The following is a 57,671-nucleotide window of genomic DNA, read 5'->3' on the forward strand; positions in this document are numbered from 1 at the left end:
TCTGGGCGGCCAGCTCGATCTGGAGATAATTACCTTCCGGATAGGCCAGAGCCTTATAGCGCTCCGTCTTTTCCGCAATCATGTGATAGGCGGGAGACGTTGTATAGGACAGCACCATCGGCGCTTCACCCTTGGTGAAAAGACCATAGGCTTCCGACCAGCCGGGTGTGACGGTGAGAATACGCTTCTGCAGTTTCTGCCAGGCCGCTTCCGCTTCGTCGCCATAAACCGATTTCATCCAGAGCAACATGCCCAGCCCTGGCGTCGACGTGCGCGGGTCTTGCAGCACGATCTTCTGGGAAGCATCGCCTTCCACCAGTTCTTTCAGGCTTTTGGGCGGATTGGGCAATTTTTCCGAATCGTAGACCACGGCGAAGTAGCCATAATCATAGGGAACGAAGATATCGTCCTTGAACCCGCCCGGAATGCTCACATTGCTTTGGTCGATGCCGCTTGGAGCAAAAAAGCCGGTGGCGCGTGCTTCGGTCGTCAGATTGGTATCGAGACCGAGGACGATATCGGCTTTGGTATTGCCACCTTCAAGCTTCAGGCGGTTGAGCAGCGCGACACCGTCGGCCGAAGCGATCCAGTCCACTTCGCAATCGCATTCCTTCTCGAAGTTTTCCTTGATCTTCGGGCCCGGACCCCATTCGGAAACGAAACTGTCATAGGTATAAACAGTGAGCTTGTCCTTCGCCTGCGCAGAAGGCGTGAAAGCGAGGGCTGTGGAGATTGAAAAGGCCAGCAAAGATAAAAGCCGCATCACGGCACTTCCTTTCTTTTACAGCAAGAGGATTGAGCGCCGTTTATGGAGCATCTAATCCCTCCGCCGGTGCAAACCGGATCAGGTTCAGCGGGTTGGCCGGGAATGCGACCTCTCAGCCATCCGCGAAAGCAGACGGCACCCCGTTAGAGCGGTTGCGACAATAATCTTTCGCAACGGGAAGGGCAAGGGAGCGCAATGGCGGCGAATGCAGGCTTCCGGCATGGATTTGCCCGTGTTATGAGCGGCTTATGAGCACATTCGTCATTCTCCTCGGCGGTGATCTGGTCGTGACCGATCGCCTGAAACGCCAAATTGCAGGTGCGCGTATTCTCGCTGCCGATAGCGGGATCAGGCACGCTGCTGCTCTTGGTGTCGAACCGGAACTTTGGCTTGGCGATTTCGATTCGGCTTCTGCTGAGCTTCGCGTGCAATATGGACACGTGCCGCAAAAGAGGTTCCCTGCTGCCAAGGACATGACGGACGGGGAACTGGCCTTCGAGGAGGCCTATATGCGGGGTGCGGATCGGGTGATCCTTTGCGGAGCCTTCGGCGGTCAGCGCACCGATCACACGCTTCTGCATCTGACCATGGCAACAGCGCAAGCTGCAAAAGGGCGAAACGTGCTGTTGTCCAGCGGTTCCGAGGAGGCCTGGCCTTTGCCGCCTGGAGATTATGTTTATGATTTTCCGGACGGGACGCCGTTCAGTGTGATCAATTTCAGCACTATCGAAGGCCTTTCGATCACGAATGCGGAGTGGCCGTTAGATAATGTGACACTGCCATTTGGCTCTTCATGGACAGTTTCCAATGTAGTTCGTGGAACACTTCGCGTTACTGCGAGTTCTGGATTAGCGATACTTATCGCCAACTTGGCGATGGAGGAAACACCGCTCCGGGGCCGATAACCTTATCAATCGAAAGAGCTTGACGCTGGCAGGCGAAACGTATTGTAAATGGGCCAAGCGGGTGTCATCTGCTTTACGCCGAAATTGGGGACGCAAAGTCGGTGATTAGTTCAACTCTTGTAGGAGATGTTTCAATGAAGTCACGTCTTACGATGATTGCTGTTGCTGGCGTGCTCGCGTTCTCGACGGCTGCATGCACGACGAATGAACAGCGCACGGCCGGGTACGGCGTTGGTGGCGCAGCACTCGGCGCACTCGCCGGTGGTGCAATTGGCGGCAATGGCCGTGGCGCTCTTGCCGGTGCTGCTATCGGCGGCGTTGCCGGTACGCTCCTTGGTGCAGCCCAGACGCGCAACGGAACGCAGTACTGCCGTTACCGCGATCCTTATGGCCGCGTCTACGAAGCGCCTTGCCAGTAACACTGGGCCAGTAACACTGGGCCAGCAATAGCTGGATAAATAAGTTTGCTGACAGGTCGGGGAAACCCGACCTGTTTGTTTTTCACGGGTCTTTTCGTGCCGTACCATTTGACAGAACGGCTTTTGTCGCGGACAAGCAGGGCGGAATTTTTAACCCTGTTTATCGAAGAGAACCATGGCACCACCGCTCCTTCGCCTCGACGAGATCAAGCTCACCTTCGGAGGCACGCCGCTTCTGGAAGATGCCAGCCTTTCGGTAAGCGAAGGCGATCGCATCGCGCTGGTCGGACGTAATGGTTCGGGTAAATCCACGCTGCTCAAGATCGCCGCCGGTATGGTGGAAGCAACGTCGGGTGAGGTTTTCAAACATCCGGGTGCAACTGTCCGCTATCTTCCGCAGGTGCCGGATATGGATGGCTTTGCCAATGTTCGCGCCTATGTGGAAGCGGGGCTTGGGCCAGCCGATGACCCGCATCGTGTCACTTATCTTCTCGAACATCTCGGACTGACCGGCGACGAAAAGCCGGATCATCTGTCCGGTGGCGAGGCACGCCGTGCCGCTCTGGCGCGAGTGATCGCGCCGCAGCCCGACGTTCTGCTGCTGGACGAGCCGACCAACCATCTGGATCTGACCACCATCGAATGGCTGGAAAGCGAACTGCGCCAGATTCGCTCCGCCATTGTTTTGATCTCGCATGACCGCCGCTTTCTGGAAAATGTCAGCCGGGCGACGGTCTGGCTGGATCGCGGTCTTACGCGTCGTCTTGAGCAGGGCTTTGGCCATTTCGAGGAATGGCGCGACAAGGTGCTGGAAGAGGAAGAGCGCGACCATCACAAGCTGGGGCGGCAGATTGCGCGCGAGGAGCATTGGCTGCGTTATGGCGTTACGGCGCGCCGCAAGCGCAATATGCGCCGTCTCGGCGAACTGCATTCCATGCGTGCCGATTTTCGCAATCATCGCAAGGCACAAGGGACGGCGGTACTGGCGGCAAGCGATACCAAGGAATCCGGCAAGCTGGTGATCGAAGCCAAGGGGTTGAGCAAGGCCTATGGCGAGCGTGTTCTGGTAAAGGATTTTTCGATCCGGGTGCAGCGCGGCGATCGTATCGGTCTCGTTGGACCCAATGGTGCCGGAAAGACCACGCTTCTGTCGCTTCTGACTGGCAAGCTTGCGCCGGATTCCGGAACGTTGCGGCTTGGCGTCAATCTCGAAATGGCCGAACTCGACCAGAAGCGCGAAAGTCTCAATCTGGATGAGACATTGGCGCATTATCTGACGGATGGGCGCGGCGAAAGCCTTGTCGTCAACGGCGAACAGCGGCATGTCGTGTCCTATATGAAGGACTTTCTGTTCCAGCCGGAACAGGCGCGTACCCCCATTCGGGAGCTTTCCGGTGGTGAACGTGCGCGGTTGATGCTGGCCCGTGTTTTGGCGCGGCCCGCCAACCTGCTTATCCTCGACGAGCCTACCAACGATCTTGATATGGAAACGCTCGATCTGCTGCAGGAGTTGGTTGCAGGTTTTCCCGGTACAGTCATTCTGGTCAGCCACGACCGTGATTTTCTGGATCGCACGGTTACGTCGGTGATTGCACCGGAAGGTGACGGGCGCTGGCTCGAATATGCAGGCGGCTATGCCGATATGATGGCGCAGCGCAAGGAGCAGGCCTTGAGCCGTCGCTCGGTCAAGGTCTCAGGCGTCCGCAGTGACGAGAAGTCGGAAGAGGATGCGCCGCAGCCCAAGCGTGAGGAAAAGCGCAAGCTTTCCTACAAGCAGAAATTCGCGCTCGAAACGCTGCCCGGCAAGATGGACGCTCTCTCGAAGGAAATCGTAGTGCTGGAAGGCAAGCTCGCCGATCCGCAGCTTTATGCCAAGGACCCGGCGCTTTTTGCCAAGACTGCCGATCTTCTTGAGAAGAAGCGCTCCGAAAATGCGGCCATGGAAGAAGAATGGCTGGAGCTGGAAATGCTGCGAGAGGAAATCGAAGGGTAGGGCTACCCTTCGACATAATCTTCGAACTTAACTGCTCGCCTTGTTCAGCAAGGCGATTTCATCGTCGCTGAGTTTCAGTTCGGCTGCGGTGATCAGCTCACCGAGCTGAGCCGAGCGTGTGGCGCTGGCAATAGGGGCTGTGACTGACGGCTGCGCGATGAGCCATGCGATTGCAACCTGCGCAAGCGTGACATCGAGATTTCGTGCTACGTCATCGAGTGCCGCTATGATCCGCGAACCACGATCCGTCAGATATTTTTCGACTGATTTGCCGCGGGCGCTTTGTCCAAGATCGTCAGCGGAACGGTATTTCCCGGTCAGGAACCCTGCTGCGAGCGAATAATAGGAAATAACGCCGAGTTCGTTTTCGTGGCAGATTTTCTCTAGCCCATTTTCGAAATCTGCTCGATCATAGAGATTATAAAGAGGCTGCAGGCTTTCATAGCGTGGCAGATTGTTGGTCCGGGCGACATCAAGCGCTTCAGTCAGTCGCTCAGGCGTGAGATTGGACGCACCGATGGCGCGCACCTTGCCTGCGTCGATCAGTTCCTTATAGGTACCGAGCACATCTTCGAACGGTGTTTCGGGATCGTCCCAGTGCGATTGATAGAGATCGATATAATCCGTCTGCAGCCGTTTGAGGGAGGCATCGACCGCTTTGCGGATATAGGCCGGGGAAAGACCTTTTTCGTCAGGCCCCATCTCGGACCCAACCTTGGTGGCAATGACGACTTTGTCGCGCAGGCCGCGAGATTTCAGCCAGTTGCCGATAATGGTTTCGGATTCGCCGCCCACATTTCCGGGTGCCCAGGCCGAATAAGCATCCGCTGTGTCGATGAAATTGAATCCGGCATCGACAAAACGGTCGAGAAGCGAAAAAGACGTCGCTTCATCGACCGTCCATCCAAATACATTGCCGCCGAAGCAAAGCGGCGAAACATTGAGTTCGGTACGTCCGAGCTTCCTGAACTCCATAGACCTTATCCCCTTCCTCTGAATACGAATCGCGGGCGATCCGTCGGGTTTCGATTTCGGGAAGAAGGAAGGCTCCGGGAAGAGCCGAAATCAGCTCATGCCAAGCGCATCCATATAAAGCTGCAGCATGGCTTCTTCTTCCTGACGTTCATGGTCTTCTTTTTTACGCAGACGAATAATGGTCCTCACGACCTTGCTGTCAAACCCCGAGCCCTTCAATTCCGCGTAAACTTCCTTGATATCGTCACCGATAGTCTTTTTTTCTTCTTCCAGGCGCTCGATGCGCTCGATGAAAGCACGCAACTGGCCGACAGCAATGGTTTGGGCTTCGCTGGTAATGTCGTCGCTCACGAGGAGTTCTCCAATTCAAAATCTGTGATGATGCGGACACGCATTGCGCGAAAACCGCTTATCGAAAGTCTGGACCGTTTTTCCCGCGAGTCGCAGGCAAAATTAAGAGCCTTTTTCGATGCACGACCCGATTTGGCGGGTCAAGCCCTGTGGATAGCGGGTAAAGCCTCTCCTGACAGGCCTGTTACTCACTGCGATCAGCACGCGAGCCGAAATGCTGGGCCGCATGAATGCCGGGCAAGGTGTTGATGTGCGCGATCATTGGCGCCAGCCTGTCAGCCCATTCAGCTGCTCCTTTGTCATCGGCAATCAGGTCCTGTCGTACCTCGATCAGGACATGGGCGAAGCCCTTTGCCGTCGCGTGGCGATACATGGCATCGTTCTTGAGGGCACCGTCATAAGGTTCGTTGTCGCCAACCGTCAGATCGACGTTTTCACGCAGCAGCGACAAAAGCGGCTTTACGGCGCGGTCGTCCTTGTCCCAGAGAAGGCCGATCTGCCAGGGGCGGGCCTTTTCCTTCCAGCGCGGCGTGAAGGAATGGATCGAGACGATGAAAGGCGCTGCCCCGCTTTCAGCCACCACGCGCTCGCTCGCTCGCGCGACCGTGTCGTGATAGGGACGATAGAAGCGTTCAAGCCGTTCCTCGCGTTCACCTGCCGACATTGGGTAATTGCCGGAAATGACCGCCCCATCGGACAATTGCATGATAAGCGTCGGGTCGTCTTCACCACGATTGGGATCGATCAAAAGGCGCGAAAAGCCGCCAAGGACGGCAGGCACGTTCAGGCAGGTTGCCAGTTTGCGGGTCAGATTCTCGACGCCAATGTCATAAGCGATATGCCGGTCGAATTCACTTGTCCGCAAACCAAGCGTGCCATATTCGGCTGGAACATCACGCCGTGCATGATCGGCGGTCAGGAGCAGGCCGAGACTAAAATCGCCGTCGACACTATGTGCTGGCGAGAACGGCGACGAAGCGGTTGATCCGGATTGAAGCGGCATGGAGCGAAATCCGAGGCTAAATAAGGGGATTATTTCTGTGTTGTGCGGGAAGCTGTTTCAGGTCTGTCATGAGAAAGCCCGGATTGCAACGATCATTCTTTGATGAAGAGTACCTGTTCTCAATGGGATTGCGTTGACATCAAAGGCGAAACTGCCGAAAAGAGAGCGACCCGAAATGGGATTTGCCCGAGATGGGATTTCCCTGTGCAATATAAATTGTTCGATAAAACCGATAGCGGGCTGAAGGGGTTCTGCGTATGCGACTTCCACTATCTCTAGTTTTGTTTGCCGGTGTGCTGATGACTGCGCTGGGCATGACATCCATAGAGGCTCGTGCGGATTTCCGCGTATGCAATGCAACCCAGAACCTGGTTGGTGTGTCCATCGGCTACAGAGCCAAAACCGGCTGGGTGACCGAAGGCTGGTGGCATATCGACGGATCAAGCTGCAAAACCCTCATCGAGGGGCCGCTGACATCGCGCTATTATTACCTCTATGCAGAAGACGCTCAGGGCGGCGGACGCTGGGAGGGCAAGGTCAATATGTGCGTGGCCGAGAAAGAATTCCGTATTACTGGCGTCCAGGATTGCTTCGCGCGCGGTTTCCAGCGCAACGGCTTCCAGGAATACGACACCGGGGAACAATCGAGCTGGATGGTTCAGCTCACCGATGAAACGCCGACAGCAAATCCCACCGTTACAGGAACGAATAGTCAATGAAGCGCAACCGCAAGGTCAAGATTCTCGCCACGCTAGGTCCGGCATCGGGTGAAGAAGCCGTCATCCGCAAGCTGTTTGAGGCAGGCGCGGATGTGTTCCGCATCAATATGAGTCATGCCGACCATGACCTGATGCGCACCCTCGTCAAGCGCATCCGTAATGTGGAAAAGGAACTGGGCCGTCCTATCGGCATTCTGGCCGACCTTCAGGGCCCGAAGCTGCGTGTTGGCAAGTTCAAGGACGGTAAAGCCGATCTCGTTCCCGGCCAGACCTTCACCCTCGACAACAACGAAGCGCCCGGCGATGAACATCGCGTCTATCTTCCGCATCCGGAAATTCTTGAAGCTGTCGAACCGGGTCATCGCCTGCTGATCGACGATGGCAAGCTGCATCTGGTCGCCGAGGCGAGCGACGGCAAGTCGATCCGCTGCAAGGTGATTTCCGGAACGCGTATTTCGGACCGCAAGGGCGTCAGCCTGCCGGACACGACGCTCGGCGTCGGTGCGCTGACGGAAAAGGACCGCAAGGATCTCGATGCCGTCCTGAAGGAAGAAATTGACTGGGTTGCGCTTTCCTTCATCCAGCGTCCGGAAGATCTGGCCGAGGTACGCAAGGTTTCGCGCGGCAAGGTCGGCCTCATGTCGAAGATCGAAAAGCCGCAAGCCGTGACGCGTCTCGATGAAATCATCGAGCTTTCGGACGCATTGATGGTTGCGCGCGGTGATCTTGGCGTTGAAGTGCCACTTGAAAGCGTTCCAGGCATTCAGAAGCAGATTACCCGCAAGGCGCGCCGCGCGGGCAAGCCGGTTGTTGTCGCGACGCAGATGCTGGAATCCATGATCACAGCTCCGGTTCCGACCCGCGCCGAAGTGTCCGACGTTGCAACCGCTGTGTTTGAAGGCGCCGATGCGATCATGCTTTCGGCGGAATCGGCTTCGGGCCAATATCCGGTCGAAGCCGTTGCCACCATGAACCGCATTGCCGAACAGGTTGAAAAGGAACCGACCTATTCGACCATCATCGATGCGCAGCGTGCTGCGCCAGAACCAACGGGTGCCGACGCGATTTCGCTTGCTGCACGCCAGATCGCAGAGACGTTGAAGCTTTCGGCCATCGTCACCTACACCGCTTCAGGCACGACCGGTCTGCGCGCCGCTCGCGAGCGTCCGCGCACGCCGATCATCGCCCTGTCGCCGGTCGTCGATACTGCACGCAAGCTGTCCCTCGTCTGGGGCCTGCATTGCGTGGTGACCGCCGATGCGCATGATTTGGAAGATATGGTCAACCATGCCTGCGAAATTGTCTTCCATGAAGAATTTGGCAAAGCTGGCGACCGCGTCATCATTACCGCAGGTGTCCCATTCGGCACGCCGGGCGCGACCAACATGCTGCGCATCGCCTATATTGGACCAGACGGAAAGTCAGGCATTTAAACTGAAGATATGCCAGCCGTGACGGCCGGCAAATGGCGTTGTTTTGCGCTGCCGGTGCTCATGTGTATTTCTTTGACGCATAGTCTAATCCGAAAATTCTGCGACTTCTCGGGACTATGCGTGGAAGTACATTCCGCTCGGGCTCTCAAACTCCACCAGTTTGGTCGCTAAAGCGCCCATCGTCGATTCCGGCTCGCCACAGCCGCAATCTCATCCAGTTATGGCAGATAGCATTTAAAGAAACGCGCTCCTTCGGAGTGCGTTTTGTTTTGGTCTTGATGAATTTTGAGAATGTTTTGGGGGTAAGCCGGAGCCGTTCTAAGAGCCTGAATCAAAAAGCGATACAGGCGACTTCTGGAACAGGCTCTAAGTCCGCGTATCCGTCAGTTCGTCGGCCAAATCGTTGAAGTTCTTCTGTGCGTCGCGCATCATCGGATAGACGATGAGAGCCTGCTCATAGGCTTTTAGTGCCTGTTCCTTGAGGCCGCGCAAGCGCAAGATGGCCGCCATGCCGGTCAGGGCGCCATAATGGCGCGGTTCCAGCTCCAGGGTACGATTGATATCGTACATGGCGTGGGCGTAGTCTTTTTGCAGAAAATAGACCGTAGCGCGGCGATTCCAGGCCTCCGCATATTCCGGGTCGAGCGCGATCGCTTCATTCAGGAAGTCGATTGCCGAGGGATAACGCCGCTCGAGCATCGCCGCATTAGCCCATTGCATCAGGAGATCGACTGTTGCGCTGCCTGACTGCGACCACAGCGTATTGATCTGTGAAGCAATGCGCCGCGCCTTGGCTTCGTCCGTTGTACGGCGAAGATCGGCAAAGAGCTTGTCGAGACGCTCTTCAGGCGTCTGGGCGGTCGCTGGTGCGGGCTTTTCGGGGGCAGGTTTCTGTTCGCTGTCGGGACCGGTTTGAACGGGTGTCAGAGGTGCGGTGAGCGGTATTTTGCCGGGTGCCACTTCGGCATAAGCAAGCGGCACCGTCGTACCAAGCGACGCGAGCACAGAAAAAGAAACCAGACATGCAAAAACGTTCCGCATGCGCATAGATTTTACCATGCGCAGCGAAACGTCAAATGCAAAATCAGAAATAAGATTAGCCCTGACGAGCCTTGTAGCGCGGGGCGGTCTTATTGATGATGTAAACGCGGCCCTTGCGGCGGACCAGCTGGCAGTCACGATGACGGCCCTTGAGCGCTTTAAGCGAGTTCTTGATCTTCATGTCAATCACCGGTCTTGTTGGCCCGTTGACGTGCAGATGCCGCGGGGCTTCATAAAAACAGGCGCTCGAGGCGCCAATTGATTACAGGCACTGTTAGATGCCCGAAGGGTTGGCCGAAATACACAAGGTTTCAGGCAAATGTCAACTCCTGAGCCGCAGATTCAGGGCACTGGAGCTGAAATTCTTGGCAGGTGGCAAAGATTCATCGGGAATCGACGGGATTCCCGATGAACATTATTTCCCGCAGGGGTGAATGCGCGTCACATGGCCCATTTTGCGGCCCGGACGTGCTTCCTTTTTACCGTAAAGATGCAGCACGGCATCCTTTTCAGAGAGAATCGCTGGCACCTTCTCGACATCGTCGCCGATCAGGTTTTCCATCACGCAATCCGAATGCCGGTCGGTGTTACCCAAAGGCAGACCGGCGATGGCGCGGATATGCTGTTCGAATTGCGAAATGGCGCAGGCCGCTTCCGTCCAGTGGCCCGAATTATGGACACGCGGGGCGAATTCGTTTGCCAGTAGCGTGCCATCCTTCAGGACGAAGAACTCAAGTCCGAGCACACCGACATAATCAAGCCCGTTCAGAAGCTTTGCAGCGGCCTTGCGGGCTGCTTCTGCCGTGTTTTTGGAAACGGCAGCCGGTACGGTCGAAGTCGCAAGGATGCCGTCCTTGTGAACGTTTTCGGCAATATCGAAGATTGCGACATTGCCGGAGCGGTCACGTGCTGCGATCACCGAAACTTCGCGCTCGAAATCGACGAAGCCTTCGAGGATGGCCGGGGCACGATTGATCGCGAGAATCGCCTTGTGAGCTTCGGACTCGTCGAGTGATGTCAGGCGGACCTGTCCCTTGCCGTCATAACCAAGACGCCGCGTTTTCAGGATGCCGCGCTCGCCAAGTGCGCCCAGAGCTGCAATCAGGGTCTCTTCATCGTCCACAAGACGCCAGGGTGCCGTCTCGATGTCGCTGGAGTTGAGGAACTGCTTTTCCGTAAAGCGATCCTGCGAGACTTCAAGCGCTGCCGGGGGAGGAAAGACCAGAGCGATTTCGGCCAGCCTGTCGGCAGCGCTGACCGGCACGTTCTCGAACTCGTAGGTAATGACGTCGGACGCTGCTGCAAGTTCTGCAAGCGCTTTCGGATCGTCATAGGCGGCAATGATCTGGCGATTGGCAACCTGTGCTGCCGGGCAATCGGCCTGTGGCTCCAGGATCACCGTTTCAAAACCGAGACGTGCTGCGGCCATGGCAAGCATTCTGCCGAGCTGACCGCCGCCGATGATGCCGATCGTTGCACCGGGCCGGAGTGCAGAATTGAGTGCGGAGTTGTTCATATCAGGCCTCGTTTGAAGGGCGCTCAGCCACGCTTTCCGTTTGCGCAGTGCGCCATTCATCGAGGCGGGCTGCAAGCGCCTCATCGTAAAGCGCCAGAACGGCGGCGGCGAGAAGGGCGGCGTTGACCGCACCGGCGCGACCGATGGCGAGCGTGCCGACGGGAATGCCAGCTGGCATCTGCACGATGGAGAGGAGCGAATCCTGACCCGAAAGGGCCTTGGACTGGACCGGAACGCCGAAGACAGGCAGCGGTGTCATGGCTGCAGCCATGCCGGGCAGGTGAGCCGCGCCGCCCGCACCTGCGATAACGACCTTGAACCCTTCCGCCTTGGCGCCTTTGGCAAAGGCAACGAGCCGGTCAGGCGTGCGATGCGCGGAAACGATCCGGGCATCGAAGGAAATGCCGAGTGCTTCCAGTGTGTCCGCTGCATGGCGCATGGTTTCCCAGTCGGACTGGCTTCCCATGATGATGGCGACATCGGCAGTAACGCTCATTGATCTTCCTGCTCCGCTTCTTTCGTGCATGTTTCGGGTGATATTAAAATGATAAAGCCGGGCGAACCCCGGCTCTGTCATCGATCATTATGGACATTCAGGCGATGATGTCGGGGATCACCCGATCTTCCATCTCCTGCAGCTTGTCCTTGATTGCGAGTTTTTTCTTCTTCATGCGCTGGACGCGCAATTGGTCGCAGCCAACCGCTATCATGGCGTTTATGGCAGCATCGAAATCCGCGTGTTCCTGTTTCAGTCGTGCGACGGCCAATCTGATTTCGGCCTGTTCCTGATCGGACATGCGGTGCCCCGTTCTGTTGAATAGTTTTACGGGCCGCGCCAAACCATAAAAGGTGCGGCGTCAGCCCGTTTCCGGCGAAGCCCTTATCACATTTTTCGCGTCAGGAAAATGCTACCACGACAAAATCGACTTTGCACCAAACTCATGCCAAACTGTCATGGTTCTGTCATGGACGGCGGCTGTCGAAGGCGACAAATATACCGTATCCCTGGCAGCCGGGACTGCGTGTTTGGCCCGGAATACAGGAGGTGTGCCGGGCGTTCATGCAGGTTGAATGACGGGATAGCGGGTAAACGGACAAACGAGGTCTGCGCTGTTCCGTAAATAAGGGAAATCAACCAAAGGAGATCTGATGATGGCTATCGAGTCCCATCTTGCCACGCTCGAAAAAAAGCACGGCGCTCTGGAGCAGGAAATTTCCGAAGCCATAGCGTCACCGGCAATGGACGACCTGCACGTTGCATCTCTCAAGCGCAAGAAGCTTATGCTCAAGGACCAGATTGAAAAACTGAGATCCCAGGTAACACGTCACTAACAGGGAAGCCGCGCTTAGATCGCGGTTTGATAAGGCGTCTCAAGCCATCGACATTGGAGACCGAACGGCTCTGGCGAGCTGGTATTTCTTTGTCGTGAATGCAGTTTGCATTCCAAAGCGAAGATGCCAAAATTCAGCATTGGCGGCTGTGACACAGCCGCCGAACATATTGATTCAACTATTTAACCGGCTCTATTTATCGACGGTCATTTTCAGCGCCCGTCACCCTTCTGTCTCAGCTCTTGGATCGAGGTTCAGCGCTTCCGGTGTTGCTCCACGTTCGGAAGGCATGCTCTTGAACTGGTCTTTCTCTTCTTTCGGGACGGATGCACGCTTGCGGGAACGGAACAACGCATAGCCGGTGATGGAAATATGCGCGAGCATGGTGATGGCGAAGAGGCCGGATGGCCAGAAAATATCCATGGCTGCTGCTGCCAGCAGTGGTCCGAGCATAGTGCCGAAGCCGTAAAGCAGCAAAAGCCCGCTCGATACTTTCACAAAGCTTTCCGATGTCGCATGATCGTTGGCGTGGGCGACGGCAACGGGATAGAGTGCATAGGCAAGTGCGCCATAGCATCCGGTCATCGTAATGATGACAGGGCCGCTGGATGGAGAGACGAGGAAGGCGATGAGGCCAACCAGTGCCGCCAGCGCCGCAACGCTTGCCAGAACGAAACGCCGGTCGACCAGATCGGAAATGCGTCCGATCGGAATCTGCATCAAGGCACCAGCTGCAATGGTGACACTGACCATCAAGGCGATTTCGGTGGTAGAAATGCCGGACTTCGCACCGAAGACAGCTCCGAGCGTACCCCAGGCGCCATTGGCGATGCCGATCAGGATGCAACCTACGAAAGCTGCAGGTGAGTTATTGTAGAGCGCCTTGAGATCAAGCTGCACTTCCGTCAGTGGCTTGGGGCTGACGGCTGTGGAGATCGCGGTCGGGATGAGAGCCAGGCAGAAGAATATGCCGCTTATCATGAACAGATGATCGGAGCGTACGTCGCCTGCTGCTACCAGCATCTGGCCGGACATGGTGGCTCCGTAGTTGACCATCATGTACATGCCGAAAATCTTGCCGCGCGATTCGTTGGTCGCACGCTCATTCAACCAGCTTTCAATGACCATGAAGGCGCCAGCCATCGAAAAGCCGGTGAAGGCGCGCAGGATCACCCAGATCGTGGCATCCACGAAGATGCCGGAAAGCAGGGCGATGACCGCAGCTGATGCGGCAAAGCAACCGAATGCCCGTACATGACCGACGCGGCGCACAAGACGCGGTGCGAACAGACAACCGGCAACGAAGCCGCCTGCCCAGGTCGTGCCGAGCATGCCGAGCGATGCCACTGAGAAACCTTCCACACCGCCGCGCAGCGGCAATAGAAGACCGTGAAGTCCCGAAGCTATGAGAAGGAAGGCTGTGCCGCAGAGGAGGGCCAGAACCTGAATGTAAATGCGCAAAACTCTATTCCCGAAGTCTGAAGCCGAATTGTCAGTGCTGAGGCTGATGAGTGATCGCTGAGATCAATGATTGTTGTTCCTAAAGCGCGTCGCCCGGAAATGGTTCCGGCTGCGTGCTCCGGTATCCATTTCCGTTGACGACCCCATTCCTATCGAAACAATGCTTCTGCCGCAGCGCGGCTATCGCCCTTCTTGAGGCGTTCTGTCTTCAATCGCTCTATTTCGGATTGCAGCAGGGCTATGCGCTGGTCGATCTCGATGACCGAAAGCAGCGATAGCTCCTCTTCGCTTAGCGCCACGCTGTTGCGGGGCTTTACCACATCCTCATCGAAACCGCTCATAGCCGTCCTCCGTGGTCAATGATGGCTCAGAAAAGATTTAACACCTTGAATCGTCGCATATATATTTGAGAAAATCGATGACGATTTCCCTAACGTGACGTCTTGCATCCGCCGTGCGGCATTTCTGCGACGATGCGTAGGGCCAGAAATCTGAATGGAGTTTTGAATATGATGGCCGACTTGCCTTCCCAGATGACTGCTATCGAAATCTCCGAACCGGGCGGAGCCCATATGCTTCGACCCGTTCAGCGCTCGGTGCCTGAACCCAAGGAAGGTGAAATTCTGGTGCGGGTACGCGCCGCCGGGGTTAACCGACCGGACGTCCTGCAGCGACAGGGACAATATGCGCCGCCACCCGGCGCATCGGATATTCCGGGACTGGAGATTGCCGGTGACATTGTTGCCATGGGCAGCGGGGTCAAGCGGTTCAAGACCGGCGATCAGGTGGTCGCACTGCTGGCGGGCGGCGGCTACGCTGAATATGCCGTCGCGCATGAAACCAACGCACTGCCCTTGCCTGCCGGCTATGGCTACATCGAAGCGGCGGCGATCCCTGAAACTTTCTTCACCGTCTGGCACAATGTGTTCGAGCGCGGCGGGCTGAGGAAGGGCGAGGTTTTTCTGGTTCACGGCGGCTCGTCCGGTATCGGCACGACGGCTATCCAGCTTGCAAAGGCATTTGGTGCGACCGTCATTGCAACGGCGGGCTCGAAAGAAAAATGCGAAGCCTGCCTGAAACTCGGAGCAGATCGCGCCATCAATTACGGGCAAGAGGATTTTGTCGAGGTCGTAAAGGAAGTGACCAGGGGCAAAGGCGCCAATGTGATTCTCGATATGGTCGGCGGCGATTATGTTGACCGCAATTACAAGGCTGCAGCCGAGGATGGCCGCATCGTGCAGATTGCTTTTCTCAACGGCGCGAAGGCCACGGCCAATTTCGCAATATTGATGACCAAGCGTCTGACCCATACCGGCTCCACGCTGCGTCCGCGACCGGTTGACTTCAAGGCTGGCATTGCGCGGGAACTGGAGACAAAAGTCTGGCCGCTTCTGGCGCAACGACGCGTCGCGCCGGTGATGGACATGATCTTTTCGCTGAAAGATGCCTGGCGTGCGCATGAACGCATGGAGGAGGGAAGGCATATTGGCAAGATTGTGCTCGATATCGCTTAAGCTTCAGAGCCATTCTTGCTCTGGCGACAAAAAAACGATATATAGGCCGTGATTTCCCGGAAATTGTGGTTTTGCCCACGTCCCGCGCCACCGGAGCGGACGAACAGAAGGATTATATCTAATGGCCACCCAGCTTCTTATGCCGAAGGCAACGGCCGTTTGGCTTGTCGATAATACGGCGCTGTCTTTTGACCAGATTGCCGCTTTCTGCAAGCTGCACCCGCTGGAAGTGAAGGCTATTGCCGACGGTGAAGCCTCTCAGGGCATCAAGGGTCTGGACCCGGTCATCACGGGTCAGATTTCGCGCGAAGAGATCGCGAAGGGTGAAAAAGATCCATATTATCGCCTGAAGCTTTCCGAACCGAAGGTTCGCGTGCCGGAAGCCAAGCGCAAGGGCCCGCGTTACACGCCGCTTTCCAAGCGTCAGGATCGCCCGAATGCGATTCTCTGGCTGGTGCGCAATCACCCCGAGCTGAAGGATGCCCAAGTTTCACGTCTGATCGGTACGACCAAGTCGACCATCGAACAGATTCGCAATCGTTCGCACTGGAACTCGGCAAATCTGACGGCGATGGACCCGGTAACGCTTGGCCTTTGCTCGCAGATCGATCTCGACATCGAAGTCGAACGCGCCTCCCGCAACCGTCCGGCAACACCGGAATCGGATAGCACTTTGCTGCCAGCCTCCGCGACCGAGAATTTCGACTATCGTGACGAACAGCCTGCAGAAGAAGAGCTCGACGCGGACAAGGTTTTCGCCAAGCTCTCTTCGCTCAAGAGCTCGACGCCGGACGAAGAAGAAGAAGAATAGTCGGGACGGGAAACCGTTTTACCGAGATGCAAAAAAGCCCGGCTTCATAGCCGGGCTTTTTTGTTGGCTCAAGCTGCGGCCTTGCTTCCGGCAATGGGTGTTGTGGCAATCGAGTTTTTCAAGGCATCAGCAGAGCGTCCTGCCACGCCTTGTTAAGAAAAGCGCCGATCTGATCCAGTCTGATCGAAACGCGCTCTAATCGGATCAAGATAAGAAATCAGCCTGTGGTTGATATACCGGTATGAGCACTTCGCATTTTCAGGCGCACGCACCCTGCCCCCCCCCAACATCTGCGCAATATAAAAGAGAATTATAATATAAATAGATATTTTATAAGTATAAGTAAAATATAATAGAGCTTAAACGGCTTTTTAAGGCATTGACTGCTAGCATCCTTTGATGAAATAACAGGATTATTTTAAAAATAGTGACCATGATTCCGACTTTTATTATGAGCTGGAAAATGATGTTTCACTATATTGTTGATTAGAGATGTCTTTTTTGCGCGTTGCAACGCGCTTTGCCAAGGGGCCTTACGGCATGAACGATTGCTGCTTTGCTGGAAAATTCCGCGACGAGAACACCCGGACCCTCGTTTCTCGGGAAGCTCGGAACGAGATGTCGATGCGCGGAATTGAACTTACCCCTTGGAGGCGCGCTTTTGCCTTGGGGCAGACGGGCAGGGTAGCGGGAAGCGGGGTAGAGCGTGGCGGCAGTCTTTTGGCGCAGGTGGCGCTGGTCCTGGCGCTCTCCGTATCCGGTCTGGCGTTAAGCAGCCATCGGGCGGCAGCGACGGACTATACGACTGGGGTGAAGAATACGAACCTGAATGCCGGTGACACCATTACTACGACGGCTGACGGTGCCGATGGGTTTCGAGTTGATAATGGGACTACGATCACTGCTCCTGGCAATAACAAAATCACGACAGGCGGGGTGGACGCTTGGGGCTTGTATGCAAGGGGGGCCAATTCCGTTCTGAATGCCACTGACGTCACTGTAATAACGACGGGTTCATCAAGTACAGCTGCTGGCGCACGTAGTGGAGGCAAGACGATCGTTACTGGCGGTACATTTACTGTCTCTGGAGCGGATGCTTATGCTGGATTCGCAGACAACGGTACCCTAAATCTAACGAATGTTGTGATCAATTCTCAAAGTACTACGGGCGGTGGAGGGGTACTGTCTTCTCAGGCGGCGGGGGTGGCCAACTTAAATAAGGTTACCATCAGTACAACTGGCAATACAGCCTACGGTGTCCGTGTGAATAATGCCGGTAGCCTGACTTTATCCAATGGCAGCTCTATCACGACAGCAGGTGCCTATGGTGCTTATGGTGAAGAAGGGGTGCTGACAATTCAAGACAGCACTATCACCACAGGTGCTGCAACCGCAGTCTATTATACTGGCAAGAATGCGGGCTCCTCCCTTTCGATCACCGGTGCCACTACCAAGATTACGGCTACCGGGGCAGATGCTGTGGTTATTGCAGGTGGTAAAGCTGCAACAATCGGTGATGGTGTCACGATTACTGCTAAGTCCGATGGCAAGAGAGGTGTCACTGTAAGCGGCGGTGGGCAACTTACAATTGGTAGCGCGACCGTTTCGACGGAAGGCACGAGCGGCTTTGGCCTTTATGCGACCGGAGCAGGCAGTTCAATCACTGCCACCGGAACGCAGATTGAAACAAAGGCGACGGGGGCAGCTAGGGCACAAGCAGTCGTGGTTAACTCTGGGGCCAGCATTACTCTCAAAAACGTCACTATCTCGACTGTGTCCGGTAATGGACATGGTATCTGGATCAAGGATGCTGGCTCAAGCGTTACGATGGACGCGTCGACTTCGATATCCACGACGGGGGCGTCCGCTTATGGTGTTCTCGTGGAAAATGGTGCCACCGAAACATTCACGGGCGGAAGTACCACTACTGCCCTGCCGGGAACCATGTCAATTTTGGGTGATAACTCGGCTGCATTCGGGACATATGGCACTGACGCAAAAATTACATTCGACGGAATAAATTTCGCCACCGCGTCTGCCATCACGCTCGGAGCCAATGCATGGACGGTGATTGCAGGCAATAATGGGGCGGTCGAATTCAAAGGCACCACTGCGGCAACAGACACCAGGCTGCTTGCTCAAGCTTCAGGCACGCTTTCATTCACCGGGGCGGCTACGGCGGCCGGTGCACGGGTCAAGACTGACGGAGCGAACAGTGCGTTTGATATAAGCGGCAGTACGCGTACCACCGATTTTTCGATAGGCTCGCTGGAGGGAACAACCGGTAAAGTCGTTCTGGGCGCAAATATGCTCACGATCGACGGTTCTGCGTCGACAAGTTACGGCGGTATTATTTCCGGCACAGGTGGATTGACGCGCGCCGGCACTGGCACGATCACGCTGACGGGAGCAAATACCTATTCAGGCGGAACGACTTTAAAAGGTGGTGTTCTCTCCGTTGTTACCGACTCCGCCCTCGGGGCGACGACAGGTGGACTGACGTTCAATGGCGGTACGCTTCAGATTACCGGGACGACGTATACCTCAACGGCTCGCGGTATCACATGGGGTGCAGGCGGTGGTACGCTGGACATAAATGCAGCGGGCAATACTTTCACTGTTGCCCAGAATCTTGGCGCGGGCGGTGCTCTGACCAAGATTGGTGCTGGCACATTGGTTCTGTCTGGAACCAATCAATATACGGGTGGCACGAGTATCAATGGCGGCACGCTGGTTGCCGGTTCGAATGGTAATCTTGGCGCCGTCTCTGGCGGTCTGAACTTCAACGGCGGCACGCTGCGTCTTTCGTCCGCCTTCGACAATGCGCGCGCCGTGACGCTTGGCGCTGGCGGCGGCACGATCGAAACGGTCACTGGCAGCAGCACTTTTTCAGGCGTGATCAGTGGCGCTGGCAAGCTGACGAAGACGGGCGCGGGCACGATGATTCTGACCGGCGCTGACAGCGCGACGGGGCTGACGACAGTTACCGCAGGCGTGTTGCAGATCGGCGGTGGTGGCACAACGGGTTCGATAGCAAGCAATATAGCCAATAGCGGTTCGGTGGTTTTCAATCGCTCCAATGATTTGGCTTATGCTGGCGTGATCAGCGGCGGCGGCTCCCTCACCAAATCGGGTGCCGGAACGCTGACGCTTACGGGCGATAGCACCTATACGGGCGCAACAACGATTTCCGCGGGCACTCTGCAAGTCGGCAATGGCGGTACGACTGGCTGGCTTGCCAGCAACGCGGTCACGAACAACGGTGCATTGAACTTTAACCGCAGCGACAACAAGACCTATTCCGGCAGCATCAGTGGTACTGGCTCGGTGGTCAAGAGTGGAACCGGTACGCTCATTCTCGACGGTACGAACAGCTATTCCGGCGGGACGACCATCAGCGGTGGCACACTGCAGGTCGCCAGCGATGCCAAGCTTGGTGCGACAACCGGCAAGGTGACACTGGATGGCGGCACGCTCAGCCTTGCAGGTACGATTACATCCGCACGCGCATTCAGCATCACCAGCAACAACGGCACGATCGATACGGGTGCCGATGCGGATACGCTCAGCGGTGTTGTAAGCGGTGCAGGCAAGCTGACCAAAACGGGCAGCGGAACGCTGGTTCTGACGGGCGCCAATACTTACAGTGGTGGCACGACAATTTCCGCAGGTACATTGCAGCTCGGTAGCGGGGCGGCTGCTGGATCGATCACGGGAAATGTTGTCAACAACGCAACTCTGGCGTTCAACCGCAGCGACTCAAGCACATTCTCAGGAGTGATCAGCGGTTCCGGTACACTGAAACAAAGCGGCACTGGCACTACAATTCTGACTGGTGCAAACACCTATACCGGCAATACTGTGATTGAGCGTGGTGTGCTGCAGGTTGGCAACGGCACCGCAACCGGCGCCATATCCGATAATGTCACCAACAGCGGCACTCTGGCGTTCGATCGTTCCGATTCCTACACGTACTCTGGCACAATCACCGGCACAGGTTCGTTGAAGCAAAGCGGTGCTGGCACACTCATTCTGACGGGTGCAAACACCTTTACTGGTCTAACGACGATTGAAAGCGGTACGCTGCAGCTCGGTGCCGGTAGTACGGGCGGAAGTCTGAGTGGTGACATCCTGAACAAATCGGCGCTTGTCGTGGATCGTTCGGATGATTTTTCCTTTGGCAATAAGATCAGTGGTTCGGGTACGTTTGATAAACGCGGTGCGGGCAAGCTGACAGTCACCGGCGACAATGATTATTCGGGTAAGACGACCATTTCGGCGGGTACGCTTCAGATTGGCAATGGCGGTGGCACCGGCTCCATTAACGGTGATATTGTCAACAACAGTAAATTGATTGTCGACCGCAGCAATAATATTGATTTCACCCATGTCCTGAGCGGCACAGGTATTCTGGAAAAGAAGGGTACGGGTAACCTTACTGTTAGCGGAGACAATTCGGACTTCTCTGGCGCCACGACGGTGAGCGCCGGTGGGCTTGTCGTTGACGGGCAACTCGGTACGGGAACTGTTACGGTTGCGAGCGGTGCATCGCTTGGCGGTACGGGCACCATCGGCGGCGATACCACGATCAACAGTGGCGGCATACTTGTAGGGACGCAAGAATCACAGCTTACATTCCAAAAAAATCTCACGCTTGCTTCGGGAGGTGTGCTGAATGTGTCCTACGGCATAGCAGATACGAGTACGGCTGCACTGTTCACGGTTGGCGGCAATCTCACCTTGAACGACAATATCGTGAATATCAGCTCTCTCGGTGGTTTCGGTCCTGGCGAGTACAAGTTGTTCAGCGTAACCGGAACATATACCGGAACATTGCAAGTGGGTACTCTTCCGCAAGATGTAGCGGCTGGAGATATTACATTCAATTACGATACCAATGATATCCATCTTACGAATTCTGCAGGAATGGACCTTGGTTACTGGGATGGTTCTGTCGTAAGCAGTGGCGCATCGCTGACCGGCGGCGATGGTACATGGGACGCGGCGACAACAAACTGGACAAATGAAAATGGCGGCCTGCATTCTGGGTGGAACGCTGCTCACTATGCTATCTTCTCCGGTCAAGCGGGCACGGTAACGGTCAGCGGCGCTGTTACAACGGCAGGTATGCAATTTGTAACCAGCCACTATACAGTCACGGGGGACGGGCTGACGCTTGATAGTGGCTCTACTGATGCGCCGATCATCCGCGTGGGCACTGGTGTCACGGGGAACACCGTCGCTACCATTGAATCTGTTCTTTCCGGCACAAATGGCATGGAAAAAACCGATCTGGGTACTCTGATACTCGCGGCAGATAATGATTACACGGGCCAGACGACCATTCAGGCTGGCACGCTTCAGCTTGGAAATGCGGGAACGACCGGCAGTGTCCTCGGAGACATCGAGATAGGAAAGTCGGACGAGGACGAGGATGCCATCCTCGCGATCAATCATACTAACAGTTTTACGCTCGGCAATACAATCTCTGGTCGCGGAAAGCTGGTGCAGCAAGGCAGTGGAGCAACCACACTCACCGGAACCAACACCTATAGCGGTGGGACGGATATTCTGGGCGGCAGTCTGATCGTTACTGCCGAGAATAATCTGGGTGATGTTGCAGGTGCCGTCAATATCAATGGCGGCACACTCGAGTTTGGCGCAAATCTGTCATCGACGCGAGGTTATACGATTGGCGCTTCTGGCGGCACTATCAATACAGGCACTTTTACCGACACGATCACAGGTGTCATTGGCGGCACCGGGCAATTCAACAAGTTGGGCACGGGAACACTTGTTCTAGGCGGTGACAATACGTTCACCGGCAATTTGCATGTGAATGCTGGCACCTTGCAGATCAGCGATAATAGCAATCTGGGAAATCCCGATAGTCATTTGTATGTCAAGGATGCGACGTTGCAGTTTGGTGATGCTTTCATCATGACGCACGACCTGACGCTTGACGGCACCGGGGCGACAATTGATACGAAAGGGAATGACAATTCGATTTCGGGCGTGATCGACGGAGGCAAGCTTACCAAGACCGGTTCCGGCACACTTACTCTAACCGGCACCAACACTTATACCGGCGATACCGAAATTGATGGCGGTACGCTGGCGGTTTTTGAAGATGCGAACTTTGGCCAGGATGTCAGCAACAGCATTATCATCGGTGATGCGACCCTGCGTCTGGATGAGAGCTTCGATACCGCGCGTGGCATCAAACTCACCAATGCCAACAGCACGATTGATGTTTTTGATGACGGCATCAATACGCTCACTGGAAAGCTGACCGGAACCGGCGCCTTGAACAAGGCTGGAACGGGTACTCTGGTTCTTGGCGGAACCAATGACTATCAAGGTGGAACCGACATCAAGGCGGGTATCCTGCAGATTTCGGATGATGCCAATCTTGGTCTAGCTACGGGAGCCGTCAAGATTGAAACTGAAGCCGAACTGCAGTTCAGCCAGGGCGTGACGAGCGCCAGAGGCATTACACTGGGAACAACGGGCTCCACCATTGATACTATGGCGGGTACCAGCACACTGAACGGTGTCGTCGGTGGTGGCGAATTGCACAAGTCCGGCGCCGGCACGCTCGTTCTTGCAGGGACCAATACCTATAAGGGTACGTTCCTTGACGGCGGTATCGTCCAGATCAGCAAAGATGCAAATCTTGGTGCAGTCAGTGGGACGGTCACTTTCAACGGTGGAACACTACAGTTGTCCGCTGACGTTGCGACTGCAAGAGCCATGACGATCAACGAAGCGGGAGGAGTGATCGACACCCAGGGCAATACCGGCACACTTGATGGTATCATCTCCGGCGCTGGCGAACTGATTAAAGATGGCTCTGGAACACTCGTTCTGACAAATGCCGGCAATTCCTACAGCGGCAACACCTTCATCAAGGCGGGTACGTTCCGTCTCAGCGGTGCTGGCTGGATAACGGGGGATGTCAAAAATGATGGCACTCTCGAATTTAGCAGCGGTGCAGATCAAGAGTTTGCGGGAGTCATTTCCGGAACGGGTTCGGTCGTTCAATCGGGAACGGGTACCACCATCACCCTTTCCGGTCAAAACGCCTATAGTGGCGGCACCTCGATCACAGCCGGCACGCTTGCCATCAGCGAAGATGACAATCTGGGCACCGGTGGGCTGACGATTGCCAATAATGCGACCCTCCAGTTAACGGATTCCTTCGCGTTCAGCCATGCTGTTACTCTCAATGCCGGTGGTACGATCGACACCGGAACAAACAGCAACACGCTTGCTGCTGTTGTCTCCGGTACCGGTGGTCTGACGAAGACAGGTAGCGGCACGCTTACGCTGTCCGGGACCAACACCTATGCTGGCGGCACGACGATCAACGACGGTATTCTGCAGATCAGTGCCGATGCCAATCTTGGTGCGGCGAGCGGTTCTGTCACCATGGCTGGCGGCACCACGCTTGATCTTGCGAACAGTGTTACAATGGACCGCGCTTTCACGCTGAACGGGGATGCGACGATCCAGGCCGATGAGGGAACATCGACGATCAGCAAGGTGATCAGCGGCGATGGCGGCCTCACGAAGACGGGTGAAGGCACGCTGGTACTTGACAGCGTCAACACCTATAAGGGCAATACATCTATAAATGACGGTGTGCTGCAGGTTGGCAGCGATGACAATCTGGGCGATGCATCGAGCAAACTCTCCTTCAATGGTGGCGAGCTTCAGATCACTGGCAGCGGTTTCAAGTCGGATCGCGATGTTACCCTCCAGGCCGGGGGTGGCACAATCGACACCTTGCTGACCAGTCCAGAGCTGTCGGGCAACATTACCGGTACGGGCGGACTGACCAAAATCGGCGCAGGCAAGCTTACGCTTTCGGGAACCAATACCTATAGTGGTGGAACATCCATTGCGCAGGGAACATTGCAGATCGGCAGCGATGACGGTCTGAGTGGTACTATTGCTGGCAATATCGAAAATAGCGGTACTCTGATCTTCAACCGCGATACACTGACCTATGGAGGTGATATCTCTGGAAGCGGGAAACTGGAGCAGGCTGGTGTAGGAACGACAGTTCTGACAGGTTCCGTAAACCTCGACGGCGGTACGACCATTGATAATGGCGGAACGTTGCAGATTGGCGACGGAACCACAAATGGTGCTCTCGCAGGTGATGTAACGAACAACGGCACGCTCGCTTTCGACGCCGCCGCCAATACCAATATTGATTTCAGCAATGTCTTAAGCGGTAACGGCGTGCTCGAGCAGAAAGGTGCGGGCTCATCGACGCTTACAGGTGACAGCAGTGGTTTCGAAGGGACAACGAATGTTACCGCTGGAAGTCTCTATGTGAACGGCACCCTTGGCAGCGCAGCATCGACAGTTACTGTCGCAACGGGTGGAACTCTTGCCGGCAGCGGCACGATCGGTGGCAATACCACAGTGGCGGGAACGCTGAAGGGGCAGGACGGTGCGACACTGACCTTCGGTGGTGGTCTGACCATGCAGGCAGGCAGCACGATAGCAGTTGCCTACGGAGCTCCCAACAGCAACAGCAACGGTCTGTTCAATGTTCAAGGTGCGCTTGCCTTGAACGGCAGTACCGTCGATATCGAGGATTTTGGCGGTTTCGGTCCTGGGTCTTATCGCCTGTTCGATTATCAGAATGGATATACCAAAACTGGCACAGGGCTGACGATAGGCACTGTTCCCGGTGGCCAGTCATCCGATGCCCATATTGTTTATGACGACGACAACAAGCAGATAAACATTATGAATGCAGCTGGTGCCGTGCTGAATACCTGGAAAGGTGGCAACGGAACATGGAACCAGACGGATATCAGTTGGCATGATGCAACCGATTCAGATATTACAGGCACCTGGAATAACTACGAGTTTGCCATTTTCGGTGACACGCCGGGAACAGTAGCTGTCGATGCAGGTATTCAGGCCTCCGGTATGCAGTTCCAGGTGGATGGGTATAGCCTTACCGGCACAAATCCTATCACACTTGCTCACGACCCGAACGCTCCGTCGCCTGACAAACCCATCATTCGTGTAGGGGATGCAACCGAAGCCGGCAAGACCATGACGGCCACGATTGCAGCGCCGATTGCTGGTACCGAAGGCTTGCAGAAAACCGACTATGGCACTCTGGTACTGACGGGTGCCAACACCTATAGCGGTGGAACAGATGTTTTACAGGGCTCGCTGGAGCTCGGCAACGGTGGCACTATAGACACGGTTGGGGGTGTTTCCGTCGATGCAAATGGACCGGACAAGGCAACATTTGCAGTCAACAAGACTGGAACATTCACCTTCGGTGGCGTGATCTCAGGCGCCGGTCAGTTTGCGCAAAAAGGCACGGGCGAAACTGTTCTTAACCAGGCTAATACCTACAGCGGCGGTACATCGATCACGGCGGGAACGCTTTCGGTTAGTGCTGAAAACAACCTCGGCGATGTCAGTGGTCAGGTTACTATTGATGGCGGGACGCTCAAGTACAGCCAGGGCTTTTCCAGTACCCGCGCCATTGCTCTCGGCGCAGGTAACGGTACGATCGAAACCGATGACACGGCCAATGACACGACTGTCAACAGTGCCGTTTCCGGTACTGGTGGTCTGACGAAGAGCGGGGCTGGAACACTGGTTCTGGCCAAGGACAACACTTATGCTGGCGGTACGACCATAGCCGGTGGTACGCTTCAGCTTGGCAATGGTGGGACAAGCGGCAAAATCCAGGGCAATGTCGATACCGGTGCGGATGCAAGCAACAAGGGCACGCTTGTCTTCAACATGTCGGATAATCCGATTTTTTCGGGAACGATTAGCGGTTTTGGTGATGTCGAACAGTCCGGCAGTGACACGCTGACATTGAAAGGCACCAACACCTATAGCGGTGGCACCACAATCAACAGCGGAACGCTGGCGGTTTCTGCTGACGCGAATATGGGTAATAAAAGCGGTTCTCTGACAATCAAGAATGGCACATTGCAGAATACCGCGCAGTTTACGATGAGCCGTGATGTGGTTCTGGATGACGCTGCAGCGACATTCCAGAATGATGCAGACCTGACATTGGCCGGTAAGATGACCGGAACTACGGATTGGACCAAGGACGGAAGCGGCAAGCTGATCATCAATGGTGACGCAAGTGCCGCTACCGGAATTGCGTCTGTCAACAACGGCTATCTGCAGGTCGACAGTGAACTGGGCGGCAATGTCAATCTCGTCAACAGCACAGCCGGAGTTGGCGGTGCTGGCAAGATCGATGGCAATGTCGATGTGGCAAGCGGAACGCTCTACGGTAAAGGCGGGCAGACACTGACTATCGGAGGTGACCTGACTCTCGCCGCCAATAGCACAACCAGCGTCCAGTGGGGCAGCGTGTCCCAGCAGGCTGCTTTCCATGTGGATGGCAATCTGACGATGGATGGCACCCTCGATGTGGTCAATACTGGTGGTTTCGGTCCAGGGACCTACAAACTGTTCACCTATGATGGCACCCTGACGGATGATGGCCTTTCGTTCGGTACCGTACCGGGTGGACAGGCGGCGAAGGACCGTATGTCGGTCGTGACCGCCTATACTGGCTCAGTCTATATCGTGAACACCTATGGCGCAAAGGTTCAGTACTGGAACGGGGAAGGGACTATCGCCGATATCGAAAGTGGTAACATTGTCGGAGGTGATGGTACCTGGAGCGCGACCAATAAAAACTGGTCCGACGATAAGGCCAGTGTGCTTGCGCCTTTCGATGATGGCTCATTCGCTTTCTTCGGTGGCAAAAAGGGTAATGTCACTGTCGATGACACTGCTGGACAGGTTAACACGGCCGGTATGCGCTTCGTTGTCGATGGTTATGTGATTAATGGCGGCTCTCTCAACCTGACGAGCACGACGGGAGCGCCGATCATTGCGGTTGGCGATGGAACCGTCGATGGTGTCGCGATGACTGCAACCATCGGCTCTGTGCTCACCGGCAACCAGGGTCTCGATAAAACCGAACTCGGCAAACTGATCCTTACCGGACAGAACACCTATACCGGCGGAACAACCGTCAGCAACGGTGTGCTCCAGCTTGGTGACGGAACCAATTCGGGTGACATAAAAGGTGACGTGACAGTTGCCAATGATGTTAACGGAGAGGGAACGTTGTCCTTCAAGCAGGGGAGTGACTACAATTTCGCCGGAAATATTGCCGGCGGCGGCAAGGTCACTCAGGACGGTGCGAATACAATTCTGACGTTGAGCGGAAACAACAGCTTCAGCGGCGGGCTGACGGTCAACAGCGGTACCGTAAAGGCGGGCAGTGACAATGCTTTCGGCACCGGGGTCCTGACTGTCGGGGATAATGGCAAAGTAGATCTCGGAAGTACCAGCAACACGGTTGGCGGTCTCAGTGGGGCCGGAGCGGTCAACATTGGCTCAGGAACCTTCACCGTCAATGAAGCTACGGACTCGACCTATAGCGGCGTATTGTCCGGCACTGGCAGCTTCACCAAATCCGGTGCGGCTGACCTGACGCTCACTGGTTCCAACCAGTATACCGGTGCAACGCTTGTCAAGCAGGGGACGCTGGCGCAGGGAAGCCAAGGTGCATTCAGTTCGGCATCGGCCTATACGACGACGCGCAACGGGACGCTGGATATTGGCGGGTACGATACGACTGTGGTCTCCCTCGACAATGGTGGCACTGTTACTCTGAGTGACATGACAGCCGGAACCACTTTGACGGTAGCTGGTAACTACACCGGCTCCAATGGCACCCTCGTCATCAACACGGTGCTTGGTGACGACAACTCCAAGACCGATAGATTGAAGGTTGCTGGTGACACCTCAGGCACTACCAATCTGCAAGTGGTCAATCGTGGTGGGCTTGGTGGCCAGACGGTTAACGGTATCGAAGTTGTCGATGTCGCCGGGCAGTCTAATGGTACCTTCTCGCTTGTCAGCGATTACACAACCAAGGATAACAAGAAGGCTATCTGGGCTGGCGCCTATGCCTATACGCTGCAGCAAGGATCGGGCAGCGGTAACAAGGATGGCAACTGGTATCTCGTGAGCCGTTATGGTGATACGGAACCAAACAACCCAGACAACAATGGTCCCCGTTATGGCGCTGGCGTGCCGGTCTATCAGGGGTACGGCCAGAACATGCAGGCCTTGAACAAGTTGCCGACCTTGCAGGAACGTGTGGGCAACCGGTACTGGACGGGCGAGAATGGCGACGGCCAGACGAACGGCGCCATGGTCGACGGAAATGGCATCTGGGCGCGTATCGAAGGAGCGCATAACCGGCTTGAACCGCAAAGCGTCACCGGCATGAAGCAGGACATCAATACCTTCATCATGCAGGCAGGCGTTGACGGTCAGTTCTACGAGGATGACAACGGAAAACTGGTTGCTGGCATCACCGGGCAGTACGGTACGGCCCATGGCAATACCAGCTCGTTCTTCGGTGACGGCTATACCGACACGCGGGCCTGGAGCCTTGGTGCAACAGCGACCTGGTATGGCAACAATGGCTTCTATGTAGACACGCAGGGCCAGCTTACCTGGTTCGATAATGACCTGTCTTCCGATGACATGAATTCGGCACTGGCTACCGGCGCGAAGGCTTTCGGTTATGCCATGAGTGTGGAAGCAGGCCAGCGTGTCGCCATTGATGATCATTGGTCGCTGACGCCGCAGGCGCAGCTGATGTGGTCGTCGCTGGATGCGGACGCTTTCCAGGACATTATGGGCAACCGGGTCGGCCTCGACAATTCAAACAGCCTGACGGCGCGTCTTGGCCTTGCTGCAAACTACCGCAACGACTGGACGGGTGAAGACGGCCTCATGGTCAACACCTCGGTCTATGGTGTCGCCAACCTTTACCAGTCCTTCCTTGGCGGAATGCGTATCAACGTGGCCGGTGTTGATATCGACACCGACAATGACAAGACCTGGGCAGGCATCGGCGCCGGTGGCACCTATGCATGGGCGGACCAGAAATACGCCGTCTATGGTGAGGGCTCGATCAACACCTCGCTCAATCACTTCGCTGACAGCTATGCTCTTAAGGCAACCGTCGGCTTCAAGTTGAAGTGGTAAGACCCAGGCTTGGGCTACGAGCTCTGCAATCTGAGGCTCCCGAAACTCCAATGGAGGACTGGGAGCCTCACTTTGAATGCCAGAAAGGAAAGACCGATGGCGACCTTTGTTGACGCGGGAGATGACCTTATCCGGTCCGAGCCGTTCGTCGATCTGAGGTGGCGGCCTGGCACGCGCCTGACCATATCCAAGATTTGTACTGCCGGCATTTGCCCCTCTGATCGAGGATATTTCTGGACAGTTGCCTACGCTGAAAGCTTTGCTGTAGTTCGCAGGCATCAGCACGGCCGGCATCGTTAGCATCGCGTAGTACGGGGTGCCCTGTATTGAGAGCGTGATCATCGCAACGGACAAGGTTGCGCGGGGCCGCGGATTGATTTCCATACTTGAATTCAACACCAGCCAGTCAGGATAAAACCATGACCGATATTGAACACCTTCATCAATTGATTCTGAACCTTGCAGCGCGTCTGCAAGCAACCGAGGCGATAGCCAATGCGGCGATCTCGATGGTTTGCGCCATAGATGAAAAGAAGGGTGGCGCCCGGGAAAAGTTCCTCAAGGAAACCTTTCCGCTTCTTCTGCTGAATGCCGCTAATGCGCCGTCTCAAGCGACCAAGCCGGAACTGGACCAATGGCTGCGCCAGCGTGAGCAGGACTTCCTCAACGAGGATTTGAGCAAGATCACAGCCCAGATTGAGCAACTGCGTGGGCAAACGAAAGCTACTGTCAATTAGAGCGTATCTCGAAAAGTGTGAAGCGGCTTTCGGACAAGATGCGCTTTAAAATAAACAAAGTGTCGATCTGAATCGATCAAATCGAAACGCGCCCTAACCCATTCGCCAGTCGCATGGAACTTCCACCATCGTCTGTATGCGATGAAAACAATCAAGTGTCCCTGGCATTCATTACAGGGGCGCATCAAAACAATATTTTCACAAAGGCATTTCTATGAACTATCGTTATTCGTTCTTCTCCGCCGCCGCATTCTTGGCTCTCACGGCAACAGCTTCCGCAGCGCCGTTACCCGGAGGCGCCAGCACCCTCACAGAAACCTATCAGGACTGGTCCATCTCCTGCCAGGCGCAGAAAGAGAGCACAAACTGCATCATGAACCAGATGCAGAACTCCTCCCAGACTGGCCAGCGTGTCCTGACGGTCGAACTGCGCAATGTCGCTGGCGGCAAGGTTGAAGGCGTGCTTTTGATGCCGTTTGGATTGAATCTGGCGAAGGGCGCCACATTGAAGATCGACGAGGGAGAAGCACCGGCGCTCACCTTCTCGACCTGCCTGCCGCAGGGTTGTCTGGCGCCACTTTCTTTCGATGCCAAGCAAGTCGGTAAGCTCAAGACGGCAGCTAATCTCAATATCACTGCCACCGCACTTGAACCCAGCCAGCCAGTCGCTTTCAAGGTCTCGCTCAAAGGTTTTGGAAGCGCTCTTGATCGCATTGCCGCTCTGACGAAATAAGCCGGGTTCAAAAATTCCTCTCTAGTTTCGCGCGTCGATCTGCTTCAAGCATATCGGCGTGCGAAGCAGAGCCGTTCCACATATTCTGAGTGTGACACCGGTAGAAACAGCAGCAAGGACGCGGGTTCAAAGATCAACCGAACGGGCATTTTGCCATATCTGTCGACCGTCAACGTTAGCCAGATCGCTTCAGAACCGAACTCATTTGAAAGTTCATACAATTCATTCTGCTCGGAAAGCGGTAGAAGAGCCAGTCCCAAAACGGCTTAGCGGTCATCTTGGGCTTGGAAGGCAATGATCAGTCTTTAAAAGCGTTATATTCGCTCAGTTCCATGAGGCGGTAGAAATCGCCCAGCGTTTTGCCGCGTTCGGCCCGGAAGAGGCGGCCTGCGTCGCTGGCCTCAACGATACGGTCGGTCCGGAATGTGCGGAAAGCATTGCGCAATTCGCACCAGCCGATAACCGTCCAGACCTTACCCCAGAACCACAGACCAAGCGGGCGAATATCACGCTCGCTTTCGCGCGATTCCAGATCTCGATAGCGGATATTGAGTACATTGCCCTGATCGACGGCGCGTTCCACCGCGTCGATGATGCGGCGTTCGTCCATGCTGATGCGGGCAGTTGGCGCATGTATCTGGGTGCTCGTGATGCGCGCGCGTTCTTCCTTGGGCAGAACAGCTTCGATCTTCACCAGAGCCTCTTCTGCACCACGCGCCATGGAAACGCCGCCCCAGGCGCGGATGAGGCGCGCCCCGGCAACCAGAGCGACGATTTCATCGCGCGTGAACATAAGCGGCGGGAGTTCGAAGCCCTGCCGCAGAATATAGCCGACACCGGCTTCGCCATCGATGGGGACGCCAGTCGACTGCAGATCGGAAATATCGCGATAGATGGTGCGTTCGGAGACTTCCAGCCGCTCGGCCAGCTGGCGCGCGGTGACGAGCCTGCCACCGCGCAGGTGCTGAACAATCTGGAAAAGGCGGTCTGCACGGCGCATTCCGTTCTATTCTCCGTTGCAGTATTTGGTGTTACGCTGTTCCAGATAGCGATCCGGCCAGCCCAGATCCTTGCGCAGGTCTTTCGGCAGTCCGTCGATCACACGCTCGGTGCGAATGAAACGACGGCGTTCATCATGCCTGCGCCTGTATTCCTTCAAAACTGCGATCAATGGTGCGATTGCGAGTGCCATGGTGAAATCTCCCTCATCCTTGGATACGCAGTATCGCACACCCCTCCTGACAGCTTTCTGTCAGGAGCAAATCCTTATTTCATTATCTTCCTAATATAGCGAAGCCGCAACATCATGCCTTATAGCGTGGTGCTGCTGTATAGCTGAGGGGCAGGCGTCCACCATCCGCATAGATGGTCTGGCCTGTTACATAGCTCGCATCCCGCGATGCCAGAAACGACGCTATCGAAGCAATTTCAGAGGCTTGGCCTATGCGACCGAGTGGTGTTCTTGATAAAATCCTGTTGCGGGCATCGGCGTCTGTGTTTACGGCGGAAAGCATGTCGGTCTCGATGGAGCCGGGGCCGATGGCATTGACGCGAATCCCCCAACGGGCGAGCGCTACTGCCATGGTACGTGTCAGCTGGTTCAATCCGCCCTTGGAAACGGAATAGGCAAGCTGTTCCGGTAGACCGAAGATTGCGTTGACAGATGACATGTTGATGATCGTGCCTGGATCACCGCCCGATTCGACTCGCTCCACCATGCGTTTTGCCACGGCCTGTCCGCACAGAAACGCGCCTTTGAGATTGACACGCATGACACGGTCAAAATCCTCTTCCTTGAGGTCAAGGAAATCCGCCTGATGCACGATACCCGCGTTGTTGACGAGAATATCAACCTCACCCAGATTGGTGATGGTGAAGGTCAGGAGATTGTGGACATCGAGCTTATCCCCCACATCCGCCGCCATATGGCGAACCGGGCCGAATTGCTCCAGATCCTTGGCTGCGCGCATGGCGGCGGCGTTGTCGATATCGGACAGGACTACGCTTGCGCCATCCATCAGGAAGCGCTTTGCTATGGCATAGCCAATACCGCGGGCAGCGCCGGTGACAATTGCCACCTTGCCTTCTAATTGCATGATCGATCTCCAATTTGCATGGAGAGTGGACCGGCGGAAACCGCCGGTCAATAGTCGGGACGGTTAAGATCAGGCGAAGGCGAGACCGGTGTGACGCTCGCGCAGAACGGTGCTGATTTCGTCCAGAATAGCCGGATCGTCAATTGTGGCCGGCATCTTCCATTCTTCGCCGTCGGCAATCTTCTGAATGGTTGACCGTAGAATCTTGCCGGACCGCGTCTTGGGCAGACGCTTTACGGTCAGCGCCAGCCGGAAGGCTGCAACGGGTCCGATGACGTCACGCACCATGCTGACGCATTCCTTCTCGACCTCTTGCGGATCGCGGTCGATGTTGGATTTCAGCACGAGGAAGCCGCAAGGCACCTGACCTTTAACCGGGTCGGAAATACCAAGCACCGCACATTCGGCAACATCGGGATGGCTGGAGAGTACCTCCTCCATCGCCCCGGTCGACAGGCGATGGCCAGCGACATTGATGATGTCGTCAGTGCGGCTCATGATGTAGAGATAGCCATCTACATCCATGTAGCCGGCATCGGCGGTTTTATAGTAGCCGGGGAACTCGTTCAGATAGGCTTTGCGGAAACGCTCATCGGCGTTCCAGAGTGTTGGCAGGCAACCGGGCGGCAGGGGCAGCTTGATGAGAACATTCCCGAGCTGGCCGCGCTCGACCTCGTGGCCTTCATCGTCCAGCACGCGGATATCGTAACCCGGAAGACAGACAGCGGGTGAGCCGTATTTGGTTTCGAGAAGACCGAGGCCGAGCGGATTGGCGACCATCGGCCAGCCGCTTTCCGTCTGCCACCAGTGATCGATCACCGGGCAGCCCAGCAGATTTTCTGCCCAGTGGATCGTGTCGGGATCGGCGCGTTCGCCAGCGAGATAAAGGGCGCGGAACTTTGAAAGGTCGTAGTGACGTACGAAATTGCCGTCCGCGTCGTCTTTCTTGATTGCACGCAGCGCCGTTGGTGCGGTGAACATCACTTCAACGCCATGTTCGGCGATGATGCGCCAGTAGGTGCCAGCATCGGGTGTGCCGATAGGCTTGCCTTCGAACAGGATGCTGGTCGCGCCATGGATCAACGGGGCATAAACGATGTAGGAATGGCCAACCACCCAACCCACATCGGATGCGGCCCACCATACTTGTCCCGGTTCCACGCCGAAGACATTCTTCATGGACCAGTCAAGCGCCACCATGTGTCCGCCATTGTCGCGCACGACGCCTTTCGGCTCGCCGGTCGTGCCGGATGTGTAGAGTACGTAAAGCGGGTCGGTAGCATCAACCGGCGTGCAGGGAACATGACGACCGCGCGCGGCATCAACGGCCTCGCGATAGTCGATGTCACGTCCTGCTACCGGTTCGTGCCGGTGCTGCTCGCGCTGCAATATGATGCAATGATCGACTTTGTGCTGCGCAAGTGAAATCGCCTTATCGAGCATGGCCTGATAGGGCACGATACGGGTAGGCTCGATACCGCAGGAACCGGCGATGATCATCACTGGCTTGGCGTCGTCAATACGGGTTGCGAGTTCAGTGGCGGCAAATCCGCCGAAGACGACGGAATGGACGGCACCGATACGGGCCGATGCCAGCATGGCGACAGCCGCTTCGGGAACCATCGGCATATAGATCAGAACGCGGTTGCCTTTCGATACACCATTGTCGAGCATGACGGCGGACAGCGCTTCCACTTCTTCCAGCAGTTCGCGATAAGTGAATTTGCGCACCTTGCCGGTGACAGGGCTTTCATAGATGAGCGCAACCTGTTCACCGCGCCCTTTGGCGACATGGCGGTCGAGCGCATTATAGCAGGTGTTGCACTGCGCACCCTTGAACCAACGTCCATAGACACCTTCGTCGCCCGCAAAAACCTGGTCCCATGGCTTGAACCAGTCGATTGCCTGCGCCGCTTCAGCCCAGAAGCGTTCAGGATCGGCCTGCCATGCGGCATAGGTTTCGGCATATTTTGAAGTCATGCTCTTCCTCCCAGAAGCACGCGCAACGCCACCCGTCGGGCGGTTGTCGCTTCCTGATTAGTCTGCTGATGAAAGCGCAAGATCGACCTGTTTTGGTCTATCTCCTCCATGCGCTTTTCATCACCTCCGCATGCAGTTTACGCCGCCCGGCGGCGGCTCGTCCATGAAACTTAAGATGAAGATGGAACCTTGTCGGTAAAAGGGTTGTGTCTGTTGCACGCATCTTGCAGCGACGGCCTGTCTGCGTCACAAGGAGGCAGAGAGGTGATTTGTGACCAAAATCCTACCTGTGCTGCTTGTTCTTCTGATGGGACTGCACATCATCAAACCGCTTGGCCTGCCGGGCCTGAAGCAGCGCGGCGATTTCTGGAAGATCGCAGCGTTCGCAATATTTGCCATGGCACTGGCAGTCGGATTCCATCTCCGTGATGTTTGATTAAATTTAATAGCTAATAATTTCGACCCGATTTTGGGGAATTGTTGCGCCCGCTTTTATTTGTCATAGCACCAGTTAGTGAGACTGCATTTAGAGCGGGGATTATGAAATGCGTTTTGTCGGCAACGTTATCTGGTTTGTATTCGGTGGCGCTATACTGGCGCTGGTCTGGCTTATGGGGGCGGTTGTTTTTGCAATCTCCATTGTCGGACTGCCACTTACACGTGCTGCGCTTGAGATGGCCAAGATGTCAGCTTTTCCATTTGGAAAGACCGTAGTTCATGTACGGGAGTTGGATGGTAAGGAACTTTCCGCCACGACTGCTGCAACAGGCACTATTGGCTTTATCTTTAATATTCTTTGGGCATTTACGTTCGGCATTACCCTTTTCTTTGGCTACATCATTGCGGGCATTTTCAATTGCCTGACGATCATTGGTATTCCATTCGGTCTTCAGGCATTTAAACTGGCTGCCATCTCTTTATGGCCAGTTGGTCGCCGCGTTGTCAGTCTCGAATTGGCGGATGCGGCGAGGAATCGTAATGCATTGAAACAGCTAGATGCAATTCGCGGAACTTGATTCCGACAACAAAGGCCCGGTTGTAAACCGGGCTCTTTGCTATTCAGTAGTAAATCAGGCTGCTTTCTCTAGATCTTTTTTCCAGCCGCCGGTGGCAGCCAGACCGTTCATCTTTGCTCGATGGGCAAAAGCCCGCTGACCGGCAGCGATGTTTTCATCCTTACCGCCCCAGGCGTCCAGCGCTGCCGCCTGCAGGGCACGGCCATAGGAGAAAGTCATTTTCCACGGCATGTCGAAGCTCGCATTCATCGCAGAAAGGTGGGCGGTCGCTTCCTCACCGGTCTGACCGCCGGAAAGGAAAGCAATACCGGGCACTGCTGCCGGAACCGTGTTGCGGAAACAGCGGACAGTTTTCTCCGCCACTTCCTCGACGGAAGCCTTGCGTGCCTTTTTGCCGTCGATGATCATATTCGGCTTCAGGATCATGCCTTCCAGCCGAACGCGAGCATCGTAAAGTTCCGTAAACACCGTCTTGAGAACCCATTCCGTCACGTCATAACAACGGTCGATGGTGTGATCGCCCGGCTGGCCGTCCATCAATACTTCCGGCTCAACGATAGGGACGATGTTTGCTTCCTGGCAAAGCGCTGCATAGCGGGCGAGCGCTCGTGCATTCTGTTTCACCGCCCCCCAGCTGGGCAGGCCATCGGAAATTGAGATCACTGCGCGCCATTTGGCGAAACGGGCGCCAAGTGCGTAATATTCATTGAGCCGTTCGCGCAGACCGTCCAGCCCCTCTGTGATCGTTTCACCTTCGAAGCCCGCTAGCGGCTTCGCACCCGCATCGACCTTGATGCCCGGAATCGACCCCGCCCTTCGGATGATTTCGACAAGCGGTGTACCGTCCTTGGCCTTCTGTCTTATGGTTTCGTCATAGAGAATGACGCCCGAAATATAGTTCTTCATCGCTTCGTCCGAGCGGAACAGCATCTCGCGATAGTCGCGGCGCGTGTCTTCCGTCGATGCGAGATGGATTGTGTCAAAGCGCTTCTTGATGGTGCCCGAACTTTCGTCGGCAGCGAGAATGCCTTTTCCTGCCGCCACCAGTGCAATCGCAATATCCTCAAGACGTTCAGTCATATGCAATGCTCCTTCTATCAAAGCGATGAGGGAGTGTTGGTTAAAACTATGAAGAGCGCAAGTCATTGAAACGTTTGAAAGATTTTTCAAACGGTTTAGATGAGACAAGTTATCTTACGAGCGGTCAGATTGGTTATCTCAGGTTTTTCCCGAAACTCGTTTTGATATCCGCCTCTCAACCCCCATGTAAGAAACCAGTGAGAAAAACCTCGCCTGTTTTCCATTGTCCAGATTTGAGGAGGAGATATGCGACGCGCCGTTTTGAGCCTGCCGTTTGTTCTGGCAGCATCAATGGTTGCCCTGCCGGTGCTGGATGTTTCGGCTGAGAGTATCAATGCCGGTGGCAGGAAGGCCGAAGCACGTGCTCCGTTTACTGCAACGTCGGTTGCCGAATTCGATACGCCCTGGGCTATCGCCTTTCTGCCCGATGGCAGACTTTTATTGACGGAGAAGGGCGGCAAGATTTTCATCGTCACGCAATCGGGTGACAAAACTGCTGTCGATGGTGTGCCGGAAGTGGCATTCAGTGGCCAGAACGGCCTGCTCGATATTGCGCCTGCCCCGGATTTCGAAAAGGGTAAGGCAGTCTACTTCTCCTATAACGAACCGGCGAAGAACGGCAGCAGTGTCGTTCTGGTGCGCGCTATGCTGGATGAAGGTGACGGCAAAGCAGCGCTACAGGACAAGACCACGATCTGGAAACAGGATGCGGCGGCTCGCGGCGGACAGCCGGGCGGCATTATTGCATTTGCGCCGGACGGCAAACATCTGTTCCTTTCCGTCGGCGACCGCATGTTGCCTGCAACCGCGCAGGACGATGAGGCTCCCATGGGGAAAATTCTCCGCATGAATCTCGATGGTTCCGTGCCGAAGGATAATCCGCACGCGGATGCGGGAGGTGTACGGGCATTGACCTGGTCAACCGGCCATCGCAACCCGTACGGACTGGCCTTCGGCCCCGATGGAAAGCTCTGGGAGCACGAGATGGGCCCGCGTGGCGGTGACGAGTTCAATCTCATCAAGCCCGGTCTTAATTATGGCTGGCCTGTTGTTTCCAATGGCGACAATTATAGCGGCAGACCGATCCCGCGCCATAGCACACGTCCGGAATTCGAGCCGCCATTGGTGTACTGGACGCCGGTTATCGCTCCGGCCGGGCTTGCCTTTTACGAGGGAGACATGTTCCCCGAATGGCGCGGTTCGGCTTTGATCGGAGGGCTTTCGGTCATGTCGCTGGTGCGTGTCGTGATCGACAAGGATGGCAAGGCGGACGAAGCCGAGCGCTTTGAAATGGAAAACCGTATCCGCGATGTGGCTGTCGGTCCCGACGGGGCCATCTGGCTGATCGAGGATGACAATCCGGGACGTCTCCTGAAGTTGACCCCCAAAGCATGAAGAAAAGCCCCGGATTTCCGGGGCTTTATTTGTTCTCATACATTCTTCCGTGCAAACCGCTTCACGCTTTTGCTGGAAATGCTCTACTTCTTCAGCACATCAACGCCGGGGAGGGGCTTGCCTTCCATCCATTCGAGGAAGGCGCCGCCTGCGGTCGAGATATAGGTGAAGTCGTCGGCCACGCCAGCATGATTGAGGGCTGCGACCGTATCGCCGCCGCCGCCGACCGAAACCAGCTTGCCAGCCTTGGTGCGGGCGGCGACGTGTTTTGCGGTCTTGACCGTCGCGGTGTCGAACGGACGCAGTTCGAACGCACCGAGCGGACCGTTCCAGACAAGCGTGGCCGCATCATCGATGGCCGAGGCGATCAGATCGGTCGAGAGTGCTCCGGCATCGAGAATCATGCCGTCGCTTGGAACTGCATCGACTCCATAGGTCTTGTTCGGCGTGTCGGCTGCAAAGTGCCAGCCCACGACAGCATCGACCGGAAGGATGATCGCGCATTTGGTGGTTTCGGCCTTGGCCATGATTTCGCGGGCGGTGTGGGCCAGCTCATGCTCGCAGAGCGATTTGCCGACATCGTGTCCCTGTGCTGCCAGGAAAGTATTGGCCATGCCGCCGCCGATAACGAGCGCATCAACCTTTTCGATCAGGTTGGACAAGAGGTCGAGCTTGGTCGAAACCTTTGCGCCACCGACGATGGCGACAACCGGACGAGCCGGATTGCCAAGGCCCTTTTCCAGCGCTTCAAGCTCGGCCTGCATGCCGCGACCCGCATAGGCGGGCAGGACGTGTGCGAGGCCTTCGGTCGAAGCATGGGCGCGGTGGGCAGCCGAAAACGCGTCGTTCACATAAAGATCGCCATTGGCTGCCAGAGCCGCGACGAATTCCGGATCGTTCTTTTCCTCGCCCTTGTGGAAACGGGTGTTTTCCAGAAGCAGGACATCGCCGTCCTTCAGTGCATCAACGGCGGCCTTGGCGTGCTCGCCGATGCAGTCTTCGGCAAAATGGACACCGTGTCCAAGCACCTTGGAGAGCGGCTTCACGACATGCTTCAGCGAATTTTCGTCCGAAGCAACGCCCTTGGGGCGACCGAAATGAGCGAGCAGAATTACCTTTGCGCCTTTCCTGGAAAGCTCGGCAATGGTTGGAACGATACGCTCGATACGGGTCAGGTCGGTGACTTCGCCATTTGCCATCGGCACGTTGAGGTCAACGCGGACCAGTACGCGCTTGGACTTGACGTCGGCATCGTCGAGAGTGCGGAAACTCATGATCTTTCTCCCAGAACTGTCTTTCGGGTGCCGGTGGAGCAGGAGAGCTCAAACAGGCAGGCGCCGGAAAAGGGTTGGATAATCGGTGACAAGCCCGTCCTCGTCGACGGGCAATTCGGCGGTGAAGGTGCGGTCGGCAGCCTCGTAGCGATAGCGCCGCCCTTCCTCAAGGCAGGTATAACGCTGCTGGTCGCGCAGCGGACGGAAACTGTCGAACGGCACGTAAAGCATGTCGAGCTGAACGGTGCCGCTTTCCGGTGTGAGGCCAAGGCGGCGGATGGGCAGCGTGTTGGTGAAGGGCGTTCCTGCCAGATCGATATCGATGCAGCCATCGAACTCGGGCAATGCATCGCCAGCCATCGTGCTCCAGCGACCGTCGCCGTCGGAAACAAGCTCCAGCCGGTGCCCGGCTGTAGTTTCGATCAGGAAATGGAGGACATGCCAGACGCTGTTGCAGTCGATGCTGTAGCGCACGCCGTAGGGATTGTCTCCGCGGTCGCCAATCACCACGCTTTCAGCACGGATCGTGCGGCCGGCGGGGCCGATATTGAGATGTTCGAGCCCTTCTCCTTCCAGCGGACGCCAGCGCGCAACGGTGGGGAGAAGGGCGCGAAACATGGTCGGAGGCTTAGATCAGCTTGCCAAAGGCGACAGCGGTATCGCCCATGCGGCTGGAGAAGCCCCACTCATTGTCGTACCACGACAGGATGCGCACCATGGTGCCTTCCATGACCTTGGTCTGGTCCGTGTGGAAGACCGAGGAATGGGAGTCGTGGTTGAAGTCGTGCGAGACGAGTGGCTCATCTGTGTAGCCGAGGATACCCTTGAGGCGGCCATTGGCGGCTTCACGGATCGCGTTGTTGACTTCATCGACGGTCGTTGCGCGCTTGGCGATGAAGGTCAGGTCGACGACCGAGACGTTCGGGGTCGGAACGCGGATGGCAACGCCGTCGAGCTTGCCCTTCAGTTCCGGCAGAACGAGGCCGACAGCCTTGGCTGCGCCCGTCGAGGTTGGGATCATCGAAAGAGCTGCTGCGCGCGCGCGGTAGAGATCCTTATGCATGGTGTCCAGCGTCGGCTGGTCGCCCGTGTAGGAGTGGATCGTGGTCATGAAGCCCTTTTCGATGCCGATAGCATCGTTGAGAACCTGAGCCACCGGTGCAAGGCAGTTGGTGGTGCACGAAGCGTTCGAAATGACCAGATGGTCCTTGGTCAGCTTGTCATGGTTGACGCCATAGACGACAGTCAGGTCCGCGCCGTCGGCAGGAGCCGAAACGATGACGCGCTTTGCACCAGCTTCAAGATGAAGTGCTGCCTTGTCGCGCGAGGTGAAGATGCCGGTGCATTCCAGAGCGATGTCGACGCCTTCTTCCTTCCACGGCAGTTCAGCCGGGTTGCGAACGGCATGAACCTTGATCGGGCCGTAGCCGACGTCGATGGTGTCGCCTGCAACCTTAACTTCCTTGGGGAAACGGCCATGAACGCTGTCATAACGCAGAAGATGTGCGTTGGTTTCGACCGGGCCGAGGTCGTTGATAGCCACGACCTGAATATCGGTGCGGCCCGACTCGACGATGGCGCGAAGGATGTTGCGGCCGATGCGGCCAAAACCGTTAATTGCGACGCGAACTGCCATTTTCTCTTAATCTCCCGATAGGGTACTGCACATGCAGTGCTTCAAAACTCCGTCGGAACGGACAAATCGAACAGGATTCGTCCGGCCGGACTGGAATGGAAACTCAAACGCCGGCGTTTTTACGACGCCGGCGTTCTTAAAATCATGCGGCGTTGAGCTTCTTCTCCGCAGCTTCGGCGGCATGTTCTGCCGTGATGCCGAAATGCTTGTAAAGATCGTTGATCTCGCCCGAAGCGCCGAAGCCCTTCATGCCGATGAATATGCCGTTCTCGCCGATGAAGCGTTCCCAGCCGAGTGAGATTGCCGCTTCGATCGCCACCTTGACCGGCGCATTGCCGATGGTCGCGGTCTTGTAGGCATCGCTCTGCTGTTCGAAAAGCTCGAAGCAAGGAACCGAAACGACACGGGTGGCAATGCCTTTGCTTTCCAGCAGGTCGCGGGCCTTGAGTGCGATTTCCACTTCCGAACCGGTCGCGAAGATCGTCACCTTGGCATCCTTGCTTGCCGCAGCAAGTTCATAGGCGCCGAAAGCCGAAAGGTTTTCGTCGCGATGCTCGGTACGAACCGTTGGCAGGTTCTGGCGAGTGAGAGCCATCGTCGATGGCGTCTTCTTCGATTGCAGGGCAATCTGCCAGCATTCAGCCGCTTCGACAGCGTCGGCAGGACGGAACACATTATGGTTCGGAATGGCGCGCAAGGCGGCAAGCTGTTCTACCGGCTGGTGGGTCGGGCCGTCTTCACCAAGACCGATGGAGTCATGCGTCATCACGTAAACGACGCGGATGCCCATCAGCGAGGAAAGGCGCATGGCCGGACGGCAATAATCCGAGAAGGTCAGGAAGGTGCCGCCGTAAGGGATCAGCCCGCCATGCAGCGTCATGCCGTTCATGGCTGCTGCCATGCCGTGCTCACGGATACCGTAATGGACGTAACGCTGGCCGTAGTCTTCCGGCGTTATGGCCTTGGTCTGGCTCGTCTTGGTGTTGTTCGAACCGGTGAGATCGGCGGAGCCGCCGATGGTTTCCGGCACGACACCATTGATGACTTCCAGTGCCATTTCCGAAGACTTGCGGGTTGCGACCTTCGGCTTGTCTGCGGACAGCTTCTTCTTGTATTCGATGATGGTTGCATCGAAGTTGGAAGGCAGGTCGCCACGCATCCGGCGCTCGAATTCAGCGCGGGTGTCCGCGTCGACGGCAGCAAAGCGCTTTTCCCATTCCTGACGCTTCCTGGCGGCATTCAGACCGGCAACGCGCCAGCCGTCCAGCACTTCTGCCGGAACGACGAAGGGTTCAGCACTCCAGCCGAGCGCCTTGCGGGTTGCAGCGATTTCTTCAGCACCGAGCGGCGAGCCATGCACCTTGTTGGTGCCAGCCTTGTTTGGTGCGCCGAAGCCGATGGTCGTCTTGCAGGCGATGAGCGTCGGCTTGTCGGAAACCTTGGCCAGTTCGATTGCCTTGGCAATCGCATCCTGATCGTGACCATCAACAGCCATGGTGTTCCAGCCGGAAGCGGCAAAACGGGCTGGCTGATTGGTATTGTCGGAAAGCGTGACCGGGCCGTCGATCGAGATGTTGTTGTCATCCCAGAACACGATCAGCTTGTTCAGCTTCAGATGACCGGCAAGCGCGATGGCTTCCTGGCTGATGCCTTCCATGAGGCAGCCGTCACCGGCAATCACATAGGTGTAATGGTTGACGAGGCTGTCGCCGAACTGTGCATTGAGGATACGTTCGGAAAGTGCCATGCCGACGGCATTGGCGATGCCCTGTCCGAGCGGGCCGGTCGTCGTCTCGATACCGGCGGCGTGACCATATTCCGGATGGCCTGCGGTGCGCGAACCGAGCTGACGGAAATTCTTGATCTCGTCGATGGTGATGTCTTCGTAGCCCGAAAGATAGAGCAGCGAATAGAGCAGCATCGAGCCGTGGCCTGCGGAGAGCACGAAACGGTCGCGATCCGGCCAGTGCGGGTTCTGCGGGTCGTGCGAGAGAAAACGGGTATAAAGCGTCGTCGCTATATCGGCTGCACCCATCGGCAGGCCGGGATGGCCCGAATTGGCTTTCTCTACCGCGTCCATAGAGAGGAAGCGGATCGCGTTGGCCATCTGGTTTTGTTTGTCGGAATTGGTCATGGTCTCAGCCGTCTTTCCTTGGGAGGGGTTAACGGGGTTGCGGCGATGCCTTTTGCCTGAGCACGATCCGTGTCCAAAACGGCTTCATGCGTTTCGGGATCACGCTCCAGAAGGCATCGGGACACATAGCACCTGCGTATAAGGAGTCAATAAACCGATGACTTTTGGGCAATAAACTGTCCGCGACTAATCGATTGAGTTGTGTGGAAAGCTGTAGAACAATCACCGAAAAGCCGTTTTTGCACCGATAACGGTGCATGAACGTTTAGATGTGCCCCTCATTTGTTGCTTATCGGGCGGGTGATTATTACAATCTTTTCAAAGATGCCCGTCCCGCAGGCGCGATTCGATCCCCATAAGTTGGCCCGCGAATTGGCATTGGAAAGGATATGGATGGCACCCGAAACGACCCTCAGGCAAGTCTTGGAACGGCTGGAAAAGGCACTCAATACGCTTGAACAAGCGGTCGATCTGCGGCTGGACAAAGAAGGCGACTTCGCCGAGGCCGAGGAGGAGGTGCAGCGTATGAATGCGGATCGCAGCCGTCTCGCCCAGGAACTCGATCAGTCGGAAGCGCGCGCCGAGCGGCTGGAAGCTGCTAATCGCGAGGTTTCACGCCGCCTTGTGACTGCGATGGAGACAATCCGCGCCGTTCTGGACCGATAGGAGGCTACCATAGCGACCGTAACCGTTACCATTGATGGCAAGGCCTACCGCATGGCCTGCGACGAAGGACAGGAAGAACATCTGTCCGGGCTTGCCGACCGTTTCGATCAATATGTCACGCATCTCAAAACGTCCTTCGGGGAGATAGGCGATCTGCGCCTGACCGTCATGGCCGGGATCATGGTGATGGACGAGATGGCCGAGATGCAGAAACGTATCAACGGTCTGGAAAGCGAAGTTGAAACGCTGCGCCGTGCACGTGATGAAGCGCTTGGTCGCGCTGATAGCAACGATGCTGCCTTGACAGGCATGCTGTCGGATGTGGCGTCGCGCATCGAGCAGGTGGCTTCGCGCATTGCGCCACGGAACAGCTGAACTTCGTCCAGATTTTTCTGAAAAGTTTTCCTGTTAAGCCGGTGTAAGCCACTGGCGTTCCCATCGGGCAGGTACTATATTGGGCCTTGGCGAACTGCGCTTCCCGACAGGTGTAACAGCATCCCCGGGGCCTTATTGATCTCTAAGGGAGCTGTCCCTGTGAAGGCTTGCGGGCTTTCGCATATGGCGCCCACCTACTTTGTAGGTTCCCGGGATCAATCACTACCATCGGTCGTCGTGGTCGCCGCTTTCTTTTCCTCTGGCTGTCGCAGGATAGCTATGAGCTTGATCTAACGGACAATTTGTTCGTAAACATGCGCAATGCTCCAACGATTTGCGCATCTTGATGAAATCTCCTGAAACAGCATCGCCCGATTCATCGGAAAGACTGGCCGTCGCGGTACCCATCGCATTCGTCTACGGCCTTCTGCTTTATGTCATGATCTGGTCGGGCCAATATGCGGATGCGATGCCCGTCATTGCGGGCCTGATGCTGTTACCGATGGCTGTTGCCAGCCTTGCTTCGAGCCTTTCCGACCCGCGTGCGCAAAAAAGCCTGTGGCGGCATGTCCGTATGGGATGGGCTATCATCGCCGGGCTTGTCGTTACCAGCATGGTCTTTTTCCATGAAGCAGGAATTTGCGTGGCCATGGCCGCTCCGTTTTTCATGGTGTTCTCGGCGCTCGGTTCGACGGTGACCTTGTGGATCATCCGGCAATTTCGTTCGCGTCGCACCACGACGCTGGTGATTGCGCTGCCGCTGCTCGTTCTGCCAGCCGAACTTCAGATGTCCTACACCCCGCATGATGGCGCTGTAACCACGGTGATCGAGATCGTAGCGCCTCCGGAAGTCGTCTGGCAGCAGACGGTTGAAATCCGCAATGTGCGCCCGGACGAACTGTCGTGGACATTCAGCCATGGCGTTCTTGGCGTGCCGCAGCCCGTGGGTGCAAGGCTGAACGGTACTGGTGTTGGAGCGGTACGCGACTTGCAGTGGACGCACGGCGTCAATTTTCAGGAAATCGTCACGCAATGGGAAGAAAATCGGCTTCTGGCGTGGGATTTCCGCTTCGGCCCTGGCTCCATACCGCCCGAGGTGGAAGCGCATATCAAGGTCGACAGCACCTATCTGAAGCTTGCGCAGGGTGATTATCGTCTTGAGCCTCTCACGAATGGTCACACACGTCTCACGCTGACGACCCATTATCAGATCGCCACGCCGATCGATTTTTACTGTGACCTGTGGGGCAAACTGTTCCTCAATGACTTCCACGGCGTTGTTTTGAAGGTCATTCGTGACCGCTCGGAGAAGATCGCGTATGGCGCGGGCGGGATCACTTGACGGATTGGCTCTTTGCGGTTCCACTGCATGGTGAAAGACGGCAGCAGGGAGTGGCTTGGAATGGCAGCAACGGAGCGCAGCCCCGGTCTGGAAAAGCAGGAGCTTAGACGCAAGGTTCTGGCGGTCCGTGATGCGCTTGATCCGCGTTTTCATTACGAGGCTTCGCTGGCGGCAGCCAAAAAAGGTGAAGCTGCAATTGACGTTCCCAAAGGCACCTTGATTGCTGGTTATTGGCCGATCCGTTCCGAAATCGACCCACGCCCATTATTATCGGCGCTTCGCGCCAAGGGTGCCCGGCTTTGCCTCCCCGTTGTTCTGGACAAGGAAACGATTGCCTTTCGTGAATATCTGCCTGATGCCAGATTGCGTCAGACTGGTTTCGGCACGATGGGGCCGGGAGCAGATGCGCCGATTGTCGATCCTGCGATCCTGTTGATGCCGCTTGCAGGCTTTGATCAACGTGGGCATCGACTTGGCTATGGTGCAGGACACTACGACCGCGCGCTGGCGCGGTTCACCGAACGCGGTCTGCAGCCGCTTTTGATCGGCATGGCTTTCGACTGCCAGGAAGTCGAGCATGTGCCAAATGAGCCGCATGATATCGCGCTCAACCAGATCCTGACCGAGAGCGGCTTGCGCCCGGTTGGAACCGAGCTGCCGCTCTAGATTTTGTTTTCATGTATGTCTCCCAAAACCGGTTCGCGCTTTTGGGAGACATACATTAGTTTTTTCTTCTGCATTTATGCGAGGTCAGGCAATTCCGCCTGACTGCAAAATGCCCTGATCTGCTTGCGTTCGCTTGGCGCAAGTTTATAAGGCATTCTCATGAGATTGCTTTTTCTTGGTGATATGGTGGGCCGGTCGGGCCGCACCGCAGTATATGAAAAACTGCCGGGGCTGATTTCCGATCTGAAGCTGGACTTCGTAATCGTCAACGGCGAGAACGCCGCAGGCGGTTTTGGCATTACGGAAGAGATTTTCCACGATACCATCCGTGCTGGCGCCGACGTTGTCACGACCGGCAACCACGTGTGGGATCAGCGCGAGGCGCTGGATTTTTCCAAGCGCGAAGACCGCTTTCTGCGCCCGGCAAACTTCCCGAAAGGCACAGCCGGAAAAGGTGAGGGGCTTTATATCGCCAAAAATGGCGCCCGCGTTCTCGTGTCAAACGTCATGGGCCGGGTGTTCATGCATCCCGATCTCGATGATCCGTTCATCGCCGCCGAGAAAATTCTGGAAGCCTGCCCGCTTGGCGAGCAGGCCGATGCCGTCTTCTTCGATTTCCATGCTGAAGCGACGAGCGAAAAGCAGTGTTTCGGTCATTTTGTCGATGGTCGCGCCAGCGCTGTTGTCGGGACTCACACGCATGTCCCGACCGCCGACTGCCAGATATTGCGCAATGGCACAGCCTATATGTCTGATGCAGGCATGTGCGGTGATTATGATTCCTCACTGGGCATGGATAAGGAGGAACCACTCAACCGCTTCCTGTCGAAAGTGCCCAAAGGACGGTTCGAAGCGGCGAATGGTCCGGCTACCGTCTGCGGTGTGGGCATAGAGATTTCGGATCGCACGGGGCTTGCAGAAAAGGCCGCTCCCTTGCGCATCGGTGCGCATCTGGAGGAAACCATTCCGGCATTCTGGCGATAACGTCTTATTTTAGCTTGAAGTATGATGTTATCTATAACTAGGCCGCTATTTTAATCTGGCAGCTTTCTGCCAGTTGAATGGATTTTCCAGACTACTATCTCCTTGCAACGAGTTTTTTTGCAAGGGGACGCAACTCAATGGATTTTTTTGCCGAGTATCTGGGATTTCTTTCGACCCCCGCCGGCTGGGCCGCGCTGGTTACGCTGGTGACGATGGAAGTCGTCCTCGGTATCGACAATCTGATCTTCATCTCGATCCTTACCAACAAGCTGCCCGCCTCGCAGCAGGCGCGCGCCCGCCGCATCGGCATTGGCGCGGCGCTCATCCTGCGCCTGGCGCTTCTTTTCACGATCTCGATCATCGTCCAGCTCAAGGATCCGATCTTCGAGGCGTTCGGCCATGGCTTCTCCTGGCGTGACATCATCCTGATTGCCGGTGGCCTGTTTCTTGTCTGGAAGGCGACCAAGGAAATTCACCACACGGTCGATCCCGATGATGGCAAGGAGAACATCGGCGGCAAGGTGGCCCAGCTCACCATGGGTGCCGCCATCGTGCAGATCCTGATCCTTGATCTGGTTTTCTCGGTCGATTCGATCATCACCGCCGTCGGCATGACCGACGAGATCGCCATTATGGTCATTGCCGTGGTCGCAGCCGTTACTGTCATGCTGCTTGCAGCCGATCCGCTTTCGCGGTTCATCGCGGCGAACCCAACCATCGTCATGCTGGCGCTGGGCTTCCTGCTGATGATCGGCATGACGCTGATTGCCGATGGTTTCGGCTTCCACGTGCCGAAGGGCTATATCTACGCTGCTATGGGCTTCTCAGCGCTGGTCGAAGCGCTCAACATGCTGGCGCGGCGAAAGCGCAAAAGCCAACAGTAAAAGCCAGATACAACAAGGCCACCCGTCTCATCCTGAGGCGGGTGGCCTTGTTATTTTAACGCCGTGAAACTGGTCTGTTGTGGCAATTCTCGTGCAGAGGTTCGACCATTCGCAACGCTCGCAGGCTTTGCGTAACGTGCCTTCTGCAAAAGCGCCGCGCATTACGGCAAGCCGCTCTGCGTCGAGCCCGAGACGGTTCTGCGTGGAAAGCGTCTGGCCGAGAAGTTCGCCTACGGCCTCCAATGCCAGCCGGTCGCGCTCGCGAACACTCGCTTCGTAACAATGGCAATCGCCCCCGCAGAGCAGGGGCGCACAAATGTCGTCAGGGCCATCGACCAGAAAAATCTCTTCACCTTTGCTGAGCCGCCCGGCAATCCTGTCGTAGTTTTCGACGAAAGCCGGGCTGTAGCCTTTGCCGACATAAGTCAGCATGCACAGGAGATGATGGCCGCGCAGGCGTACTGTCACCTGGCAGATCAGGCCTTGCCGTCGCGGGCGATGGCCTTGAGGATCGCAGCGCCGAGAGCCGACTTGATGAGGGCGCCGACGAGGAACGGCGTCACGCCGAAGGCAACGGCCTTTTCAACGCCAATGATGCTGGACAGCCAGGCTGCGCCAAGAGCAAGGCAGACCACATTGGCGGCAAGGAACGAAACGAAGGCGAGGCCGACGCGGTTACCGTTCCAGCCGCGTTCGGCCAGATAGCCGGTCAGCGCCGCGATGATCGGGAAGGAAACGAGATAGCCTGCGGTCGGGCCTGCGAAATGCGGAAGACCACCAGCGCCGCCTGCAAGGACCGGAAGTCCGAGCATGGCTTCGCCGAGCCAGGCCAGAACCGTGGCCATGCCAAGACGCCAGCCATAAAGCGCGCCGATCAGCGGAACGATCAGGGTCTGCAGTGTGATCGGGACCGGAATCATCGGAACTTCGATCTGCGACGAGACGGCGAGAACCAGCGTGCCAAGCGCAACGGCTGCAAGGCGCATTGCAGGGGAACGGGATTCCAGATTGAGCGGGCTGAAGGATGGGCGCGTCTGGGTGATGGTCGTCATGGCTTCCTCAAATTATAGATAAAATTGAGATTCGATCTATATCTTCTTAAAGCTCCTGACGATAAACGCAAGAGGCGGAACAGGCAGCATGGCGTGTTGCTGTGGGAGTCGCGCAGAGACCCGGTCGTGCAGATGAAAATCTGTGCGAATAATCCGTCACTACAGCCTGGAATGGGGACGCCGAAAATAAGATGCTTATCTGTGCAATCGCCTGATCAGCCGACAATCGCAAACGAATCGCGCGTCTTGCCCGATGCGGTCTTGACCGGACGGTGCCCGATCCATTGCACATGCCGGGCGAGGATAGTGACTGCGCTCTCGACATCGTTCTGGCGCAGCGCCCGCAATATGGCACGATGGTCGTGGTCGGTGCGGGTTTCCCACTCCGACCGCCAGGTGGCGAAGAGAAACCGGGCGCTGGCAGCGTGAAGATCATCGATAGCCGCAAGCAGGCGCGGCATCTTGCACGGTTCGAGGATGAGCCGGTGGAAACGGCGGTTGGCGTCTTCCCAGCTTCTGACATCGCGTGACTTGTCGCCTTCCAGCGTGGCCTGCTCTGCGGCATCGAGCGTTGCCTGCGTGATATGGGGCGCGGCATGGCGTAGCGCCAGGACTTCCAGAGCGGTCCGCATTTCCGCCACTTCCCTGATTTCGCCGATGTCGAACGATGCAACCCGAACGCCACGCCGAGGCTCGGAAACAGCAAGTCCCTGAGCCTCCAGTCGCCGGAATGCTTCGCGCACCGGCACATGGCTGGTTTCGAACTCTTCGGCAATGTGATCCTGTCGCAGTTTCGTGCCGGGCTCGATCTCACCGGCGATGATGCGGTCGGCGAGAATGCGGCTGATACGGGCTGCGATGGTTTCGCTGGGGGTGTTCTGGGCGGGCTGAATCATGAATTTATAGATAATCCGCTTTGCCTGACGGGTCGAGCAATATTGCTTTTGTTGACAGAGATTCGGGGGACAGCGGCGCTTTTGCTGGACGAATGGGCCTGAATTCCTTATAACGCCGCCATTCTGCACGGAAAGCACTGTGGCCCAACCTGCGGCCCTTCTCTGCTTGATCTCTGTTTCATGCGTGACGCTTTCTCCGTGCACAGCATTTTAAACAGAACAGGGGTGCCATGGCCGGCCATTCACAGTTTAAGAATATCATGCACCGCAAGGGTCGTCAGGATGCGGTGCGGTCGAAAATGTTTTCCAAGCTCGGACGCGAAATCACCGTCGCTGCCAAGCAGGGTCTGCCTGACCCGACGATGAACCCGCGCCTGCGTCTGGCGATCCAGAACGCCAAGGCGCAGTCCATGCCGAAGGACAATATCGAGCGCGCCATCAAGAAGGCTGCCGGTAATGACGGCGAGAATTATGATGAAGTGCGCTACGAGGGCCGTGGCCCCGGCGGCGTATCGGTTATCGTGGAAGCACTGACGGACAATCGTAACCGCACGGCATCGAATGTGCGTGCAGCCTTCACGAAGTCGGGCGGTGCGCTGGGCGAAACCGGTTCGGTGTCCTTCATGTTCGACCGTGTTGGCGAAATCGTCTACAAGTCCTCCGTCGGCGACGCCGACAAGGTTATGGAAGCGGCCATCGAAGCCGGTGCTGACGATGTGCAGTCCGGTGAAGAAGAACACGTCATCATCTGTGCGTTCGAAGATATCGGCGAAGTGTCGAAGGCTCTGGAAGCTGCTCTCGGTGAAGCCGAATCGATCAAGACGATCTGGAAGCCGCAGACCAATACCGAGCTGGACGAGGAAAAGGCGCGTTCGGTTCTCAAGCTTCTCAACGTGCTCGAAGACGATGACGACGTGCAGAACGTCTACACGAACTTCGAAGTCAGCGACGAAGTGATGGAAAAGCTGAGCGCCTGATTTCTCGTGCTCACAACAATGATGCAAAACTCCCGGTTATCCGGGAGTTTTTTTGTGCCCTGATGAATGAAATTCAGGCATAAAAAAACCCCGCCGAGGCGGGGCTTTTCAACCAGATGCAATATCGGATTAGATGCCGAGATTGCCGAAACGGTTCTTGAATTTCGTAACGCGACCACCGCGATCGAGCAGGGTCTGCGAACCGCCCGTCCAGGCTGGATGGGTGGTCGGGTCGATATCGAGGTTCATCGTATCGCCTTCTTTGCCCCAGGTCGAACGGGTCATGTATTCGGTGCCATCGGTCATCACGACCTTGATGGTGTGGTAGTCGGGATGGATATTGGCTTTCATCTTCTCAATCCTGAAAGTCTGGGGTGAAAAGCGCAGCCTTGACTATCGAAACTGCGGCACTTTCGCCCAATGGCAGATATGAAGACCCATTACCTACAGGCAACGGCTTCCAAAAGGGTTGGCGAGCCTATACATCAGGCGCACGGCAATAACAAGGGCGCAAACACAAGAATGGCCGACCGGGATACTGAAATTGATATGAATCACGAATTGACTGCAGAAGATGGCCGCAAACGCCGCACGCTGAAGCCGCTGAAGAGAGTTTTGCCGTTTCTGGCACCCTATAAGGTCCTGGTTGCAGGCGCGCTCTTTTCGCTGGTGCTGGCCGCTGTAACGACCCTTGCCGTGCCCGTCGCGCTGCGTCGTATGATCGACCATGGCTTTACGGGATCGAATGCGATCTTCGTTAATAATTACTTCGGCATGCTCGTGTTGCTGGCGCTCATTCTCGCGCTGGCATCGGGCCTGCGCTATTTCTTCGTGATCTCGCTCGGCGAGCGAGTGGTCGCGGATTTGCGCAATGCGGTCTTTTCGCATGTGACGGCGCTTTCGCCGGAATTCTTCGACCGGTCACAGTCGGGTGAAATCGTTTCGCGCCTGTCGTCCGACACGACGCAGATCAAGTCGGTGGTGGGCGCTACGGCCTCTGTCGCGCTGCGCAACATGATTCTGGGTGTCGGCGCGCTGGCGATGATGGTCGTGACCAGCCCGAAGCTTTCTGCGCTGGTCATTGCTGCCATCCCGATCATCGTTGTGCCCCTGATCGCCTTCGGACGCTCTGTGCGTCGCCGTTCCCGTATGACGCAGGACATGCTGGCGAAGGCCAATGCCTATGCCAGCGAACAGATCGGCGCGATGCGCACGCTGCAGGCCTTCACCAACGAGAATATGGTGGTCGGGCGTTTTGGCAGCGCGGTAGAAAAAGCCTTTCAGGCGGCGCGTTCCTCCATTCAGGCGCGTGCGATCCTGACGGCCTTTGCCATTTTCCTGATCTTCTCCAGCATTGTTGCGGTGCTCTGGTTCGGTTCGCGTGATGTGCTGGCCGGCACGATGTCTGCCGGTACGCTCGGTCAATTCGTGCTTTATGCCGTGTTCGCAGGCAGCTCCTTCGGGGCCTTGTCGGAAGTGGGTGGGGAACTGGCGCAGGCAGCAGGGGCTACGGAGCGGCTTGTCGAAATTCTGGACGAGCAGCCGGGTATTGCCGCGCCTTTGAAACCTGTTGCCATGCCGGTGCCGCCACGCGGTGAGGTCGTGTTCGATTCCGTGCATTTCTCCTATCCGACGCGTCCGGATGCACCGTCGCTCAATGGCGTCAGCTTCACCGTGAAGCCCGGCGAGACTGTTGCGTTTGTCGGTCCCTCGGGTGCAGGCAAGAGCACGATCTTCGCGCTCGTCATGCGCTATTACGATCCGCAGTCAGGCAAGATCCTGATCGACGGCGTGGCTTTGCCTGATGCTGACCCGCAGGCCGTTCGGGCGCGCATCTCAACCGTGCCGCAGGATGTGGCGATTTTCGCCACCAGCGTGCGCGAAAACATCGCCTTCGGTAGACCCGGAGCGAGCGACGAGGAGATTGTGGCAGCGGCAAAGGCAGCCCTTGCGCATGATTTCATCATGGCGCTCGACAAGGGCTATGACACGGAAGTCGGCGAACGCGGTGTGACGCTTTCAGGGGGCCAGCGCCAGCGCATCGCCATTGCGCGGGCAATCTTGCGTGCTGCGCCCATCCTTCTTCTTGATGAAGCGACATCGGCGCTTGATGCTGAAAGCGAGATGCTTGTGCAAAAGGCCCTGGACAGTCTGATGGCTGATCGCACGACGCTTGTCGTCGCGCACCGGCTTGCGACCGTGCTCAAGGCCGACCGCATTCTGGTGCTCGACCATGGCCATATTGTCGAAGAAGGCACACATCAAAGCCTTGTCGAGAAGGGCGGCATCTATGCCCGTCTCGCCAAGCTGCAATTCGAGGCAGGTGCTGGAGCCTTCGCTGCGAAGTGAAACGGGGGGCGTTGCCCCCGTTATTTCTTCTTATCGTTCGGTCAGCTTCAGCTCGATGCGCCGGTTCTTGGATCGGGCATCGGCTGTGTCGGAGGCGTCGAGCGGTTGATATTCCCCGAAACCTGCTGCAACGAGCCTATTGGCGGGGACGCCATTGGCGATCAGGAATTTGACCACTGCGGTTGCGCGGGCTGACGAAAGCTCCCAGTTGTCGCGGAAGCGTCCCGTGCCAGTCAGAGGCACATTATCCGTGTGACCGTCGACACGGAGTACCCAGTTGATGTCATCCGGGATTTCCTGATTGAGCTGGATCACCGCGTCGGCAAGTTTCTTCATCTCGTCCTGACCGGCAGGATTAATGTCCGCCGAGCCTGTCGGAAAAAGAACTTCCGACTGGAAGACGAAACGGTCACCGACGATACGGATATTCTCCTTGTCCGACAGGATTTCACGCAGGCGTCCGAAGAAGTCGGAACGATAGCGGTTCAGCTCCTGCACACGCTGCGCCAATGCGACATTCAGGCGGCGACCGAGATCGGCGATCTTGGCGTTCGATTCGCGATCGCGGCTTTCTGAAGCGTTGAGCGCATCTTCAAGTGCTGCGATCTGGCGGCGAAGGGCTGAAATCTGCTGGTTCAGCAGTTCCACCTGACTGAGTGCGCGGGCGCTGACCTGCTTTTCGGCATCAAGGCTTTCGGACAGTTCGCCAGCGCGCTTTTCAGCGGCAGCACCTGCGCCGCTGCCTTCGTTCAAAAGGCTTTGCAGACGTGAACGCTCGCTTTCCGTGCTGGACAGCGAAGCCTGCAGATTGGCGATGGTGTCCTGCATGTCCTGCGAATTGCTGCGCTCCAGCGACAGAAGCTGTGTCAGTTCCTGTATCTGGCTATTGAGTCGTGCGAGAACGCTATCCTTGTTGTTCACCTCGCGGCTGAGCAGGAATTGCGCCAGCACGAAGACGGTAAGCAGGAACATGATTGCGAGCAGTAGTGTCGTCAGGGCATCGACGAAGCCCGGCCAGTAATCGACATGCCTCTGGGAGCGGCGGTTGCGGGCGAGGGACATGGCTGCTTACTCCGCCTTGTCCGTGCGATCGGATTTGCGGTCGTGCGAGCGCTCGCCGATGGCCTTGGTGAGACGATCAAGCGTCTGGCGGATAGCCTTCTGCTCGTCCGCCTGTTTTTCCACCCAGTCGCGCATGATCTGCTGCTCGTTGCGCATGTTCTTGACGAGGCCCTGTATGCCTTCGGCAAGATTGGCCAGCGCTGCCGTGGTGCGCTGCGTGGATGCGTCGCCGCCATGCAGGTTCTGCAACCGGTCGGCCAGAACGCGGATTTCTTCCGTGCCTCCGTTCTGGTCGGCACCGATATCGGAACCGAGATCGGTGACTGAAGAAAGCCAGTTTTCCAGTTCCGTATAGAAGCGGTTTTGCGCGCGGCCCGCCTGAAGGTCGAGGAAGCCGAGAATCAGCGAGCCGGAAAGACCGAACAGCGAAGACGAGAAGGCTGTGCCCATGCCGGAAAGCGGAGCTTGCAAGCCTGCCTTCAACGCATCCAGCACATCGCCGGTGCTTCCTGAATTCGGGTCGAGGGTCTGAATAGTGCGCCCGATGGAGCCGACCGTTTCGAGAAGGCCCCAGAATGTTCCGAGCAGACCAAGAAAGACCAGAAGTCCGATCAGATAGCGCGATATATCCCGGCTTTCATCAAGACGTGTCGCGATGGAATCGAGGATCGAACGCATGGAGGCAGTGGAAAGCGCCATCGACTGGCGGCGGCCGATCAAAGCCCGCATCGGTGCAAGCAGGACGGGCGGTCGCGTGGTGCCGTCGCGGTCACCGTCGCGGAATGAGTTGACCCAGCGAATCTCTGGCAGAAGTCGCAACACCTGTCCGAAGGCCAGCAGAATACCGACCAGAAGAACGCCGAGAATGAGCCCGTTAAGGCCGGGATTGGTGACGAAGAACGTATGGATCTGCCGCATCAGGATCGCGGCCAGAAAAGCCACGATAATAAGGAAGATCGCCATGGAGAGAATGACAATGCGCGGGCTCGACAGGCGGTAGGGGTCGTAATCGCGTCCCTCGTCCAGACGGTCCCGGGAAACTCTCAAATCGCTCATGCGTTCCGCTCCATGGTCGCGTGTTTGAAAAGAAGCCTACTTCATTAATTCGTGAAGCGGAATCATTGGAACAAGAAAATTACGCGGATTTGTGGAGTGTGCTGTCAGGCTCGCGGGATGGTCTGAATATCGTAGAGCAAAAATTTTATAATATTAAATCCCGTGATCTTAATATAATTTATTTCTTATATATACCTATATAATTGATGGTAATAAATAAATTATAAGTTGCTATTTTTAAGTTTTCTAATTTTGATAATTATTGCTTCGTACACTCAACTTTGTGAGAGGGACTAAGCATGAATTGGTGGAATATTCTTGGGAATATACTTGAGGCTCTGGGAAAGTTTCTCGGCCAACTGTAGCATAATTTTCTATAGATACGCTCTAAATTAATAAAAAGGCCGAGCCATTTAAGCGCTCGGCCTTGTTTTTAGATTGCTGGAGATGACCCAGGTGAAACAAACCATTGGATCGACAAAGCAGCAGGTCTTTTTTAGATCGGTTTGTTGATCGTTTTCAGCAATGCCTTCTGAATGATTTCATTGCCTGCAACGATGGTCTTGGTGCCGAAAATGTCCTGACCGCCATTCTTGTCCGAGACGAAACCACCGGCTTCGCGGATCATAAGAATGCCTGCGCCGAGATCCCACGGATGCATGCCATCTTCCCAGAAACCATCCAGACGGCCGCCTGCAACATAGGCGAGGTCGAGTGCAACAGCGCCCATGCGGCGAATGCCTGCGGTTTCGGCCATGACATTGCGCAGTTCGACCAGATAATGCCCGTGATGGCCGCGACCCAGATGCGGGATACCCGTGCCGATAACGGAATCGACCAGCTTGTTGCGTGATGCGACGCGCAGGCGACGGTCATTGAGGAATGCGCCACCGCCGCGCTCTGCGGTGTAAAGCTCATCCATGGCCGGATTGTAGATGACGCCGGCGACAATCTGCCCCTGACGCTCGAGAGCGATGGAGACTGCGAAAACTGGAATGCCGTGCAGGAAATTTGTGGTGCCGTCGAGAGGATCGATCAGCCAGCGGTGCTGTCCGTCCTTGGATTCAACCTCGCCGGATTCTTCCATCAAGAAGCCATAATCCGGGCGGGCGCGGCTCAATTCCGTATAGATGATCTGTTCGGCGCGGCGGTCTGCCTGGCTGACATAGTCGCCGGGGCCCTTGAGAGAAACCTGAAGATTCTGGACTTCACCAAAATCGCGAGCGAGGCTGCGGCCGGCCTTCATAGCGGCCTGTACCATAACGTTGAGAAGGGCTGAGCGGGCCATTTCATTGTCCTTGTAAGCACGATCCCGAAGCGTGGATTTTGAAAGGGATCAAGCAGTTAATCATAAACAGAATGTCGAACATCCGAACCGAAACACATTCGGTGGAGGTCGAGGAATTGAGCGATCTGAGAAAGAACGGTCGCAATCTTTGCGACATGGATAAAGTGGTGCCTGATCCAGGCACCACAAATCTCGTTTTTCGTATTAAGCGCGGCTGACGTAGGTCAGTTCGTTGGTATCAACGATCACGCGTTCGCCGGATGCGATGAACGGCGGAACGAGGATGCGGATACCGTTTTCAAGCACAGCCGGCTTGTAGGACGAAGCAGCGGTCTGGCCCTTGACGACCGGATCGGCTTCGGTGATGGCAAGCGTGACCTGATCCGGAAGGCGGATACCGATCGGCTTTTCTTCATAGAGTTCGACAGTAACCATCATGCCGTCCTGCAGGAAAGCGGCACGGTCACCGACGAAATCCTTGGCCAGCTCAAGCTGTTCGTAGGATTCAGTGTCCATGAAGATCAGCGCTTCGCCCTGTTCGTAGAGGAACGAGAAATCCTTCTGTTCCAGACGAACGCGCTCGACGGTTTCTGCAGCGCGGAAACGTTCGTTGAGCTTGGTGCCGTTGATGAGGTTCTTCAGTTCGACCTGATTATAAGCGCCGC

Annotated in this window: 50 protein-coding genes, 1 other RNA gene and 1 riboswitch (2 of these 52 cut by a window edge); of the genes, 23 read left to right on the forward strand and 28 right to left on the reverse strand. The window is 56.3% G+C overall.

Going from position 1 to position 57,671, the window contains the following annotated elements; translation table 11 throughout:
* Positions 1–763 carry the 5' portion of a thiamine ABC transporter substrate binding subunit gene (gene thiB / locus FG152_RS20055; protein ID WP_010661431.1) on the reverse strand. Its footprint begins 242 nt before the window's first position, so only the first 763 of its 1,005 coding nucleotides appear in the window; its start codon is at positions 761–763; its stop codon lies off the left edge, out of view.
* A 41-nt stretch (positions 764–804) separates the two neighbouring features.
* Positions 805–919: riboswitch (TPP riboswitch) on the reverse strand.
* 95 nt (positions 920–1,014) lie between these two features.
* Here thiB and FG152_RS20060 point away from each other — a divergent pair.
* From FG152_RS20060 to FG152_RS20070, 3 genes are all read left to right on the forward strand, one after another.
* Positions 1,015–1,671, forward strand: a complete 657-nt coding sequence (locus FG152_RS20060) for a thiamine diphosphokinase (protein ID WP_010661430.1) — start codon at positions 1,015–1,017, stop codon at positions 1,669–1,671.
* A gap of 134 nt (positions 1,672–1,805) precedes the next feature.
* Positions 1,806–2,090 (forward strand): YMGG-like glycine zipper-containing protein, encoded by a 285-nt coding sequence (locus tag FG152_RS20065; protein ID WP_010661429.1) that lies wholly within the window; start codon positions 1,806–1,808, stop codon positions 2,088–2,090.
* Between the two features lie 175 nt (positions 2,091–2,265).
* Positions 2,266–4,083 (forward strand): ABC-F family ATP-binding cassette domain-containing protein, encoded by a 1,818-nt coding sequence (locus FG152_RS20070; RefSeq protein ID WP_010661428.1) that lies wholly within the window; start codon positions 2,266–2,268, stop codon positions 4,081–4,083.
* A gap of 27 nt (positions 4,084–4,110) precedes the next feature.
* Here FG152_RS20070 and FG152_RS20075 read toward each other — a convergent pair whose 3' ends face one another.
* The 3 genes from FG152_RS20075 to FG152_RS20085 form a co-directional block, all read right to left on the reverse strand.
* Positions 4,111–5,058, reverse strand: a complete 948-nt coding sequence (locus FG152_RS20075; protein WP_036581627.1) for an aldo/keto reductase — start codon at positions 5,056–5,058, stop codon at positions 4,111–4,113.
* A 90-nt stretch (positions 5,059–5,148) separates the two neighbouring features.
* Complete coding sequence (locus tag FG152_RS20080) at positions 5,149–5,409, reverse strand: DUF2312 domain-containing protein (RefSeq protein ID WP_002964837.1); 261 nt, start codon at positions 5,407–5,409, stop codon at positions 5,149–5,151.
* A gap of 184 nt (positions 5,410–5,593) precedes the next feature.
* Positions 5,594–6,412 (reverse strand): N-formylglutamate amidohydrolase, encoded by an 819-nt coding sequence (locus tag FG152_RS20085; protein WP_010661426.1) that lies wholly within the window; start codon positions 6,410–6,412, stop codon positions 5,594–5,596.
* 257 nt (positions 6,413–6,669) lie between these two features.
* On the opposite strand from FG152_RS20085, the gene FG152_RS20090 reads away from it, so the two are divergent.
* Both FG152_RS20090 and pyk read left to right on the forward strand, forming a co-directional pair.
* A complete protein-coding gene (locus FG152_RS20090) occupies positions 6,670–7,131 on the forward strand; it encodes a DUF1036 domain-containing protein (RefSeq protein WP_010661425.1) in 462 nt (153 codons plus the stop codon).
* The gene (gene pyk, locus FG152_RS20095) at positions 7,128–8,564 is read left to right on the forward strand and encodes a pyruvate kinase (protein WP_010661424.1); all 1,437 of its coding nucleotides are present in this window, start codon (positions 7,128–7,130) and stop codon (positions 8,562–8,564) included. Before FG152_RS20090 ends, pyk begins: the two co-directional genes overlap by 4 nt.
* A 366-nt stretch (positions 8,565–8,930) precedes the next feature.
* On the opposite strand, the gene FG152_RS20100 is transcribed toward pyk, so the two are convergent.
* The 5 genes from FG152_RS20100 to FG152_RS20120 form a co-directional block, all read right to left on the reverse strand.
* Positions 8,931–9,623, reverse strand: coding sequence for a tetratricopeptide repeat protein (locus tag FG152_RS20100; protein ID WP_010661423.1), 693 nt, complete (start codon positions 9,621–9,623; stop codon positions 8,931–8,933).
* Positions 9,624–9,660: 37 nt separating this feature from the next.
* On the reverse strand, positions 9,661–9,786 hold the full coding sequence (ykgO, locus tag FG152_RS20105; protein ID WP_010661422.1) for a type B 50S ribosomal protein L36: 126 nt from the start codon (positions 9,784–9,786) through the stop codon (positions 9,661–9,663).
* A gap of 234 nt (positions 9,787–10,020) precedes the next feature.
* The gene (locus FG152_RS20110) at positions 10,021–11,121 is read right to left on the reverse strand and encodes a 5-(carboxyamino)imidazole ribonucleotide synthase (RefSeq protein ID WP_010661421.1); all 1,101 of its coding nucleotides are present in this window, start codon (positions 11,119–11,121) and stop codon (positions 10,021–10,023) included.
* Between the two features lies 1 nt (position 11,122).
* Positions 11,123–11,617, reverse strand: a complete 495-nt coding sequence (purE, locus tag FG152_RS20115; RefSeq protein ID WP_010661420.1) for a 5-(carboxyamino)imidazole ribonucleotide mutase — start codon at positions 11,615–11,617, stop codon at positions 11,123–11,125.
* Between the two features lie 97 nt (positions 11,618–11,714).
* The gene (locus FG152_RS20120) at positions 11,715–11,918 is read right to left on the reverse strand and encodes a YdcH family protein (protein WP_006471281.1); all 204 of its coding nucleotides are present in this window, start codon (positions 11,916–11,918) and stop codon (positions 11,715–11,717) included.
* A gap of 352 nt (positions 11,919–12,270) precedes the next feature.
* Between FG152_RS20120 and FG152_RS20125 the strand changes: the two genes are divergently transcribed.
* Complete coding sequence (locus FG152_RS20125; RefSeq protein ID WP_012091308.1) at positions 12,271–12,453, forward strand: YdcH family protein; 183 nt, start codon at positions 12,271–12,273, stop codon at positions 12,451–12,453.
* Positions 12,454–12,675: 222 nt separating this feature from the next.
* Here FG152_RS20125 and FG152_RS20130 read toward each other — a convergent pair whose 3' ends face one another.
* Both FG152_RS20130 and FG152_RS20135 read right to left on the reverse strand, forming a co-directional pair.
* Complete coding sequence (locus tag FG152_RS20130; protein ID WP_010661418.1) at positions 12,676–13,914, reverse strand: MFS transporter; 1,239 nt, start codon at positions 13,912–13,914, stop codon at positions 12,676–12,678.
* A gap of 149 nt (positions 13,915–14,063) precedes the next feature.
* Entirely contained in the window at positions 14,064–14,255 is a 192-nt protein-coding gene (locus FG152_RS20135) for a DUF1192 family protein (protein WP_010661417.1), read from the reverse strand.
* A gap of 168 nt (positions 14,256–14,423) precedes the next feature.
* Here FG152_RS20135 and FG152_RS20140 point away from each other — a divergent pair, with 168 nt between their 5' ends.
* The 5 genes from FG152_RS20140 to FG152_RS20160 all read left to right on the forward strand — a co-directional run bounded on the left by FG152_RS20140 (position 14,424) and on the right by FG152_RS20160 (position 30,798).
* Positions 14,424–15,428, forward strand: coding sequence for an NAD(P)H-quinone oxidoreductase (locus FG152_RS20140; protein ID WP_029376277.1), 1,005 nt, complete (start codon positions 14,424–14,426; stop codon positions 15,426–15,428).
* Positions 15,429–15,549: 121 nt separating this feature from the next.
* Entirely contained in the window at positions 15,550–16,239 is a 690-nt protein-coding gene (locus FG152_RS20145; protein ID WP_010661415.1) for a DUF1013 domain-containing protein, read from the forward strand.
* Positions 16,240–16,863: 624 nt separating this feature from the next.
* Positions 16,864–29,328: an autotransporter-associated beta strand repeat-containing protein gene (locus tag FG152_RS20150; RefSeq protein ID WP_166943191.1), complete on the forward strand. Its 12,465-nt coding sequence runs from the start codon at positions 16,864–16,866 to the stop codon at positions 29,326–29,328.
* A gap of 419 nt (positions 29,329–29,747) precedes the next feature.
* Positions 29,748–30,065 (forward strand): hypothetical protein, encoded by a 318-nt coding sequence (locus FG152_RS20155; RefSeq protein ID WP_010661413.1) that lies wholly within the window; start codon positions 29,748–29,750, stop codon positions 30,063–30,065.
* A 214-nt stretch (positions 30,066–30,279) separates the two neighbouring features.
* Positions 30,280–30,798, forward strand: a complete 519-nt coding sequence (locus FG152_RS20160) for an invasion associated locus B family protein (RefSeq protein WP_010661412.1) — start codon at positions 30,280–30,282, stop codon at positions 30,796–30,798.
* Positions 30,799–31,096: 298 nt separating this feature from the next.
* Here the strand turns inward: FG152_RS20160 and FG152_RS20165 are convergent, their stop codons facing one another.
* The 4 genes from FG152_RS20165 to FG152_RS20180 all read right to left on the reverse strand — a co-directional run bounded on the left by FG152_RS20165 (position 31,097) and on the right by FG152_RS20180 (position 34,874).
* Positions 31,097–31,798 (reverse strand): helix-turn-helix transcriptional regulator, encoded by a 702-nt coding sequence (locus tag FG152_RS20165; RefSeq protein WP_010661411.1) that lies wholly within the window; start codon positions 31,796–31,798, stop codon positions 31,097–31,099.
* A 6-nt stretch (positions 31,799–31,804) separates the two neighbouring features.
* Positions 31,805–31,990 (reverse strand): hypothetical protein, encoded by a 186-nt coding sequence (locus FG152_RS20170; RefSeq protein ID WP_012091315.1) that lies wholly within the window; start codon positions 31,988–31,990, stop codon positions 31,805–31,807.
* A gap of 112 nt (positions 31,991–32,102) precedes the next feature.
* Entirely contained in the window at positions 32,103–32,894 is a 792-nt protein-coding gene (locus FG152_RS20175) for an SDR family NAD(P)-dependent oxidoreductase (RefSeq protein ID WP_010661409.1), read from the reverse strand.
* A 69-nt stretch (positions 32,895–32,963) separates the two neighbouring features.
* Entirely contained in the window at positions 32,964–34,874 is a 1,911-nt protein-coding gene (locus FG152_RS20180; protein WP_010661408.1) for a propionyl-CoA synthetase, read from the reverse strand.
* Between the two features lie 271 nt (positions 34,875–35,145).
* On the opposite strand from FG152_RS20180, the gene FG152_RS20185 reads away from it, so the two are divergent.
* Both FG152_RS20185 and FG152_RS20190 read left to right on the forward strand, forming a co-directional pair.
* Complete coding sequence (locus FG152_RS20185) at positions 35,146–35,310, forward strand: hypothetical protein (RefSeq protein ID WP_010661407.1); 165 nt, start codon at positions 35,146–35,148, stop codon at positions 35,308–35,310.
* A gap of 109 nt (positions 35,311–35,419) precedes the next feature.
* Positions 35,420–35,890, forward strand: coding sequence for a YccF domain-containing protein (locus FG152_RS20190; protein WP_010661406.1), 471 nt, complete (start codon positions 35,420–35,422; stop codon positions 35,888–35,890).
* Between the two features lie 54 nt (positions 35,891–35,944).
* On the opposite strand, the gene FG152_RS20195 is transcribed toward FG152_RS20190, so the two are convergent.
* On the reverse strand, positions 35,945–36,970 hold the full coding sequence (locus FG152_RS20195) for a class I fructose-bisphosphate aldolase (protein ID WP_010661405.1): 1,026 nt from the start codon (positions 36,968–36,970) through the stop codon (positions 35,945–35,947).
* 246 nt (positions 36,971–37,216) lie between these two features.
* Between FG152_RS20195 and FG152_RS20200 the strand changes: the two genes are divergently transcribed.
* Entirely contained in the window at positions 37,217–38,365 is a 1,149-nt protein-coding gene (locus FG152_RS20200) for a PQQ-dependent sugar dehydrogenase (protein WP_010661404.1), read from the forward strand.
* 83 nt (positions 38,366–38,448) lie between these two features.
* Here FG152_RS20200 and FG152_RS20205 read toward each other — a convergent pair whose 3' ends face one another.
* The 4 genes from FG152_RS20205 to tkt form a co-directional block, all read right to left on the reverse strand.
* Positions 38,449–39,639 carry a phosphoglycerate kinase gene (locus FG152_RS20205; protein ID WP_010661403.1) on the reverse strand — a complete coding sequence of 397 codons (1,191 nt, stop codon included), beginning with the start codon at positions 39,637–39,639 and terminating at the stop codon, positions 38,449–38,451.
* A 48-nt stretch (positions 39,640–39,687) separates the two neighbouring features.
* On the reverse strand, positions 39,688–40,257 hold the full coding sequence (locus FG152_RS20210) for a putative glycolipid-binding domain-containing protein (RefSeq protein ID WP_010661402.1): 570 nt from the start codon (positions 40,255–40,257) through the stop codon (positions 39,688–39,690).
* Positions 40,258–40,267: 10 nt separating this feature from the next.
* Entirely contained in the window at positions 40,268–41,275 is a 1,008-nt protein-coding gene (gene gap / locus FG152_RS20215; RefSeq protein ID WP_010661401.1) for a type I glyceraldehyde-3-phosphate dehydrogenase, read from the reverse strand.
* 142 nt (positions 41,276–41,417) lie between these two features.
* The gene (gene tkt / locus FG152_RS20220) at positions 41,418–43,409 is read right to left on the reverse strand and encodes a transketolase (protein WP_010661400.1); all 1,992 of its coding nucleotides are present in this window, start codon (positions 43,407–43,409) and stop codon (positions 41,418–41,420) included.
* Positions 43,410–43,802: 393 nt separating this feature from the next.
* Between tkt and FG152_RS20225 the strand changes: the two genes are divergently transcribed.
* From FG152_RS20225 to FG152_RS20255, 7 genes are all read left to right on the forward strand, one after another.
* On the forward strand, positions 43,803–44,075 hold the full coding sequence (locus FG152_RS20225; RefSeq protein ID WP_010661399.1) for a DUF4164 domain-containing protein: 273 nt from the start codon (positions 43,803–43,805) through the stop codon (positions 44,073–44,075).
* A gap of 9 nt (positions 44,076–44,084) precedes the next feature.
* On the forward strand, positions 44,085–44,450 hold the full coding sequence (locus FG152_RS20230) for a cell division protein ZapA (protein WP_029376275.1): 366 nt from the start codon (positions 44,085–44,087) through the stop codon (positions 44,448–44,450).
* 88 nt (positions 44,451–44,538) lie between these two features.
* A non-coding RNA gene (gene ssrS / locus FG152_RS20235) (6S RNA) lies at positions 44,539–44,697 on the forward strand.
* A 99-nt stretch (positions 44,698–44,796) separates the two neighbouring features.
* On the forward strand, positions 44,797–45,792 hold the full coding sequence (locus tag FG152_RS20240; protein WP_010661397.1) for an SRPBCC family protein: 996 nt from the start codon (positions 44,797–44,799) through the stop codon (positions 45,790–45,792).
* 60 nt (positions 45,793–45,852) lie between these two features.
* A complete protein-coding gene (locus FG152_RS20245; protein WP_010661396.1) occupies positions 45,853–46,458 on the forward strand; it encodes a 5-formyltetrahydrofolate cyclo-ligase in 606 nt (201 codons plus the stop codon).
* 159 nt (positions 46,459–46,617) lie between these two features.
* The gene (locus FG152_RS20250) at positions 46,618–47,442 is read left to right on the forward strand and encodes a TIGR00282 family metallophosphoesterase (protein ID WP_010661395.1); all 825 of its coding nucleotides are present in this window, start codon (positions 46,618–46,620) and stop codon (positions 47,440–47,442) included.
* A 137-nt stretch (positions 47,443–47,579) separates the two neighbouring features.
* Positions 47,580–48,326: a TerC family protein gene (locus FG152_RS20255; protein WP_010661394.1), complete on the forward strand. Its 747-nt coding sequence runs from the start codon at positions 47,580–47,582 to the stop codon at positions 48,324–48,326.
* A gap of 27 nt (positions 48,327–48,353) precedes the next feature.
* Here the strand turns inward: FG152_RS20255 and FG152_RS20260 are convergent, their stop codons facing one another.
* The 3 genes from FG152_RS20260 to FG152_RS20270 form a co-directional block, all read right to left on the reverse strand.
* Positions 48,354–48,794 (reverse strand): DUF1284 domain-containing protein, encoded by a 441-nt coding sequence (locus FG152_RS20260; protein WP_010661393.1) that lies wholly within the window; start codon positions 48,792–48,794, stop codon positions 48,354–48,356.
* An 8-nt stretch (positions 48,795–48,802) separates the two neighbouring features.
* Positions 48,803–49,378, reverse strand: a complete 576-nt coding sequence (locus FG152_RS20265) for a biotin transporter BioY (protein WP_010661392.1) — start codon at positions 49,376–49,378, stop codon at positions 48,803–48,805.
* A 215-nt stretch (positions 49,379–49,593) separates the two neighbouring features.
* The gene (locus FG152_RS20270; RefSeq protein ID WP_010661391.1) at positions 49,594–50,274 is read right to left on the reverse strand and encodes a GntR family transcriptional regulator; all 681 of its coding nucleotides are present in this window, start codon (positions 50,272–50,274) and stop codon (positions 49,594–49,596) included.
* A gap of 230 nt (positions 50,275–50,504) precedes the next feature.
* Between FG152_RS20270 and FG152_RS20275 the strand changes: the two genes are divergently transcribed.
* Positions 50,505–51,251 (forward strand): YebC/PmpR family DNA-binding transcriptional regulator, encoded by a 747-nt coding sequence (locus FG152_RS20275; RefSeq protein ID WP_010661390.1) that lies wholly within the window; start codon positions 50,505–50,507, stop codon positions 51,249–51,251.
* Between the two features lie 129 nt (positions 51,252–51,380).
* Here FG152_RS20275 and rpmE read toward each other — a convergent pair whose 3' ends face one another.
* Positions 51,381–51,602 carry a 50S ribosomal protein L31 gene (gene rpmE, locus FG152_RS20280; protein ID WP_002964804.1) on the reverse strand — a complete coding sequence of 74 codons (222 nt, stop codon included), beginning with the start codon at positions 51,600–51,602 and terminating at the stop codon, positions 51,381–51,383.
* Between the two features lie 69 nt (positions 51,603–51,671).
* On the opposite strand from rpmE, the gene FG152_RS20285 reads away from it, so the two are divergent.
* Positions 51,672–53,600, forward strand: a complete 1,929-nt coding sequence (locus FG152_RS20285; RefSeq protein ID WP_498988132.1) for an ABC transporter transmembrane domain-containing protein — start codon at positions 51,672–51,674, stop codon at positions 53,598–53,600.
* Positions 53,601–53,630: 30 nt separating this feature from the next.
* Here the strand turns inward: FG152_RS20285 and FG152_RS20290 are convergent, their stop codons facing one another.
* From FG152_RS20290 to efp, 4 genes are all read right to left on the reverse strand, one after another.
* The gene (locus FG152_RS20290; RefSeq protein ID WP_010661388.1) at positions 53,631–54,662 is read right to left on the reverse strand and encodes a peptidoglycan -binding protein; all 1,032 of its coding nucleotides are present in this window, start codon (positions 54,660–54,662) and stop codon (positions 53,631–53,633) included.
* Positions 54,663–54,668: 6 nt separating this feature from the next.
* Positions 54,669–55,718: a MotA/TolQ/ExbB proton channel family protein gene (locus FG152_RS20295; protein WP_010661387.1), complete on the reverse strand. Its 1,050-nt coding sequence runs from the start codon at positions 55,716–55,718 to the stop codon at positions 54,669–54,671.
* A gap of 496 nt (positions 55,719–56,214) precedes the next feature.
* Positions 56,215–57,006 (reverse strand): inositol monophosphatase family protein, encoded by a 792-nt coding sequence (locus FG152_RS20300; protein ID WP_010661386.1) that lies wholly within the window; start codon positions 57,004–57,006, stop codon positions 56,215–56,217.
* Between the two features lie 204 nt (positions 57,007–57,210).
* Positions 57,211–57,671: the 3' portion of an elongation factor P gene (gene efp, locus FG152_RS20305; RefSeq protein ID WP_010661385.1), read on the reverse strand. It continues 100 nt past the right edge of the window; 461 of the gene's 561 nt are visible here — the last part of the coding sequence; the start codon falls outside the window, past its right edge — the gene reads right to left on this strand; its stop codon occupies positions 57,211–57,213.

It is taken from the genome of Ochrobactrum sp. XJ1, from assembly GCF_024701725.1.
GTDB lineage: Bacteria > Pseudomonadota > Alphaproteobacteria > Rhizobiales > Rhizobiaceae > Brucella > Brucella anthropi.

Bases quoted from the DNA above. Each gene is read 5' to 3' on its own strand.
- FG152_RS20060 (WP_010661430.1), top strand. From the start codon at position 1,015: ATGAGCACATTCGTCATTCTCCTCGGCGGTGATCTGGTCGTGACCGAT.
- FG152_RS20065 (WP_010661429.1), top strand. From the start codon at position 1,806: ATGAAGTCACGTCTTACGATGATTGCTGTTGCTGGCGTGCTCGCGTTC.
- FG152_RS20070 (WP_010661428.1), top strand. From the start codon at position 2,266: ATGGCACCACCGCTCCTTCGCCTCGACGAGATCAAGCTCACCTTCGGA.
- FG152_RS20075 (WP_036581627.1), bottom strand. From the start codon at position 5,058: ATGGAGTTCAGGAAGCTCGGACGTACCGAACTCAATGTTTCGCCGCTT.
- FG152_RS20085 (WP_010661426.1), bottom strand. From the start codon at position 6,412: ATGCCGCTTCAATCCGGATCAACCGCTTCGTCGCCGTTCTCGCCAGCA.
- FG152_RS20090 (WP_010661425.1), top strand. From the start codon at position 6,670: ATGCGACTTCCACTATCTCTAGTTTTGTTTGCCGGTGTGCTGATGACT.
- pyk (WP_010661424.1), top strand. From the start codon at position 7,128: ATGAAGCGCAACCGCAAGGTCAAGATTCTCGCCACGCTAGGTCCGGCA.
- FG152_RS20100 (WP_010661423.1), bottom strand. From the start codon at position 9,623: ATGGTAAAATCTATGCGCATGCGGAACGTTTTTGCATGTCTGGTTTCT.
- ykgO (WP_010661422.1), bottom strand. From the start codon at position 9,786: ATGAAGATCAAGAACTCGCTTAAAGCGCTCAAGGGCCGTCATCGTGAC.
- FG152_RS20110 (WP_010661421.1), bottom strand. From the start codon at position 11,121: ATGAACAACTCCGCACTCAATTCTGCACTCCGGCCCGGTGCAACGATC.
- purE (WP_010661420.1), bottom strand. From the start codon at position 11,617: ATGAGCGTTACTGCCGATGTCGCCATCATCATGGGAAGCCAGTCCGAC.
- FG152_RS20120 (WP_006471281.1), bottom strand. From the start codon at position 11,918: ATGTCCGATCAGGAACAGGCCGAAATCAGATTGGCCGTCGCACGACTG.
- FG152_RS20125 (WP_012091308.1), top strand. From the start codon at position 12,271: ATGATGGCTATCGAGTCCCATCTTGCCACGCTCGAAAAAAAGCACGGC.
- FG152_RS20135 (WP_010661417.1), bottom strand. From the start codon at position 14,255: ATGAGCGGTTTCGATGAGGATGTGGTAAAGCCCCGCAACAGCGTGGCG.
- FG152_RS20140 (WP_029376277.1), top strand. From the start codon at position 14,424: ATGATGGCCGACTTGCCTTCCCAGATGACTGCTATCGAAATCTCCGAA.
- FG152_RS20145 (WP_010661415.1), top strand. From the start codon at position 15,550: ATGGCCACCCAGCTTCTTATGCCGAAGGCAACGGCCGTTTGGCTTGTC.
- FG152_RS20150 (WP_166943191.1), top strand. From the start codon at position 16,864: ATGCGCGGAATTGAACTTACCCCTTGGAGGCGCGCTTTTGCCTTGGGG.
- FG152_RS20155 (WP_010661413.1), top strand. From the start codon at position 29,748: ATGACCGATATTGAACACCTTCATCAATTGATTCTGAACCTTGCAGCG.
- FG152_RS20160 (WP_010661412.1), top strand. From the start codon at position 30,280: ATGAACTATCGTTATTCGTTCTTCTCCGCCGCCGCATTCTTGGCTCTC.
- FG152_RS20165 (WP_010661411.1), bottom strand. From the start codon at position 31,798: ATGCGCCGTGCAGACCGCCTTTTCCAGATTGTTCAGCACCTGCGCGGT.
- FG152_RS20170 (WP_012091315.1), bottom strand. From the start codon at position 31,990: ATGGCACTCGCAATCGCACCATTGATCGCAGTTTTGAAGGAATACAGG.
- FG152_RS20175 (WP_010661409.1), bottom strand. From the start codon at position 32,894: ATGCAATTAGAAGGCAAGGTGGCAATTGTCACCGGCGCTGCCCGCGGT.
- FG152_RS20180 (WP_010661408.1), bottom strand. From the start codon at position 34,874: ATGACTTCAAAATATGCCGAAACCTATGCCGCATGGCAGGCCGATCCT.
- FG152_RS20190 (WP_010661406.1), top strand. From the start codon at position 35,420: ATGCGTTTTGTCGGCAACGTTATCTGGTTTGTATTCGGTGGCGCTATA.
- FG152_RS20195 (WP_010661405.1), bottom strand. From the start codon at position 36,970: ATGACTGAACGTCTTGAGGATATTGCGATTGCACTGGTGGCGGCAGGA.
- FG152_RS20200 (WP_010661404.1), top strand. From the start codon at position 37,217: ATGCGACGCGCCGTTTTGAGCCTGCCGTTTGTTCTGGCAGCATCAATG.
- FG152_RS20205 (WP_010661403.1), bottom strand. From the start codon at position 39,639: ATGAGTTTCCGCACTCTCGACGATGCCGACGTCAAGTCCAAGCGCGTA.
- FG152_RS20210 (WP_010661402.1), bottom strand. From the start codon at position 40,257: ATGTTTCGCGCCCTTCTCCCCACCGTTGCGCGCTGGCGTCCGCTGGAA.
- gap (WP_010661401.1), bottom strand. From the start codon at position 41,275: ATGGCAGTTCGCGTCGCAATTAACGGTTTTGGCCGCATCGGCCGCAAC.
- tkt (WP_010661400.1), bottom strand. From the start codon at position 43,409: ATGACCAATTCCGACAAACAAAACCAGATGGCCAACGCGATCCGCTTC.
- FG152_RS20225 (WP_010661399.1), top strand. From the start codon at position 43,803: ATGGCACCCGAAACGACCCTCAGGCAAGTCTTGGAACGGCTGGAAAAG.
- FG152_RS20240 (WP_010661397.1), top strand. From the start codon at position 44,797: ATGAAATCTCCTGAAACAGCATCGCCCGATTCATCGGAAAGACTGGCC.
- FG152_RS20245 (WP_010661396.1), top strand. From the start codon at position 45,853: ATGGCAGCAACGGAGCGCAGCCCCGGTCTGGAAAAGCAGGAGCTTAGA.
- FG152_RS20250 (WP_010661395.1), top strand. From the start codon at position 46,618: ATGAGATTGCTTTTTCTTGGTGATATGGTGGGCCGGTCGGGCCGCACC.
- FG152_RS20255 (WP_010661394.1), top strand. From the start codon at position 47,580: ATGGATTTTTTTGCCGAGTATCTGGGATTTCTTTCGACCCCCGCCGGC.
- FG152_RS20265 (WP_010661392.1), bottom strand. From the start codon at position 49,378: ATGACGACCATCACCCAGACGCGCCCATCCTTCAGCCCGCTCAATCTG.
- FG152_RS20270 (WP_010661391.1), bottom strand. From the start codon at position 50,274: ATGATTCAGCCCGCCCAGAACACCCCCAGCGAAACCATCGCAGCCCGT.
- FG152_RS20275 (WP_010661390.1), top strand. From the start codon at position 50,505: ATGGCCGGCCATTCACAGTTTAAGAATATCATGCACCGCAAGGGTCGT.
- rpmE (WP_002964804.1), bottom strand. From the start codon at position 51,602: ATGAAAGCCAATATCCATCCCGACTACCACACCATCAAGGTCGTGATG.
- FG152_RS20285 (WP_498988132.1), top strand. From the start codon at position 51,672: ATGGCAGATATGAAGACCCATTACCTACAGGCAACGGCTTCCAAAAGG.
- FG152_RS20290 (WP_010661388.1), bottom strand. From the start codon at position 54,662: ATGTCCCTCGCCCGCAACCGCCGCTCCCAGAGGCATGTCGATTACTGG.
- FG152_RS20295 (WP_010661387.1), bottom strand. From the start codon at position 55,718: ATGAGCGATTTGAGAGTTTCCCGGGACCGTCTGGACGAGGGACGCGAT.
- FG152_RS20300 (WP_010661386.1), bottom strand. From the start codon at position 57,006: ATGGCCCGCTCAGCCCTTCTCAACGTTATGGTACAGGCCGCTATGAAG.